At 64.3% G+C, this 52,633-nt stretch carries 64 protein-coding genes, 4 tRNA genes and 1 pseudogene; 35 read left to right on the top strand and 34 right to left on the bottom strand.

Annotated elements, in window-relative coordinates:
* Positions 1 to 86: 86 nt before the first annotated feature.
* Genes LG661_RS13895 through LG661_RS13885 form a run of 3 tightly spaced genes read left to right on the top strand, consistent with a single transcriptional unit; the run spans position 87 to position 1,718 of the window.
* On the top strand, positions 87 to 455 hold the full coding sequence (locus LG661_RS13895; RefSeq protein ID WP_230532494.1) for a hypothetical protein: 369 nt from the start codon (positions 87 to 89) through the stop codon (positions 453 to 455).
* 27 nt (positions 456 to 482) lie between these two features.
* Positions 483 to 1,298: a PAS domain-containing protein gene (locus tag LG661_RS13890; protein WP_230532493.1), complete on the top strand. Its 816-nt coding sequence runs from the start codon at positions 483 to 485 to the stop codon at positions 1,296 to 1,298.
* Positions 1,299 to 1,355: 57 nt separating this feature from the next.
* On the top strand, positions 1,356 to 1,718 hold the full coding sequence (locus tag LG661_RS13885; RefSeq protein ID WP_268995464.1) for a sensor histidine kinase: 363 nt from the start codon (positions 1,356 to 1,358) through the stop codon (positions 1,716 to 1,718).
* A gap of 210 nt (positions 1,719 to 1,928) precedes the next feature.
* Here LG661_RS13885 and LG661_RS13880 read toward each other — a convergent pair whose 3' ends face one another.
* Positions 1,929 to 2,777: a methionyl-tRNA formyltransferase gene (locus LG661_RS13880; protein ID WP_230532491.1), complete on the bottom strand. Its 849-nt coding sequence runs from the start codon at positions 2,775 to 2,777 to the stop codon at positions 1,929 to 1,931.
* 31 nt (positions 2,778 to 2,808) lie between these two features.
* Positions 2,809 to 4,266, bottom strand: coding sequence for a patatin-like phospholipase family protein (locus LG661_RS13875; RefSeq protein WP_230532490.1), 1,458 nt, complete (start codon positions 4,264 to 4,266; stop codon positions 2,809 to 2,811).
* Positions 4,267 to 4,438: 172 nt separating this feature from the next.
* Between LG661_RS13875 and LG661_RS13870 the strand changes: the two genes are divergently transcribed.
* Together LG661_RS13870 and LG661_RS13865 are read left to right on the top strand one after the other, a co-directional pair.
* A complete protein-coding gene (locus tag LG661_RS13870) occupies positions 4,439 to 4,708 on the top strand; it encodes an usg protein (RefSeq protein ID WP_230532489.1) in 270 nt (89 codons plus the stop codon).
* A gap of 87 nt (positions 4,709 to 4,795) precedes the next feature.
* Positions 4,796 to 5,392: an exopolysaccharide biosynthesis protein gene (locus LG661_RS13865; RefSeq protein WP_230532488.1), complete on the top strand. Its 597-nt coding sequence runs from the start codon at positions 4,796 to 4,798 to the stop codon at positions 5,390 to 5,392.
* 29 nt (positions 5,393 to 5,421) lie between these two features.
* Here the strand turns inward: LG661_RS13865 and LG661_RS13860 are convergent, their stop codons facing one another.
* The 3 genes and pseudogenes from LG661_RS13860 to map all read right to left on the bottom strand — a co-directional run bounded on the left by LG661_RS13860 (position 5,422) and on the right by map (position 7,916).
* Positions 5,422 to 5,976, bottom strand: a complete 555-nt coding sequence (locus LG661_RS13860; protein ID WP_230532487.1) for a PRC-barrel domain-containing protein — start codon at positions 5,974 to 5,976, stop codon at positions 5,422 to 5,424.
* 77 nt (positions 5,977 to 6,053) lie between these two features.
* Positions 6,054 to 6,737: pseudogene (gene radC / locus LG661_RS13855) on the bottom strand (RadC family protein).
* Between the two features lie 360 nt (positions 6,738 to 7,097).
* Positions 7,098 to 7,916 carry a type I methionyl aminopeptidase gene (gene map / locus LG661_RS13850; RefSeq protein WP_230532486.1) on the bottom strand — a complete coding sequence of 273 codons (819 nt, stop codon included), beginning with the start codon at positions 7,914 to 7,916 and terminating at the stop codon, positions 7,098 to 7,100.
* A 200-nt stretch (positions 7,917 to 8,116) separates the two neighbouring features.
* On the opposite strand from map, the gene LG661_RS13845 reads away from it, so the two are divergent.
* Positions 8,117 to 8,941, top strand: coding sequence for an FkbM family methyltransferase (locus LG661_RS13845; RefSeq protein WP_230532485.1), 825 nt, complete (start codon positions 8,117 to 8,119; stop codon positions 8,939 to 8,941).
* Between the two features lie 3 nt (positions 8,942 to 8,944).
* Here LG661_RS13845 and sfsA read toward each other — a convergent pair whose 3' ends face one another.
* On the bottom strand, positions 8,945 to 9,664 hold the full coding sequence (gene sfsA / locus LG661_RS13840) for a DNA/RNA nuclease SfsA (RefSeq protein ID WP_230532484.1): 720 nt from the start codon (positions 9,662 to 9,664) through the stop codon (positions 8,945 to 8,947).
* 233 nt (positions 9,665 to 9,897) lie between these two features.
* On the opposite strand from sfsA, the gene LG661_RS13835 reads away from it, so the two are divergent.
* From LG661_RS13835 to LG661_RS13815, 5 genes are all read left to right on the top strand, one after another.
* Positions 9,898 to 10,644 (top strand): competence/damage-inducible protein A, encoded by a 747-nt coding sequence (locus LG661_RS13835; protein WP_230532483.1) that lies wholly within the window; start codon positions 9,898 to 9,900, stop codon positions 10,642 to 10,644.
* Between the two features lie 36 nt (positions 10,645 to 10,680).
* Positions 10,681 to 11,187 (top strand): xanthine phosphoribosyltransferase, encoded by a 507-nt coding sequence (gpt, locus tag LG661_RS13830; RefSeq protein ID WP_230532482.1) that lies wholly within the window; start codon positions 10,681 to 10,683, stop codon positions 11,185 to 11,187.
* A gap of 18 nt (positions 11,188 to 11,205) precedes the next feature.
* Positions 11,206 to 12,762, top strand: coding sequence for an AMP-binding protein (locus LG661_RS13825; RefSeq protein WP_230532481.1), 1,557 nt, complete (start codon positions 11,206 to 11,208; stop codon positions 12,760 to 12,762).
* Between the two features lie 95 nt (positions 12,763 to 12,857).
* Complete coding sequence (locus tag LG661_RS13820) at positions 12,858 to 13,151, top strand: hypothetical protein (RefSeq protein WP_230532480.1); 294 nt, start codon at positions 12,858 to 12,860, stop codon at positions 13,149 to 13,151.
* A 17-nt stretch (positions 13,152 to 13,168) separates the two neighbouring features.
* On the top strand, positions 13,169 to 13,417 hold the full coding sequence (locus LG661_RS13815) for a hypothetical protein (RefSeq protein ID WP_230532479.1): 249 nt from the start codon (positions 13,169 to 13,171) through the stop codon (positions 13,415 to 13,417).
* A 340-nt stretch (positions 13,418 to 13,757) separates the two neighbouring features.
* On the opposite strand, the gene LG661_RS13810 is transcribed toward LG661_RS13815, so the two are convergent.
* A complete protein-coding gene (locus LG661_RS13810; protein WP_230532478.1) occupies positions 13,758 to 13,904 on the bottom strand; it encodes a hypothetical protein in 147 nt (48 codons plus the stop codon).
* A 37-nt stretch (positions 13,905 to 13,941) separates the two neighbouring features.
* Here LG661_RS13810 and LG661_RS13805 point away from each other — a divergent pair, with 37 nt between their 5' ends.
* The 3 genes from LG661_RS13805 to LG661_RS13795 all read left to right on the top strand — a co-directional run bounded on the left by LG661_RS13805 (position 13,942) and on the right by LG661_RS13795 (position 15,484).
* The gene (locus LG661_RS13805) at positions 13,942 to 14,292 is read left to right on the top strand and encodes a hypothetical protein (protein ID WP_230532477.1); all 351 of its coding nucleotides are present in this window, start codon (positions 13,942 to 13,944) and stop codon (positions 14,290 to 14,292) included.
* Positions 14,293 to 14,582: 290 nt separating this feature from the next.
* Complete coding sequence (locus LG661_RS13800) at positions 14,583 to 14,975, top strand: response regulator (RefSeq protein WP_230532476.1); 393 nt, start codon at positions 14,583 to 14,585, stop codon at positions 14,973 to 14,975.
* A gap of 128 nt (positions 14,976 to 15,103) precedes the next feature.
* Positions 15,104 to 15,484: a hypothetical protein gene (locus LG661_RS13795; RefSeq protein ID WP_230532475.1), complete on the top strand. Its 381-nt coding sequence runs from the start codon at positions 15,104 to 15,106 to the stop codon at positions 15,482 to 15,484.
* A 54-nt stretch (positions 15,485 to 15,538) separates the two neighbouring features.
* On the opposite strand, the gene LG661_RS13790 is transcribed toward LG661_RS13795, so the two are convergent.
* Entirely contained in the window at positions 15,539 to 15,784 is a 246-nt protein-coding gene (locus LG661_RS13790; protein WP_230532474.1) for a NepR family anti-sigma factor, read from the bottom strand.
* A gap of 256 nt (positions 15,785 to 16,040) precedes the next feature.
* Between LG661_RS13790 and LG661_RS13785 the strand changes: the two genes are divergently transcribed.
* Positions 16,041 to 16,193 carry a hypothetical protein gene (locus tag LG661_RS13785; protein WP_230532473.1) on the top strand — a complete coding sequence of 51 codons (153 nt, stop codon included), beginning with the start codon at positions 16,041 to 16,043 and terminating at the stop codon, positions 16,191 to 16,193.
* A gap of 41 nt (positions 16,194 to 16,234) precedes the next feature.
* Here LG661_RS13785 and LG661_RS13780 read toward each other — a convergent pair whose 3' ends face one another.
* The 3 genes from LG661_RS13780 to LG661_RS13770 form a co-directional block, all read right to left on the bottom strand.
* A complete protein-coding gene (locus LG661_RS13780) occupies positions 16,235 to 16,927 on the bottom strand; it encodes a phosphatase PAP2 family protein (protein WP_230532472.1) in 693 nt (230 codons plus the stop codon).
* A 283-nt stretch (positions 16,928 to 17,210) separates the two neighbouring features.
* Positions 17,211 to 17,507, bottom strand: a complete 297-nt coding sequence (locus LG661_RS13775; protein ID WP_230532471.1) for a hypothetical protein — start codon at positions 17,505 to 17,507, stop codon at positions 17,211 to 17,213.
* A 382-nt stretch (positions 17,508 to 17,889) separates the two neighbouring features.
* Positions 17,890 to 18,105 (bottom strand): hypothetical protein, encoded by a 216-nt coding sequence (locus tag LG661_RS13770; protein WP_230532470.1) that lies wholly within the window; start codon positions 18,103 to 18,105, stop codon positions 17,890 to 17,892.
* A 220-nt stretch (positions 18,106 to 18,325) separates the two neighbouring features.
* Between LG661_RS13770 and LG661_RS13765 the strand changes: the two genes are divergently transcribed.
* Together LG661_RS13765 and LG661_RS13760 are read left to right on the top strand one after the other, a co-directional pair.
* Complete coding sequence (locus LG661_RS13765) at positions 18,326 to 19,336, top strand: sensor histidine kinase (RefSeq protein WP_230532469.1); 1,011 nt, start codon at positions 18,326 to 18,328, stop codon at positions 19,334 to 19,336.
* Between the two features lie 1,394 nt (positions 19,337 to 20,730).
* Positions 20,731 to 21,084, top strand: a complete 354-nt coding sequence (locus LG661_RS13760; protein ID WP_230532468.1) for a hypothetical protein — start codon at positions 20,731 to 20,733, stop codon at positions 21,082 to 21,084.
* Positions 21,085 to 21,164: 80 nt separating this feature from the next.
* On the opposite strand, the gene LG661_RS13755 is transcribed toward LG661_RS13760, so the two are convergent.
* The 3 genes from LG661_RS13755 to LG661_RS13745 all read right to left on the bottom strand — a co-directional run bounded on the left by LG661_RS13755 (position 21,165) and on the right by LG661_RS13745 (position 22,757).
* Positions 21,165 to 21,250: transfer RNA gene (locus tag LG661_RS13755), tRNA-Leu, on the bottom strand.
* 54 nt (positions 21,251 to 21,304) lie between these two features.
* A complete protein-coding gene (locus tag LG661_RS13750; RefSeq protein WP_230532467.1) occupies positions 21,305 to 22,492 on the bottom strand; it encodes an FAD-dependent oxidoreductase in 1,188 nt (395 codons plus the stop codon).
* A gap of 1 nt (position 22,493) precedes the next feature.
* A complete protein-coding gene (locus LG661_RS13745; protein WP_230532466.1) occupies positions 22,494 to 22,757 on the bottom strand; it encodes a zinc-finger domain-containing protein in 264 nt (87 codons plus the stop codon).
* 148 nt (positions 22,758 to 22,905) lie between these two features.
* Between LG661_RS13745 and LG661_RS13740 the strand changes: the two genes are divergently transcribed.
* On the top strand, positions 22,906 to 23,670 hold the full coding sequence (locus tag LG661_RS13740) for an alpha/beta fold hydrolase (protein WP_230532506.1): 765 nt from the start codon (positions 22,906 to 22,908) through the stop codon (positions 23,668 to 23,670).
* A 54-nt stretch (positions 23,671 to 23,724) separates the two neighbouring features.
* Positions 23,725 to 24,216 carry a class I SAM-dependent methyltransferase gene (locus tag LG661_RS13735; RefSeq protein ID WP_230532465.1) on the top strand — a complete coding sequence of 164 codons (492 nt, stop codon included), beginning with the start codon at positions 23,725 to 23,727 and terminating at the stop codon, positions 24,214 to 24,216.
* 8 nt (positions 24,217 to 24,224) lie between these two features.
* On the opposite strand, the gene LG661_RS13730 is transcribed toward LG661_RS13735, so the two are convergent.
* The gene (locus LG661_RS13730; RefSeq protein WP_230532464.1) at positions 24,225 to 25,025 is read right to left on the bottom strand and encodes an enoyl-CoA hydratase; all 801 of its coding nucleotides are present in this window, start codon (positions 25,023 to 25,025) and stop codon (positions 24,225 to 24,227) included.
* Positions 25,026 to 25,112: 87 nt separating this feature from the next.
* Here LG661_RS13730 and cysE point away from each other — a divergent pair, with 87 nt between their 5' ends.
* The 3 genes from cysE (at position 25,113) to LG661_RS13715 (ending at position 26,844) form a co-directional block, all read left to right on the top strand.
* Positions 25,113 to 25,949: a serine O-acetyltransferase gene (gene cysE, locus LG661_RS13725; RefSeq protein WP_230532463.1), complete on the top strand. Its 837-nt coding sequence runs from the start codon at positions 25,113 to 25,115 to the stop codon at positions 25,947 to 25,949.
* Positions 25,950 to 26,040: 91 nt separating this feature from the next.
* Positions 26,041 to 26,253 carry a DUF3126 family protein gene (locus tag LG661_RS13720; RefSeq protein ID WP_230532505.1) on the top strand — a complete coding sequence of 71 codons (213 nt, stop codon included), beginning with the start codon at positions 26,041 to 26,043 and terminating at the stop codon, positions 26,251 to 26,253.
* A 60-nt stretch (positions 26,254 to 26,313) separates the two neighbouring features.
* Positions 26,314 to 26,844, top strand: coding sequence for a gamma carbonic anhydrase family protein (locus LG661_RS13715; RefSeq protein WP_230532462.1), 531 nt, complete (start codon positions 26,314 to 26,316; stop codon positions 26,842 to 26,844).
* Positions 26,845 to 26,885: 41 nt separating this feature from the next.
* On the opposite strand, the gene LG661_RS13710 is transcribed toward LG661_RS13715, so the two are convergent.
* Positions 26,886 to 27,467 carry a transglutaminase-like cysteine peptidase gene (locus LG661_RS13710; RefSeq protein ID WP_407666712.1) on the bottom strand — a complete coding sequence of 194 codons (582 nt, stop codon included), beginning with the start codon at positions 27,465 to 27,467 and terminating at the stop codon, positions 26,886 to 26,888.
* Between the two features lie 16 nt (positions 27,468 to 27,483).
* Between LG661_RS13710 and LG661_RS13705 the strand changes: the two genes are divergently transcribed.
* The 3 genes from LG661_RS13705 to LG661_RS13695 all read left to right on the top strand — a co-directional run bounded on the left by LG661_RS13705 (position 27,484) and on the right by LG661_RS13695 (position 29,238).
* Positions 27,484 to 27,729, top strand: a complete 246-nt coding sequence (locus LG661_RS13705) for a hypothetical protein (protein ID WP_230532509.1) — start codon at positions 27,484 to 27,486, stop codon at positions 27,727 to 27,729.
* 131 nt (positions 27,730 to 27,860) lie between these two features.
* Positions 27,861 to 28,673, top strand: a complete 813-nt coding sequence (locus LG661_RS13700; RefSeq protein WP_230532460.1) for a rhomboid family intramembrane serine protease — start codon at positions 27,861 to 27,863, stop codon at positions 28,671 to 28,673.
* Between the two features lie 133 nt (positions 28,674 to 28,806).
* Positions 28,807 to 29,238, top strand: a complete 432-nt coding sequence (locus LG661_RS13695; protein ID WP_230532459.1) for a CBS domain-containing protein — start codon at positions 28,807 to 28,809, stop codon at positions 29,236 to 29,238.
* 29 nt (positions 29,239 to 29,267) lie between these two features.
* Here the strand turns inward: LG661_RS13695 and LG661_RS13690 are convergent, their stop codons facing one another.
* The 4 genes from LG661_RS13690 to folE form a co-directional block, all read right to left on the bottom strand.
* Positions 29,268 to 30,278: a patatin-like phospholipase family protein gene (locus LG661_RS13690; protein WP_230532458.1), complete on the bottom strand. Its 1,011-nt coding sequence runs from the start codon at positions 30,276 to 30,278 to the stop codon at positions 29,268 to 29,270.
* Positions 30,279 to 30,374: 96 nt separating this feature from the next.
* The gene (locus LG661_RS13685) at positions 30,375 to 31,520 is read right to left on the bottom strand and encodes an MFS transporter (RefSeq protein WP_230532457.1); all 1,146 of its coding nucleotides are present in this window, start codon (positions 31,518 to 31,520) and stop codon (positions 30,375 to 30,377) included.
* A gap of 99 nt (positions 31,521 to 31,619) precedes the next feature.
* Positions 31,620 to 32,036, bottom strand: coding sequence for a phosphoribosyl-AMP cyclohydrolase (hisI, locus tag LG661_RS13680; protein WP_230532456.1), 417 nt, complete (start codon positions 32,034 to 32,036; stop codon positions 31,620 to 31,622).
* A gap of 33 nt (positions 32,037 to 32,069) precedes the next feature.
* A complete protein-coding gene (folE, locus tag LG661_RS13675) occupies positions 32,070 to 32,705 on the bottom strand; it encodes a GTP cyclohydrolase I FolE (protein WP_230532455.1) in 636 nt (211 codons plus the stop codon).
* A gap of 161 nt (positions 32,706 to 32,866) precedes the next feature.
* On the opposite strand from folE, the gene LG661_RS13670 reads away from it, so the two are divergent.
* The 3 genes from LG661_RS13670 (at position 32,867) to thrS (ending at position 35,741) form a co-directional block, all read left to right on the top strand.
* On the top strand, positions 32,867 to 33,313 hold the full coding sequence (locus LG661_RS13670) for an iron-sulfur cluster assembly scaffold protein (protein ID WP_230532454.1): 447 nt from the start codon (positions 32,867 to 32,869) through the stop codon (positions 33,311 to 33,313).
* The gene (gene yidD, locus LG661_RS13665) at positions 33,313 to 33,654 is read left to right on the top strand and encodes a membrane protein insertion efficiency factor YidD (RefSeq protein ID WP_230532453.1); all 342 of its coding nucleotides are present in this window, start codon (positions 33,313 to 33,315) and stop codon (positions 33,652 to 33,654) included. The genes LG661_RS13670 and yidD overlap by 1 nt, the downstream gene beginning before the upstream one ends.
* A 74-nt stretch (positions 33,655 to 33,728) precedes the next feature.
* Positions 33,729 to 35,741, top strand: coding sequence for a threonine--tRNA ligase (gene thrS, locus LG661_RS13660; protein ID WP_230532452.1), 2,013 nt, complete (start codon positions 33,729 to 33,731; stop codon positions 35,739 to 35,741).
* 104 nt (positions 35,742 to 35,845) lie between these two features.
* Here thrS and LG661_RS13655 read toward each other — a convergent pair whose 3' ends face one another.
* From LG661_RS13655 to LG661_RS13645, 3 genes are all read right to left on the bottom strand, one after another.
* Positions 35,846 to 37,228, bottom strand: coding sequence for a CBS domain-containing protein (locus tag LG661_RS13655; protein ID WP_230532451.1), 1,383 nt, complete (start codon positions 37,226 to 37,228; stop codon positions 35,846 to 35,848).
* A 103-nt stretch (positions 37,229 to 37,331) separates the two neighbouring features.
* Positions 37,332 to 38,213 carry a hypothetical protein gene (locus LG661_RS13650; RefSeq protein WP_230532450.1) on the bottom strand — a complete coding sequence of 294 codons (882 nt, stop codon included), beginning with the start codon at positions 38,211 to 38,213 and terminating at the stop codon, positions 37,332 to 37,334.
* The gene (locus LG661_RS13645) at positions 38,213 to 40,678 is read right to left on the bottom strand and encodes a YfhO family protein (RefSeq protein ID WP_230532449.1); all 2,466 of its coding nucleotides are present in this window, start codon (positions 40,676 to 40,678) and stop codon (positions 38,213 to 38,215) included. The genes LG661_RS13650 and LG661_RS13645 overlap by 1 nt, the downstream gene beginning before the upstream one ends.
* A gap of 272 nt (positions 40,679 to 40,950) precedes the next feature.
* Between LG661_RS13645 and LG661_RS13640 the strand changes: the two genes are divergently transcribed.
* Entirely contained in the window at positions 40,951 to 41,514 is a 564-nt protein-coding gene (locus tag LG661_RS13640; protein WP_230532448.1) for a nitroreductase family protein, read from the top strand.
* 4 nt (positions 41,515 to 41,518) lie between these two features.
* Positions 41,519 to 42,127, top strand: a complete 609-nt coding sequence (locus LG661_RS13635; RefSeq protein ID WP_230532447.1) for a flavin reductase family protein — start codon at positions 41,519 to 41,521, stop codon at positions 42,125 to 42,127.
* A gap of 556 nt (positions 42,128 to 42,683) precedes the next feature.
* Here LG661_RS13635 and LG661_RS13630 read toward each other — a convergent pair.
* The 5 genes from LG661_RS13630 to LG661_RS13610 all read right to left on the bottom strand — a co-directional run bounded on the left by LG661_RS13630 (position 42,684) and on the right by LG661_RS13610 (position 45,534).
* Positions 42,684 to 43,070: a DUF930 domain-containing protein gene (locus tag LG661_RS13630; RefSeq protein WP_230532446.1), complete on the bottom strand. Its 387-nt coding sequence runs from the start codon at positions 43,068 to 43,070 to the stop codon at positions 42,684 to 42,686.
* Between the two features lie 114 nt (positions 43,071 to 43,184).
* Positions 43,185 to 43,337: a hypothetical protein gene (locus LG661_RS13625; RefSeq protein ID WP_230532445.1), complete on the bottom strand. Its 153-nt coding sequence runs from the start codon at positions 43,335 to 43,337 to the stop codon at positions 43,185 to 43,187.
* Positions 43,338 to 43,358: 21 nt separating this feature from the next.
* The gene (locus LG661_RS13620) at positions 43,359 to 44,231 is read right to left on the bottom strand and encodes an HpcH/HpaI aldolase/citrate lyase family protein (protein WP_230532444.1); all 873 of its coding nucleotides are present in this window, start codon (positions 44,229 to 44,231) and stop codon (positions 43,359 to 43,361) included.
* Positions 44,231 to 44,710, bottom strand: coding sequence for a MaoC family dehydratase (locus LG661_RS13615; protein WP_230532443.1), 480 nt, complete (start codon positions 44,708 to 44,710; stop codon positions 44,231 to 44,233). Before LG661_RS13615 ends, LG661_RS13620 begins: the two co-directional genes overlap by 1 nt.
* A gap of 50 nt (positions 44,711 to 44,760) precedes the next feature.
* Positions 44,761 to 45,534 (bottom strand): NAD kinase, encoded by a 774-nt coding sequence (locus LG661_RS13610; RefSeq protein WP_230532442.1) that lies wholly within the window; start codon positions 45,532 to 45,534, stop codon positions 44,761 to 44,763.
* A 50-nt stretch (positions 45,535 to 45,584) separates the two neighbouring features.
* Here LG661_RS13610 and cutA point away from each other — a divergent pair, with 50 nt between their 5' ends.
* A complete protein-coding gene (gene cutA / locus LG661_RS13605) occupies positions 45,585 to 45,908 on the top strand; it encodes a divalent-cation tolerance protein CutA (protein WP_230532441.1) in 324 nt (107 codons plus the stop codon).
* 19 nt (positions 45,909 to 45,927) lie between these two features.
* On the opposite strand, the gene LG661_RS13600 is transcribed toward cutA, so the two are convergent.
* On the bottom strand, positions 45,928 to 46,917 hold the full coding sequence (locus LG661_RS13600; RefSeq protein WP_230532440.1) for an MBL fold metallo-hydrolase: 990 nt from the start codon (positions 46,915 to 46,917) through the stop codon (positions 45,928 to 45,930).
* Positions 46,918 to 47,027: 110 nt separating this feature from the next.
* Positions 47,028 to 47,822: a TrmH family RNA methyltransferase gene (locus LG661_RS13595; protein WP_230532439.1), complete on the bottom strand. Its 795-nt coding sequence runs from the start codon at positions 47,820 to 47,822 to the stop codon at positions 47,028 to 47,030.
* Between the two features lie 152 nt (positions 47,823 to 47,974).
* Between LG661_RS13595 and LG661_RS13590 the strand changes: the two genes are divergently transcribed.
* A complete protein-coding gene (locus tag LG661_RS13590; RefSeq protein WP_230532438.1) occupies positions 47,975 to 48,148 on the top strand; it encodes a hypothetical protein in 174 nt (57 codons plus the stop codon).
* 30 nt (positions 48,149 to 48,178) lie between these two features.
* Here the strand turns inward: LG661_RS13590 and LG661_RS13585 are convergent, their stop codons facing one another.
* Positions 48,179 to 48,373 (bottom strand): hypothetical protein, encoded by a 195-nt coding sequence (locus tag LG661_RS13585; protein ID WP_230532437.1) that lies wholly within the window; start codon positions 48,371 to 48,373, stop codon positions 48,179 to 48,181.
* Between the two features lie 154 nt (positions 48,374 to 48,527).
* Positions 48,528 to 48,602: transfer RNA gene (locus tag LG661_RS13580), tRNA-Thr, on the bottom strand.
* A 140-nt stretch (positions 48,603 to 48,742) separates the two neighbouring features.
* Here LG661_RS13580 and LG661_RS13575 point away from each other — a divergent pair.
* Entirely contained in the window at positions 48,743 to 49,045 is a 303-nt protein-coding gene (locus tag LG661_RS13575) for a hypothetical protein (RefSeq protein WP_230532436.1), read from the top strand.
* A 63-nt stretch (positions 49,046 to 49,108) separates the two neighbouring features.
* Here the strand turns inward: LG661_RS13575 and LG661_RS13570 are convergent, their stop codons facing one another.
* Entirely contained in the window at positions 49,109 to 50,800 is a 1,692-nt protein-coding gene (locus tag LG661_RS13570; RefSeq protein WP_230532435.1) for an MFS transporter, read from the bottom strand.
* 248 nt (positions 50,801 to 51,048) lie between these two features.
* Entirely contained in the window at positions 51,049 to 51,909 is an 861-nt protein-coding gene (locus tag LG661_RS13565; RefSeq protein WP_230532434.1) for a TrmH family RNA methyltransferase, read from the bottom strand.
* Between the two features lie 269 nt (positions 51,910 to 52,178).
* Between LG661_RS13565 and LG661_RS13560 the strand changes: the two genes are divergently transcribed.
* Positions 52,179 to 52,264 (top strand) — tRNA-Tyr (locus LG661_RS13560).
* 17 nt (positions 52,265 to 52,281) lie between these two features.
* Positions 52,282 to 52,355: transfer RNA gene (locus tag LG661_RS13555), tRNA-Gly, on the top strand.
* The last annotated feature ends 278 nt before the right edge of the window (positions 52,356 to 52,633 follow it).

The raw sequence follows: 52,633 nt of genomic DNA, 5'->3' as shown, positions 1-52,633 counted from the left end.
CTTCCTAGCACATGTTGCTCCTCAGCCACCGGATTGGGGAGGTCCGTTCATCGCCATGACGCGGGAGAAGATCCGCTGGCCTCGCGGTGGAGGCGAAATGGGGGAGCGCATCCGCAGTCGCGACTGGGGACAGACGCCGCTCGGTCCCGTCGAGGCTTGGCCACAGAGCCTTCGCACCGCAGTCGATCTCATGCTCAACGCGCGCCAGCCCGCCTCCAATTGCCTGGGGGCCGCAGCTGGCCACGCTCTACAACGACGACTGCATCCCGATCCTCGGCGCAAGGCCCGCGGAAAGCCTGGGCAGGCCCTATGCCGAGCTCTGGTCGGAGGTCTGGGGCCGGTTCCGGGCCGTCGTCGAGGCGGCGCTGGAGGGCGAGGCGCAGCATGTCGCCGATCAACCTCTCATCCCCGCCGGCGATCCCGGTCAGCCGGCCGGCTGGTTCACCCTGTCCTAGATACCGCTGCGCGACGAGGCGGGGGCGGTGGCGGGCTTCTACTTCGCGGCAACCGAGACGGCCGGAAGGATCCTGAACGAGGAGGCGCTGCGCGAGGGCCAGGAAGCGGCGCTGCGCGGGACGGAGGCCCGCTATCGCACGCTTTTTGAGGCCCTCGGCAAGGGCTTCTGCGTGGTGGACATGGTTTTCGACGAGCAGAACCGTCCGGCAGACTACGTCTTCGTCGAGGTCAATTCCGCTTTCGAAGCCCAGGCGGGGCTATGCGACGCTGCAGGACGGAGCATGTGCTCCCTTCGACCCGGATGCGAGGCGCACGGGCTCGAAACGTTCGGCCGGGTGGCTCTCGCCGGGGATCCGGTGCGCTTCGAGCATGAAGCTGCCGACACGGGGCGCTGGTACAATGTCTTCGCCTACCGGGTCGGCGACCCGCAGCAGCGCCGGGTTGCTCTTCTCTTTGACGACATCACCGAGCGCAGGCGGGTCGAGGAGGCATACCGCGAAAGCGAGGACCGCTATCGCTCGCTGATCGCGCACAGCTCCGAAGGAACCTGGCTCCTCGAGCTTACCCCGCCGGTCGGTATATCCCTGCCGGACGACAAGCAGATCGAGCTGGCCTACCGCAATGGGCGCTCCGAGGACCTGATCGGCAAGACCCTCGACTTCCCCCATGCCGGCCGACGATCCGGCGGTGAGGGAATATTTCGGCGCGATCATCCGTTCCGGCTATCGCCTGATCGATATGGAATCGGTGGAGCAGGACACGGACGGGAACCGCAGTACTTCGCCAACAGCATGATCGGGGTCGTCGAGAACGGTTTCGTGAAGCGGATCTGGGGGATCTAGCGCGACATCACCGATCGCAAGCGGGCGGACGAGCAGCGCACGCTTCTCATCAACGAGTTGAATCACCGGGTGAAGAACACCCTGGCCACGGTCCAGTCCATCGCTTCCCAGACCCTGCGCAACGCCAAGGCTCCGGCGGAAATCAGGGAGGCTTTCGAGAGCCGTCTTTTTGCCCTGTCCCGGACCCATGACGTGCTGACGCGGGAGAACTGGGAGGGGGCTGACCTCCGGGACATCGCAGAGCATGCGATGGCGCCCTATGCCGGCCGCGGGGAGAGCCGGGTCCATGTGAGCGGGCCGAGCGTGCGCCTGCCGCCGCGCATGGCGCTGCCGCTGGCCATGGGGCTGCAGGAGTTTGCGACCAATGCGGTGAAATACGGCGCGTTGTCGGACGCCTCGGGCGTGGTCCGGATCGCCTAGCACCTCGAACAGGGCGAGCCCAGCCGCCTGCATCTTTGCTGGGAGGAAAGCGGCGGTCCGCCCGTTCAGACCCCGGCCCGCCGCGGCTTCGGGTCTCGACTGATCGAGCGGAGTCTCACCCATGATCTCAACGAGGCGGCCAAGATCGATTTCCGTCCCACGGGCGTGGTCTGCACCGTGGATGCCCCGCTCGCCTGAACGCCTTCCGCTCTATGCCCGGCGCGTCTTGCCCGGCGCATAGGGACTCCAGCCCGTCAGCTGAACGAAGCCGTCGCCCGCTGCGACGACGAGGTGGTTGCGGTGGCGGTGGACGAGCGCGCCCGGACGGTGGAGGTGCGGCTCCTCCCAGCCGGCCGCATCCCATACATAGAGATAACGGGAATCGACCTGAGCGAAGGCCTCGATGGAGCCGAAGGCGCGGATGGTGCGGAGTGCGTCCCTGACGCTCCGGGTCCAGTCGATGGTGCGCTGCGCCTGCGTGATGCGGGGCCAGTAGGAGCCGGGACCCTGCGGCTGCGCATCAGCCCACAGGCGCGGAAGGTCCTCGGCGATGCGGGCGGCGATGGTCCGGGACGCCATCTGGCACCTGGCGAGAAGGGTATCGTGGGTCTCGTTCTCCGACAGCCGAAAGCGCTGCTGCGCGACGATGGCGCCCGTATCGAAGGCGGGTTCGAGCACATGCGCCGTGACGCCCCATTCCGGGACCGCGCCGAGGATGGCCTGAAAGAGCGGGTAGGGGCCACGCGCCTCCGGAAGCGGCGAGGGATGAAAGTTGACGGCATATCTCAGATGCGCCTCCCAGCTGGTGACCAGCCAGGGGTAGCCCGCCACCACCAGCGCATCGCAGCGCATCGCCTTCAGGCCCGCGAGATCGGAAGGGCGGATCCGCGTGAGCTGGACAGGTAGCCTCAAGGAGCGGGCGCGGGCGATCGTCGCGTCGTTGAAATCGTAGATGCCGTCGCAGGGGCGGCTGAAGAGTTTGATCGGCTCCCAGCCTTTGTCGAGAAGAGTCCCGAAGACGTCACCCAGAAAGTCGATTCCGGCGAAGGCAAAGCGCATTCCCGGTGTTCCCCCTTCGACTGCTCCGTCCTCAGTCCGCCTTCCCGTCCAGGGAAGCGGTGAGGGCCCGCCGAGGCTGCTTGCGGATAAATGAACGAAAAATCGGGTTGTTGCGCAAGGCCGTCTCTCCGGCGCCGACGACCGTGTCGAGGGTCTGCGGGTCGAGTTTGAAGCGGGTCGGCACCTCGTCGAGCCGCCGACGCAGTTCCGGACCCGCATCGGCGAAGGACACACGACCCACCGTGAAGGCCACATCGGCGCAATTCCAGCCCTTCAGGGTTCCGCGCAGCTGCCGCACCTCGGCGGAAGACAGAGAGCAGCGCCAGCGCCGCAGATCGGCCTCCCAATCCTTCATGATGGTAGTGAAGTAATCGTAGCCCTTGTAGACGCCGGAATCGATGGCGACGTCGGTGACGATCCCGGCCAACTCCAACCCGGACGGGGAGGCGAGATTGCGCGGCCAGTCCCCGGCAGGTTCGCGGCCTGCATCCACCACGAGGAAGAGCATCCGCTGCACGCGCACGGCCTGTTCGGCCGTCATCGGCATATAGGGGCGGTCCCGGTTCGTACGCGCCACGGCGAGCGAGTGGATGCCGAAGTTGTCGGTCAGTCCGCCGTCGAGGAGCTTCACATAGCGGAAGCGCTCCGGATCGCTGCGGTAGCGCATGGTGGCGGCGGCGCTGGCGCGCAGGGTCGCGGGCGCGGTCGGATCGGCGACGCCCCGCTGCAGCCATTTCGGAACATGGCCGCCGCAGGAGGAGCCGAAATTCTCGATGTTGATCGGGATGAACAGCCCCGGTACGGCAGCGGAGGCCGCTACCGCCTCGGACAGGCGGACCTTGCTCAGGTCGCTGCACAGGGCGCTGAAGGTAATCGGCTCGAAGACGAAGGGCACGCGGCCGTAGATGTCGGAAGCCGCGATCCAGACGAGCGGACGCTTTCGGGCGAAGAGATCCGCATAGGTCGCGCCGTCGAACAGGTTCTCGTTGAGCCAGGGCGGGAAATTGGAGCGGTCGTTGACGCCGCCATCCTCCACGATCCGCAGCACGTTGGCGAGGGACACGTCCGTGTCGAAGCCCTGTTCCGCGTTGCGCTCCAGGAAGCGGGAGCGGAATTCCGGCAGGCCCTCACGACCCTTCAGGCCGAAATAGGCGGCCGTGACCGAGCCGCCGGAGACGCCGGAGACCAGGTCCACCAGGTCGGTCATGCGGCCCGGGCCGCGCTCGGTCTCGATCTCGTAGCGGTTGAGCTCGTTCAGGACGCCATAGGAGAACGCCGCGGCGCGCATGCCGCCGCCCGAGAAGGCGACGCCCACGACGGTCGTGCCGAACTGGTCGGGTCCGAGCGGCCAACCCTCCTGCTCGGAGACATGGGCGATGGGCTGGTTGATGGGATCGTTGAAGACCTGGCCCGCGCAGGCCGAAAGCGCCAGGGTCAGGCAGCCGGCCGCCAGCCATTTTTTGAGAAAGCTTGGATGTCCCGCCACCATGTCGGCCCGCCCCGTGAACCCTGGCCATACGATGACGATGGGAAACTCTCAATAGGGTGCTGCCCGGGAACCGGGGTACAAGCTCGAGACTTAGCCTTGAGCATAGGGCAGGTCACCGCCTGCGCGTCGAGGGCGGAATCCTGCCGGTGAGCCTCTGTTCGAAGGAGTTCGCATGGTATCGAAGGATTTCATCCGCCAGATGGAAGGTTACGGATTGACCACCGCCAGCATCCTCTACCGGATGCCGGACCACCCTACCTTTCTCCAGACCTACATCTGGCAGGCTTACGATCTCGCCCCCGAGTTTCCCGTCCTTCTCGAGTTCCTGGACTTCTGGCAGCGGGAGCTGGCCGGGCCGCTCTATTCCGTCACGGTCTCCCATGCACAGCTGATACGGCCCGCCGAGTTCATGGCCGTCGAGGGCGAGATCAACATTCATTGAGATACCTTCTTTCTCCGGGAGTCTTGGCCCAGGGGCGCAACTCGGCTAGAGAGGCGCCCTGAGCGTCCTCGAACCTGCCAGGGCTCCTTGTTCCCCAACGCGCGCACTTCCCAAATCCTGCTCGCCCTTGCCTCGCAGCCAGGCGAACGCCTGACCGTGCGCGACATCATGGCCGTGCTTCAGGACAGGGCCTTCGCCCTCCTGATCGTTCTGCTGGGGCTGCCCAACTGCCTTCCCATGCCGCCGCCGATCCCGCTGGTCTGCGGCCTTCTGCTGGCGCTGGTGGCAATCCAGATCCTGTTCGGCCGCGAGGTGCCGTGGCTTCCCGGACAATTGCTGAACCGCTCGCTCGCCCGCACCGATGTGGAGCGGGCGGTGGAGCGGGCCATGCCGACCTTCCGGCGCCTGGAGCGCTTCTCCCGCCCGCGCATGACCTTTCTCGACACGCCCATCGCCATGCGTCTCATGGGCGCGATCATCCTGGTCTTGGCGCTGGGGCTGCTCTTTGCGCCGCCCTTCGTAGGGCAGATTCCGCTCGGGCTCGCCGTCTGCCTCGTGGGCATCGGCCTCGTGGAGCGCGATGGCGTGGTGGTGCTGGGAGGCCTTGTGATCGGCTCTGTCGGACTGATCCTCAGTCTCGGCTTCGTCTATGCCGTACTGACGGGCATCGACACGATCATCTGATCGTGTCGATGCCGTTTCATGCGTAGTCCTTATTCGTCCATGTAAGCCGGCGCGGCACGGAGCTGGCCCGTGGGAATGGTCAGGATGATCCGGTCGGGCACGATGGCGCGGCTAATGCGGTGATCGGATCTCTGCTCGACCCCCGCGGCGGTGCTCGGCGGCAGGCCCTGGCCGGGGAGGGTGCCGGTGGTCGCCGTCATGTCGTAGGGATCCAGGCGGATCGCCTGCGGCGGGACCGCCAGACGGCGCTCGCCGATGCCCAGGAAGCCTCCGACCTCGATGACGAAGGCCGTGACGCGGCCGTTCCGGTCGATGAGCACGTCCGCCACCTCGCCGACATCCTGGTTCTCCGGGCTGTAGACATCCTGGCCGATCACGTCCGTGGCCCGGAGGATGCCCGGGTTGCGCCGGGTGATGAACCCGACCGGGCCGGAGGCGATGTCGGGACCTGCGAATCCGGTGTCGCGCGCGACCGTTGCGGGCGGGCGAAGGTCCACCGTCGGAGGAGGCGCGGCCTGGGCGAGGGCTGCGGGCGCCACCAGGGTGGAGCAAAGCAGGCCGGCGACGGTCAGTGTCATGCGCATCGAGAATCTCCCGGAAATGGCTCTGTTGCTGAGCCAACGCCGCGGGAGTGGCTTGGTTCTCCGCGAAAACGCTGCGCTCAGATCAGGCGCAGCCCTTTCAGGCTCGCATGGCCTTCGCGGCCGACGATGATGTGGTCGTGGATGGTGATCCCCAGGGGCTTGGCGACCTCAATGATCTCGCGGGTCATCTTGATGTCGGCGGCGGAGGGTGTCGGATCGCCCGAAGGGTGATTGTGCACCAGGATCAAGGCCGAGGCCGAGAGTTCGAGCGCCCGCTTCACCACCTCGCGCGGATAGACCAGCGTGTGATCCACCGTGCCCGATTGCTGGACCTCGTCGGCGATGAGGGCATTGCGCTTGTCGAGGAAGAGGAGCCTGAACTGCTCCTTGTCCATGAAGGCCATGGCGGTGCGGCAGTAATCGAGCACCGATGTCCAGGATGACAGGACCGGCCGCTTCGCCACCGCCCCTTGGCGAGCCGTCGGGCGGAGGCCTCCAGGATCTTGAGGTCCGTCACGACGTTCTCGCCGATGCCATCCACCTCCATGAGCCGGGCGGGGGAAGCGGCGAGCACCTCGGAAGGTGCCGAAGCGCTTGAGAAGTTCCTTGGCGATGGGTTTCACGTCCCGGCGGGGAATGGAGCGGAAGAGGACGAGCTCCAGCAGCTCGTAGTCCGGCAGGGCATCGCCGCCCACCTCCACGAAGCGCGCGCGCAAACGGTCCCGGTGCCCGTAGTAATGGGGAGTGTCGTCGCCGCTCATGCCCGTCCGCCATTGAGAGGTGAAACGTTACTCTGTAGGCTTGTGGCGATGAAGGGGCCGGTGTCAAGCCGGCTGGGAAAACCAATGCGGACAGGGTGCTATTTCAAGCTGATGATGATCCTGCCGTTTGCGGGAGTCGGTGGTCTCGTTGGGGGAGTGATAGGTGTAGCGCTTGGCTTCCTAGCACTTCCCATCATTGTAGTCGTAGCTGCCGTCTTTGCTGCATCCTCCGATCCACTCAGAACCGCGTTCGCAGCTATGGAATATGCTGCAGCAGCGGGCATGATATTCGGGGTGTTATTTTCTGTCTGGCTGCTGATCCGGCGTTTTTGACGGATTGCTGCTGCGCCTTGACGCCAATCAAGCTGGGTAAGGCGGCTTGTCCAAGCCCTTGGGCGAGAAGGTGAAGACCTCGGCGCCGGTTTCCGTCACGCCGACCATGTGCTCGAACTGGGCCGAGAGGGAGCGGTCGCGGGTTACGGCGGTCCAGCCGTCGGAGAGCACCTTCACCTGCGGGCGGCCCAGATTGATCATGGGCTCGATCGTGAAGAACATGCCGGCTTTCAGCTCCACGTTATAGGCCGGCTCCACGTAGTGGAGGATGGTGGGCGAGTCGTGGAAGGCCTTGCCGATGCCATGGCCGCAGAAGTCCCGCACCACCGAGCAGCGCTCGGCTTCCGCATAGGACTGGATGGCCGCGCCGATGTCGTTGGTGGTAGCCCCCGGCTTGACTGCGGCAATGCCTCGCAGCAGGCACTCATAGGTGATCTCGCACAGGCGCTGCGCCCGGCGGGGCACCTCGCCGACATAGTACATGCGGCTGGAATCGCCGTGCCACCCGTCGAGAATGACGGTCACGTCGACATTCATGATGTCGCCCTCGCGCAGGGGCTTCTCGTTCGGAATGCCGTGGCAGACCACGTGGTTGATCGAGGTGCAGATCGTCTTGGTGTAGCCGCGGTAGTGCAGGCAGGCCGGATAGGCGCCGTGGTTGCGGATGAAGTCGAAGGCGAGCTTGTCCAGGAATTCCGTCGTAACGCCGGGCTTCACGTGGTCGGTCAGCATGTCGAGGCATTCCGCCACCAGGCGGCCTGCACGCCGCATGCCCTCGAAAGCCTCGGGGCCATGGAGCGGGATTTCGGCAGAGCGCTTGCGCTCGACGACGTCGGTCTCGGTCATTCTCGGTCCTTGAACTGGAAGCCCGAATGTAAGGATCGGGGCGCGGGACGCAAGCTCTGCATGCCCTTCGTCGCCGCCATTTCCAGGCCGGATACCGGCTCCCGGGTTTTCCTTGAAGGGCTCTGTGGCTTGCGGTTGGAGCCCGAGGGTGTCATGAGCAGCGGGAATCGCCGGCAGCGGCATTTAGGTTTTTGATTGGAATGAACGATTCTCGCCCCTTCGGCGCCTATGCGCCTTCAGGCTTCATCCAGTGGGTGATCGAGCGGACGCGCACCCTGTCGGACGGCTGGGCTCCCCGCCGCCTCGCCCTGATGCTGCGCCGGATGGCGATGAAGTCCCTCAGAGGCCAGCCTCTCGACATGGAGACCTACGGGGTCCGCATGCGGCTGCACCCCTACAACAACATCTGCGAGAAGCGCATCCTCTTCACGCCCCAATATTTCGACACCCAGGAGCTGAAGATCCTGGAATCCCGGATTGGGGAGGGGTTCACCTTCGTGGATGTCGGGGCGAATGTCGGCTGGTACGCCCTCTTCGTGGCGGCCCGCGCCGGGGCATCCTCCCGTATCCTGGCCGTCGAGCCGCAGCCCGAGATCTTCGATCGCCTGACCTACAACATCCGCCAGAACCCCTTCGGCACGGTCAAGGCCGTTGCCTGCGCAGTGGCCGACAAGACCGGGGAGCTCACCCTCTTCCTCGATCCCCGCAACCGTGGAGAGTCGAGCGTGAAGATCGTGGGATCGAGCCATGCCGACGCGATCCGCGTCCCCGCCGTGACCCTCCTCGACCTCCTGAACAATGAGGGCTTCGCCCGTCTCGACGCGGCCAAGCTCGACGTGGAAGGGGCGGAAGACCTGATCCTCGATCCGTTCTTCCGGGATGCTCCCCTCTCGCTCTACCCCTCGCTCCTCCTCATCGAGGACGGCCGCGAGCGCTGGCAGATCGACCTGCCGAAGCTCCTGGAGAGCAAGGGATATCGGCTCATCCTCCAGACCAAGATGAACCTCGTCTTCGAGCGGGACTAAGCCCTACCGAGGCGTCACGATCTCCACCGGGCGGTCGATGACGACCTCCTGCGGCGTGATCCGGCAGGCATAGGCATACGACTCGACACCCGCCGCCAGCGCATGGCGAAAGGCCTTGTCATAGGCCGGGTCAATGTCGCGGGCGACGTCGAAGCGCTCCGCATCCATCTGGATCACGTAGACCAGGACCGACCGGGCTCCGGTCGCGACCATGTCCGCAAGTTCGTAGAGGTGCTTGGCGCTGCGGGCGGCGACGCAGTCCGGGAATTCCGCAAAGCCTGATTCCCGCATCATGTGGCAGTTCTTGACCTCGAGGTAGCAGGGGGGCTCCCCGTCCTTTTCGAGCAGGAAGTCGACCCGGCTGTTCCGGCCGTATTTCACCTCAGGCCGCACGCGGTCGTAATGCGCAAAAGGCGCAAGGCGCTTGTCCTTCAGCGCTTCCGCCACCAGGAGGTTCGGGCGCGAGGTGTTGATGCCGATGAGCTGGAGCGGTCCACCGCCAGCCGGGATCTCCACGAATTCCCAATTGTACTTGAGCTTGCGGGCAGGATTCGTGGCCCTGGACAGGAACACCCGGCTTCCCGGCGCCTTCAGGCCCAGCATCGCGCCGGGATTGGCGCAATGGGCCGTCACGACCTCGCCGCTGTCGAGCTCCACATCGGCCAGGAAACGCTTGTAACGCTCGATGAGACGCCCTTCGAGCAGGGGTTCGGAAAATTGCATCGGGTCCATCTGTGGGAGGAAAGACGCTCCGTAGCAGGGGAGGAGCCCCAGCTTCAACTGAACCCTTGCTTGAGAATTGCCGTTTCTGACGCATCGGCATCGGGCCCAAGAATGGAGCCCGCTCTTGGGATCAATCCGATGCCTTGTTCTTTCTTGAGCGTATCGTCTGGGGCGGAAAGTGGGTTCCACTTTTCCGCACGAGGCGCTAAAGGCCCTCAAAAGGATCGTTGCGCATGGCCGTCTCCGTCACAGCCGCCCTTCTCGTCATCGGCGATGAGATCCTCACGGGCCGCACCAAGGACAAGAACATCGGCTACATTGCCGAGTACCTGACCGCCATCGGCATCGACCTGCGCGAGGTCCGTATCGTCCCCGACGTGGAGGACGAGATCGTGGCGGCCGTGAACGCGCTCCGGCAGCGCTACACCTATCTCTTCACCACAGGCGGCATCGGGCCGACCCATGACGACATCACGGCGGATTCCGTCGCCAAGGCCTTCGGCGTCGGGATCGGCCAGGATCCCCGGGCGGTCGCCATGCTGCGGGAGCGCTACCAGCCGCACGAGCTGAACGAGGCGCGGCTGTGCATGGCCCGGATTCCCGAGGGGGCCGACCTGATCGAGAATCCCATCTCCAAGGCCCCGGGCTTCCGGCTCAGCAATGTCTTCGTCATGGCGGGCGTGCCCTCGATCATGCAGGCCATGCTCGAGAATATTGCGCCGACCCTGGAGGTCGGAGCCCGCATGAATTCCGAGGTGGTCGAGGCGGAGGGCATCGCCGAGGGCATCTATGCGGAGGGCCTTGGCCAGATCGCCGCCGCCAACGAGGGCGTGTCCATCGGATCCTATCCGTCCTTCTCGGCCGCCGGCTTCCGGAACCAGATCATCGTGCGTGGCAAGAACCTGGCTGCCGTGGAGAAGGCCGCAGCGGAAGTCCGTGACCTGCTCGGGCGCCTGAAAGGCGACCGCGCGCCCCTTTAGACGCTTTACTCATCAACGAAGACGCGAGACCAACAGATGTCGCCGACCTCCCCCAAAGCCTTCCCCGTCTCCTGGGACCAGTTTCACCGCGATGCCCGAGCGCTCGCCTGGCGTCTGGCCTCCGCCGGTCCCTTCGAGGCCATCGTCTGCATCACCCGCGGCGGCCTCGTGCCCGCAGCCATCGTGGCGCGCGAACTCGATCTCAGGCTCATCGAGAGCGTCTGCATCGCCAGCTATCACGACTACAAGAGCCAGGGCGAACTGCAGGTCCTCAAGGACATCGCGCCCTCGATCAAGGCCATCGGCGACGGCAAGGGCAAAGGCGTCCTCGTGATCGACGATCTGACCGACACGGGCAAGACCGCCAAGATCGTACGCGACATGCTGCCCAACGCGCACTTCGCCGCCGTCTATGCCAAGCCCGCCGGGCGCCCCCTCATCGACACCTTCGTGACGGAAGTCAGCCAAGACACATGGATCTACTTCCCCTGGGATATGGGCCTGTCCTACCAGGCTCCTATCCGCGAAGGCTCTGCCGGCTAAGCAATCCAAGGAGCGCCCGTGGCCGAGTTAGACATCGCGCGGACGCGCAAGAGCCTGTTCACCGCGCTCCTCGATGCGAGGGACCGGTTCGGGCGCAACAAGGTGGCGCTGGAGGATCTCGAGCGCCAGCCGATAACCTTCGGACGCCTCGTGCTGGGTTCGCTGGTGCTCGGCCGCAAGCTCGCGGGAATGACCGCGCCGGACAGACCCATCGCGGTGCTCCTGCCCAATGTCCAGGCCATCGCGGTCACGCTCTTTGGGCTCAATGCCTTCGGCCGCGTCCCGGCCTTTCTCAACTTCACGGCCGGTCTCAAGAACCTGAAGGCCGCCTGTGAGATCGCCCGGGTCGACACCATCGTAACCTCCCGCCGTTTCGTCGAGCAGGGCCAACTCGATGACATCGTGTCGGCCTTAGGCGAAGGACGCCGCATCCTCTGGCTCGAGGATGTGCGCACCACGCTGACCAGCATGGACAAGATCCGGGGCGTCCTCGATTCCTGGATCGCGCGCCGCGTCCATGCAGGGGCGAAGGTGGGACCTGACGATTCGGCAGTCGTGCTTTTCACGTCGGGATCGGAGGGCATACCGAAAGGGGTGGTGCTCTCGAACGCCAATCTCGTGGCCAATGCCTATCAGGTGAAGGCGCTGGCGGGCGACGTCCTCCGGGATGAGGATGTGTTCTTCAATCCGCTACCCATCTTCCATTCCTTCGGTCTGACGGCGGGGCTGCTGACAGCGGTTCTCAACGGCATGAAGTCGGTTCTTTATCCGAGCCCGCTCCATTACCGGCAGATCCCCAAGCTCGTCGCCGGCACCGAGGCCACGGTCATGCTCGCGACCGACACCTTCCTCCAGGGCTACGCCCGGGCGGCCGGCGAGAACGATCTCGCCGGCGTACGCTTCGTCATCGCCGGAGCCGAGAGGGTGAAGGAGGAGACGCGCCGGCTCTGGGACCGGCACAGCACGGTTATTCTCGAAGGATACGGCGCGACGGAGTGCTCGCCGGTGATCGCCGTGAACCTGCCGGAAAGCAACCGGCCGGGATCTGTCGGGCACATCCTGCCCGGCATCGAATGGCGGCTCGAACCGGTGGAAGGCATCGATGAGGGCGGGCGGCTCCACGTGCGCGGCCCGAACGTGATGAAGGGCTATCTCGATCAGGACGCACCGGGACGCATCGTTCCGCCGTCAGGCGGCTGGCACGATACCGGCGACATCGTCACCGTGGAGAATGGGATCGTCACCATCCGCGGACGGGCGAAGCGCTTCGCAAAGATCGGTGGAGAAATGGTGTCGCTCGCCGCCATCGAGGCCATGGTCCAGGGCCTCTGGCCCGACAGCAACCACGTGGTCGTCGCCCTGCCGGATTCCCGGAAAGGCGAGCAGATCGTCCTCATCACCGACAAGCCGGATGCGGATCGGGACGCGTTGCTGGACCATGCCCGTGAGCAGGGTTTCCCCGAACTCTGGGTACCGAGGTCTATCCTTGTCTCGAGCATTCCGGTCCTCGGCTCCGGCAAGACCGACTATGCCGCCGCCGTCGAGATGGCGCATCGCTTGCAGGCGATGCTGTAGCGCGTCAGCTCGACCCTGGCTTCCGTAACAAAGCCGCGCCTGCGGCGTTGTTCTCGCGCTTACCCCTTCACGAAGCGAGTTCACGGATCGGCGACATGAGGAAGTTCGTACTTGCCCTGGCATTCATTTCATCGGCCACCGCCCTGCAGGCCCAGACGCGCCCGTTCACGCCCGCTCTGACCTGCGCTCAGGCTCGCCAGATCGTCTTTGCGAACGGTGCGGTCGTTCTCGGCACGGGCACTTACACCTATGACCGCTACGTGCGCAGCGGCAATTTCTGTCTCGTCGGCGAGTACCCCGAGGCAGCCTGGGTCCCGACCCGGGACACGCCGCAATGCCTCGTCGGCTACCGCTGCGAGACCGACCCTCCGTTCTTCTTCGGCGACTGAGCCAGGGTCATTTCTTGATGAAGGTCAGGAACTGCATCGCCCTCGCCATGCTGGCAGGCAGCCTCGGCGCATGCTCGACGAGCGCCAACGTCTTCTATGGCGAGTTCCGGTCCGGACCCGACTTCGAGACCGGAAGCTTCTACGAGCGGGGAGTCTATGGCGATACTGCACGAGGCATCGGGAGCGAGGCGTGCCGTGTCGAGATCCGGCGCGAGGTGGATGCCTTCGGCAACGTTGCGACCCATGAAGTCACGGCCTGCGATTAGCGGCGCGATGCGATTCTCTGATGAAATGCCGTGCGTCTCTTCAGTCGGTCGCTGCAAATCACATCCCTACGAGCATCGAAGGAACGAACGCTCACCTTGGCCGTTGGCATGGTATTGGTTAGTTAGGAGAACTCGTCATGAACAGTATCATCTGGCTGATTGGGGCCGTGGTTGTCGTCATCGCGATCCTGTCGTTCCTCGGCCTGACCTGAGCGGACGAGCCGAGGCTCCCCGGGTCGGCTTCCAGGAGGAGCGGCCTGTGGCGACCTCGCTTGCAGGAATTGGAGCTTTCAGCATGGGCGGATGTTTTTCATCCGCCCATTGCTTTTCGGGTTGCGTCTTACTGCATCAGGGCCAGGAAGACCGACGTGACGTTTGCGACGGCCAGGGTGCCGATCAGGGCCGGAACCAGCGGCATTCGCTGTCGCGGGGGCGTGTCGTCCTCCGACGGGCCTGTGCCTGAGCCAAGATGAAAGCCATCGGCCATACCCATCTCCTTCAACCTGCTCGGGAAGGGGCTTACCTTGCGCCACAAGAGCCGTTCGGTCCGTGCGTTTTCGCACCCGCAACCAAGCGGAATGGTCCTTGCTTTAATGACGGGTCGCTTTTTTCTGAAGCTGCAGGAGCTGCCCTTCGATGGCCCTCATGCGCGTCATCATGCGATCGAGTTCGGCCAGAAGAAACTTCTCATCCTGCTTCGCCCGCTCGGTGAGATCGGCGCAGGAACTGTGGCGGATCCGGTGGAGTGCGTCGGCCAACTGCCTGTCCAGAAGCCGCATGCGCTGCTCCAGATCGAGAAATTCCTGGTACAGTTGGCTTTCCCTGATCACGTCATGGATCTCGCAGAGGAAAGAGTGATGTGGGCTCCAGACTAAAGGTTTGATGCCGCTTGCTCCAGAGGAGAAAGGAAAAGCATTGAATTTTTATCAGCGGCCAAGCTGAAACAGACACCATCGCACATCGTTCAGTATCAATCGCCTGCAGAATGCGGCTTTCAAATTTCGGTCGAGGGAACTGCCTTGTCGCTCCGGCGCCTAGCCCCCTTTTTGTAAGCGGCACCTCGCAGGATCGAGCAAGGTGCCGGTCTTCTCACGAGCCGTCCTGACAAGCCCGTGCTCCTGCAATGGTTCCGTTGAGCCCTCGACCGCATAGAGGAGATGAATGCATGGGACGGAAGATCGAGCCTTGCCGCACAGCTCTGATCGTCGAGGACGATTTCGAGGTGAGGGGACTTGCAGCAGCCCTTCTGGAGGAGACTGACCTGCAGGTCGTGGAAACCTCCAGCGCCGAAGAGGCTCTCGATTATCTGCGGATCCATGCGGATGAAGTTGCCTTCCTCTTTGCATCGGTCCACCAGCCGCGTCTGATGAACGGTGTGGATCTCGCCCGCACCGTGCGCCTCAAATGGCCCTGGATCAGAACCGTCCTGACCGGCGGCGAGTCCATTGAGGACGAAGCCAGCGGCATCCCCCGCGACGTGCGCTTCATGCCGAAGCCCTGGCCTGCGCTCGAAGTCCTGATGGAGGCGGAGAGAGCCACGCAGGGCCGGCGCCACTGAGGCGCGCGGTTTCCCTTGCCTGAAGCTGGCGCCGACCTCGTTTCTGCCAACCGCTCAGTGACGGCGGGAACCTTGGCGCTCGCCGGGAATTTGCGTCAGCACGTATTCTGACAACGAGGACATTCAGCATGCCAAGCACTACCGTCGCCAGCGGAACCTTTGCTTCCCGCAAAGACGCCAATCGGGCCGTCGAGCGCCTGGTCGCTAACGGCTTTGCCCGCAACAGCATGGAGCTTCACCCGCACGACGACGATGAAGGCTACGATCTCGAGGTTCACACGAGACGGGAAAATCTCAGGAAGGTCGAGCGCCTGATTCACGATTCGGCGCCCCTTTACGTCGCGAGGCACGCTGCGTCGGACGCATACTACTCCGCGAAGTCGCATCCGTACCTTCTGCTTGGAGCAGGACTTCTGGCGGGCGTTGCGCTCTATGCTCTTCTTCCGCGCAGTACGTTCTCTTCAGTAGCATCCCGCCAGCCGCATTCCCGCAGGCAGCACCGCCGCTGAGATGAGACAACCGTCTCCCGGGGAGAGGACCTGCTCGGGAGACGTATCGGACGCTTAGCTTCGGTCCTCCCCATCGGTGCTGGAAGCCCGGCGTTCCTCCAAGCGCTTCACCAACTGCTTGAAGTGGTCCGGCATCGGCTCCTCCACAGTACCCTGGTAGCCTACGCGCAACTGGTGGCCGAGCTGTTTCATCAGTTCGGCTTGCCCTTCCTGCGTCAGGCCATTCGATCCGATGCTCCAGCCTGCATGGCCCCTCGGCGAGCGAGGCGGGCCGTAAGGCTGGTGGGGCCGCTTAGGCATGCCTGCCTCCTGAAAACTTGACTCGGAAGAGAACTCGTCAACCTGGGTTATGTTTCGGCTAAGTTTATGGAATATTGCGGTTTTTCCGGTTAGGAAGAAGTAAACAGAAAGAAGGGTCTCCATTCCTAACACGCGCCGCAGTTCCCGAAGGTTACGGCGACCCCCCGTCGCATTGGTTTCCCGCCGTCCCTGGTCCAAAGCTCGACCATAATCAAGAACGAGCGCTCGGGGGCTGGGGCATATGCGTGAACTGTTGATGATTTATCTATGCGGCGTGATTCTGCTGCTGATGGTATCGACCATGATCGAGAGCGAGGAGGGCATCGGTCTGGATCACATTCTGGTCGCGGCTTTCGGCTGGCCGCTCTTCGCGCCCATGGTGGCGGTCAAAGCCTGGACGGGCCGGTAAGAGGGTATCGTTCGCTGCTCAAGGTTGTGGTGATGTTGCGGTCAGAGCAACTCGGCCAGGCGCGAACCGATCCTGCGGATGTCCTCGAACATGGTCGTGATGTAGAACATCGTTACGAAGCAGACGCTGTAGAACAATCCAGGCGATCGTTGTTCGAGGCTGCCGATGCGGTTCAGGGCGCTCATGGTCGTTGTTAGCTTCGCGCAGACCAGCACTGAGAGGATCCCGATGATGGCGCCTCCCGCGATGTCGCTCGGGTAATGATAACCAGCATAGACGCGCGGCATCGCCACCACGAAAAGCGCCCATGCGAAACAGGCCAGACTGAGCGGGCGAGACACCCGCCAGACTGTCGTGGCGATCGCAAAGGCCAGAGCGGCATTGTCACTGGGAAAGGAGCTCCACTCGTGGAGCTGATCACGCGAGACCCCGCCCGGCATGGCAAGGTTCAATTCCTCGACATGCATCGGTCTTGGTCGGTGCGGAGAAAGGCTCTGGATGGCTCGCGAGGTGAATGGTGCGAGCAGTGTGCCCGGGAGACCCTGAAGGAGGAGGAAGCGCGGCTTCCAATATGTGCCGGCATCGAACCAGAGCCACACGATACAGGTCATGAGCGGCAGGAAGCGGACGGATGGCATCTGGAAGCCGCGGACGATGATCATGTCGAGCGCTGTCGACCTGTTCGCAAAGCCGTTCAGGAAATGCAGGACGCTTTCATCGATGGCCTGAAGCACAGATCTTTCCCTCATCCGCTGGAATCGGAAGCTAAGTCGGCTCTACATGACCCGGCAAGCGCTCCGGCTCGCTGCTAATCCTTAGTTTCCGCTATGCATCTCATTGCGGTTCGCATGCGGGACTTGGCGCAGAGCCGTAGGACGCTTGTCTCTTAATGGATGGAAAGACTTGTTGAATTGACGGTCTTGGAAGGGCGGCGGAGACTGTCGTTGGGCTGATAGCCCTTTCCTCCCTGGCACCTGAGGTTCCCTTCGCGGGAGCCTCTTTTGTTTCGGCGGTTCGCTACAGGGTCCGGGATGCGAGGGACTGTCGTTGCTGGCTCCGCAATTCCTGGAGCAGTCTCTCGTAAGGCCTGCGCTTCTCTCGGTATGCCGAAATCAGCGCCTCCTTCACAGGCTTCTTCAGGTCGCTGTGAACGGAGCTTTTCTCCAGCTTCACGAGCTTCGGCTCGTACTGCAGATCGATGGTGGTGAGCGTACGGGAGACCCAGAGGATTTTCAGATCGATATCGGACAGAATTCCTGCCCCGCAGGCGCTCTTTCGAGCCACGCGGATCGCGCTATCATGATGGCCCCCCATGATCCCTCCGGCTTCTTGGTAATCCCGTTGAGGGAACATAGCCTTACCATTCGTTGACGAGAACAGATCCCGTTCGCCCTTACGGGGTACGGCGACTCGCCCGCGGTGAGTACCTCTGGCGGAGAATTGACGGGGAGCCTTCGGGCCCTATGGACTGGCAGATCTGCGATCCCGTTCCGGTCCGGACCGAGATTGCCCCGTTTATGACACGGTATGGCCAAGGTCGGTCATAGGCTCGGACCTGACGGTCAGGAGCGATTCATGCGTGGTCTCAGCCTTCCGCTTTTTCTGCTTGCAGCAGCCGCGATGGTCTCGCCGCTTCTTGTTCTGATGGCCTTCATGGCGAGCAGGATCGCCGCGACCCTGATCTTTCCTTAAAGGGTTACCGGCCGCGCTTCTTCAGCTTGCCGGCGAGACGTTTGAGGTCTCCGGGCAGGGGTTCCTCGAGCAACTCCTGGTATTCCTTTCTCATCCGGAAGCCGAGCTCCTTCAGGAGGTCCGTGCGCCCCGAGGCCGTCATCCCATTGCTTGCGATGCTCCATGCGCTCTCGCGGGGTGTGGGCGCAGGGTTATTCTTCGGCTGAGACTTTCTGGGCATCTCTGCCTCCTAACGCTTACTCTTACATTCCATAAGGTTGCCGAGAACAGGTTAAGACGGGCTTTCCGTCTGTGGCTCTCCAACAAACATTTAGCCGGCGAGAACAGGTCGGGCGTGCGGCAGGGCACGAAAGGAGCGTTCTGCTGGGTAGGTCCCTCGGTGTACGCAAGGCTCCGGCGCTCTGGACAAAGCCGCGCTTTTCCTCGAAGGATGAACAGCCATGCCGATCTTGCTGCCTCTGGGGAGCGGCGGGGATTCCCGTCCCGTCGATCTCGCGCAACTCATTGTCGAGAATGCCGCCGACTCCATTTTCGTGATGGATACGAGAGGGCGCACGGTCTTTGCCAATCCTGCCGCGGAGCGTACCTTCGGCTGGCCGCGGGAAGAGCTGCTTGGCAAGGTTCTCCACGACATCGTGCATCACCACTATCCTGATGGACGGCCTTTCCCGATGTCGGAATGTCCCCTCGGACAGGTCTTCAAGGCGCGCAAGATCCTGGACAAGCACGAGGACGTGTTCTTCCACCGGGAAGGAACGCCCATTCACGTCGCGTGCTCGAACGCTCCCGTGATGTGGAACGGCGAAATGATCGGCGCAGTGCTGATCGCGGTGGACATCACCGAGCGCAAGCGTGGTGAGGAGCGTCAGCGGTTGCTGACGAACGAGCTGAACCATCGCGTGAAGAACACTCTGACGACCGTGCAGGCTATCGTGTCTCAGACCCTGCGTAGTAAGGCTTCGACCCGGGAGGCCCAGGCTGCCATCGAGCAGCGCCTGAAGGCGCTCGCCCGCGCCCATGATGTTCTCACACGCGAACATTGGGAGGGCGCGAGGCCCCATGACATTGTCGCGCAGGCCATTGAGCCCTTCGCAGGGGGTGACGAGAGCCGGTTTCACTTTTGCGGGCCCGAGGTTCGGCTCTTGCCCGGTACGGCGCTTGCCATCGCGATGGCCCTGCAGGAACTGGCGACCAATGCCGTCAAGTACGGGGCCCTTTCCTGCTCTCATGGCCGAGTTCACCTGACGTGGTCGGTGAGCGGCTCAGCGGGAGAGCGGCGCTTCAACCTGCAATGGGAGGAGAAGGACGGCCCGCCCGTGAAAACGCCCTCCAGCCGCGGCTTCGGAACCCGGCTCATCGAGCGCAGCCTCGCCCAGGATCTCGATGGAAAGGTGAAAGTTGCCTTCGCCGAGACCGGTGTCGTCTGCACGGTCGATGCACCCTTGGGGTAGGAACTCCACGAGGAAAATTGATGCTGATTCCAGGGTTGCGAAGATGCAAGGCACATCGCCTGGAGCACCCTTGATCGACGCAGGCAAGGTGGCCGTGGACGAGGCGGCACGGGAGCGGCCAACCGCATCATCGCGAAGGCCTAGTACGTGTCACGCAGCGATAACCGATCGGGCATTGGGGAGTATCGGCCGTTGGAACCCAGGCCGGTTCTATGGCCTCACCCAAGGAGCACTGCCCTCCTGCCGCGACGTAGCGGTCGTAAGTGGTCGGGCTCGTACTGAGAACAATCGAGCCCTGGGAGCCGACGAGTTCTCTGGCCCCATAACAGGACATCCGGAGAGTGAGAGGGTTGTTCTGGGCCAGTGCCACAGATCCCATGCCGATGAGGGATACGGCAGCGAATGTCAGCCTCATGCATTCCATCGGAGCCTCCCGTCGATCATGTCATCAGCGACAGCACGGTCGCGCAGACATTCATCACCACCACGGTCCCGGCCAGATAGACGGGGACGGGCGGATGACGCCGCTCGAGGTTAGGCCTCTTCCGGCGGGATAAGGCTCGTGAGGCTTTGCTGGTCATTGTCTAACCCCCTCCAAAGCAGGGTTGAGCGATAACGACCTGACGAGAATGGGCCCATTACGTAACGTCGGCGGTGCGTTCCCGCACGGAAGGCGCCTTCCCATCGGCAAGTGGCCTTATGGCCAAGGTTAGCGACTGGTTAACACTCTCGGCCCTAGGCTGTCGGCTCCGAAGCGAAAGGAGACCGACCATGAACAGCTTGAGACACATCCTTGCCCTGCTTCTGTCGGTCATCGTGCTTGGCCCGTTCTTCACGCTGTCGGCTTTTGCAGCGAGCGTGCTGGCATCCGCATTGATGCTCCCGTGAGTTGAGATACGTAGGCCAGGGGAGGGCGGGAGTGGTGCTGTCACTCGCCCCTGCACGTCCGCATCAGGACACTTGCGGGCTCTCAGTTGCGCCTTTGTCGGCACCAAGATCTCCGAAGATCCGGCCAGTCGCGCAGACCGTCTCATGCCAGACTTTCCCATCGGTATTTGGGATCGCGGCCTCGTCTGTCAGTCCGCCCCGCATGTACCGAAGGTCCTGAGAATCGCGGTTCCTCCGAATAGTCCGGGGAATATCGAGCCCCTCTAACGGTGGCTTGAACTCTCGCTCACTTGGGCGTCGCTCCTCGAGGGCATGCCTGCGCTGAGCCGTTTCATAGCGCAATTGCATCGCACGCGATGTTATGGCTAACGATTTATACTGGGTACGACATTATCGCGATATATAAGAAAGATGTTGATTGCGTCACGGCTCAGACCGCCGCCCTCCGAAGTTCCCGCTGACATTGCCCGGGATCCTGAGGCGCATTTCGGATCATGGAGAATACGATGTCTCAGTCCCGTGCGAGGCCCGGCCATGCCGTGTCGCGAACCGTCCTCTGCCGCGACTGGATCGAGGGGCAGATCATCCGAGCCTATGTCCGACTTGTCTTCGCACCGGACCAGGATTGCGGCTCTCGCACCATCACCATCATGCGCAGCGGAAACCTAGAGGTGCGGCTGACCGAGCTTCCCCAGGATTTCGACCTGCCCACTTTTCCACCGTTCTGGGTCGAGATTCACTCCCACGCGACGGGCGAAGTGCTCAACTTCTGCGGCTGCTACGAATTCGACGAAGACGAGCTTGGAGCCGCCGTAGAACTCGTCCTGACGGCGCTCATGCGGCAGCCCCGCCTGCATTGACAGGCCTGCCAGAGGAAATCGGGTCCTGGGGGAGACTAAGAGCCCTGGGGCGTGAACCGCCCTCGGCTGGGTTCCGTCGGTGGTGCGGACGGCGGGGGTCGAACCCGCACGGGCTAGGCCCGAGGGATTTTAAGTCCCTTGCGTCTACCAATTTCGCCACGTCCGCATCGCCATGACGGTTATCGGGCTCAGGTGCCAAGCGCAAGGGGGAGGGGAGCCCTCATTCGGGCGTGCGGAAGCCGTAGAGCCAGTCGTAGCGCTTCGTCATGCCCTCCGGACCCAGATGGCGCATGACCTGATTGCGCCCGAAACCGATGAGGGAACCCGCGTGGTAGATGCGCCCGTTCCGGCGGGCTTCGTTCTGGACACGTTGGGCCCGCGGCAGGCGCTGCTGTTCGTAAGCCCTGAGCGCTTGCGGCACGGCCTGGCTATCCCCGCTTAGGATAGCGCCGAGGGTGGCGGATTCCTCGACGGCCATGGCCGCGCCCTGCGCCAGGAACGGGAGGACCGGATGGGCGGCATCGCCGAGGAGAGCGACCCGGCCCTGAGCGAGGCGCTGGACCGGATGGTTGAAGAGGGACCAGCGCAGCCATTCCTGCGGGGTCGAGAGAAGCGCGCGCAGGGCCGGGGCTGCGGAGCCGTAGCGGGCCAGCAGATCCTCGGTCCGGCCCGGCGCAGCCCATCCCTCCACCGGCTCGGTGCTGGCTTCCATCGCCACCACATTGACCAGCCGGCCTCCCGCGATGGGATAATGCACGACGTGGCCCTGAGGACCGAGCCAGAGGCCGGTTTCGTCGCCGGAGAGCTCGGGCGGTGCTGCGCTGCGCTCAAGGGTCGCGCGCCAGGCGATAGAGCCGCCGAAGGTCAGGGGAGCCGTGTCGCCGAGGGAGCGTCTGACCTTGGACCAGACGCCATCCGCGCCGATAACCGCATCGGCGCTGAAATTTTCGCGCGCGCCGCCGGCCGAGACCCATGCGAGGGCTGCATGGTTCGGCGCGCTGCGAACCTCCTCGACCGTCCGGCCGATCACGAGGCGGATCGAGGCTTCGGAGCGAACGGCGTCGAGAAGGATCGTCTGCAGATCGGCCCTGTGCACGACCCAGTAGGGCGCCCCGAACCGTTCCTGCATGAAGGAGCCGAGCGCAACCTGCCCGATCGCGCGGCCCGATGAGATGCCGCGCACCACGACGCGCTTGGGCTCCGTCACAACCCGGCGCAGGGCTGGTCCGAGACCTAGGCCGATCAGGATTCGACTGGCATTGGGAGAAAGCTGGAGTCCCGCGCCGACTTCGCTGAAGCCGGTCCGCCGTTCGATCAGCGTGACCGCATGGCCCTTGCGGGCGAGGGTCAGGGCCGCCGTCAGACCGGCGATCCCGGCTCCAACGATGGCGATGGAAAGGCTTGGCACCTCAGCGCGAGGCCGGATCGGTCGCGAAGTCGGGTTCCCACACGCATTCCGCCGGGCGGGCCTCGTAGGCCTTCAAAGCTGGGTCGTAACGGAACAGGGTCGAGCAATAAGAGCAGATGGTCTCGTTGTCGTAGCCCATGTCGATGAAGACATGGGGGTGATCGAAGGGCGGGGTCGCCCCGATGCACATGAACTCCTTCGAGCCCACGTGAATGACGGGAACGCCCGGATCGTTGTGGAAGTGGGGAGTGCCTTTGTCAGCCATTGCCGTTGCTCTGAAGCGGTGGAAAATCGCGCGCACCATAATGGCCGAAGGGCCAAGCGCCTAGAGCAAAATTCCGTCGAGATTGCATCCGCGGAAACAGGCGCTTAGGTTGCCGCGACATCCATCCTCGCTTTCCATTCCCGGTCCCATGCGGTTCTTCAATTCCAATGGCGTGAGCATCGCCTATATCGACGTCCCGCCCCACGAGGGGCAGGGCGACCCGATCCTGCTGATCCACGGCTTCGCCTCCAATCACGCGGTCAATTGGGTGAACACCCTCTGGGTGAAGACCCTGACGCGGGCGGGCTATCGGGTGATCGCCCTCGACAATCGCGGGCATGGCGAGAGCGAGAAGCTCTACGAGCCGGAGGCCTACAATTCCTTCACCATGGCCGAGGACGCCCGTCGCCTTCTCGATCATCTCGGCATCGAGCGGGCGGATGTAATGGGCTATTCCATGGGCGCGCGGATTACGGCGCATATGGCGCTGGCCTCGCCCCAGCGGATGCGCTCCGCGATTCTCGGCGGCCTCGGCATCCATCTCGTCGACGGGGTCGGTTTGCCGCTCGGCATCGCCGACGCCATGGAGACGCGCTCCCTCGATGACCTCACAGATCCCATGCAGCGCATGTTCCGCGCCTTCGCCGAGCAGACGGGCAGCGACCTCAAGGCGCTCGCCGCCTGCATTCGCGGAACGCGGCAGGCCCTGACGAGGGAAGAGGTGGCCTCGATCACGCTGCCGACGCTGGTGGCCGTCGGCACCAATGACGATGTCGCCGGATCGGGCCCCGAGCTGGCGAAGCTGTTCCCAAATGTGACGGCGCTCGACATCCCCGGCCGCGACCACAACCTCGCCGTCGGCGACAAGGTCCACAAGCAGGGCGTGCTCGACTTCCTTGCAAGCCGGCCATGAGCTTAGCCGTTGAATTGAAGTTCAAGCTTCCCAGTTTGGCTGGCAGGAGGATGAATGACCCGACTCGACAGCGCTATCCGGCGCCTCACGGCACAGCGTGATCTCCTGAACTGGGCGACCGAGGTGATTGCCCCCACGGGACTCGTGCTGGAACTCGGCCTCGGTAACGGCCGCACCTACGATCACCTGAGGACGCGACTGCCGGGACGGGAGATCTATGCCTTCGAGCGCTCGCCCGCCGCACATCCCGACTGCATCCCGCCGGACGGCTATCTGATCGTCGGCGATATCTTCGACACGCTGCCGAGCTTCATCGCGCGGTTCGGGAAAGGATCGGCCGCCCTTGTCCATACCGATATCGGCACGGGCGACGAGGATGCCAACCGCATCCTGGCCCTGCGCCTCTCGCCCCTGCTTGACAGTCTGCTGCAGCCCGGTGGCCTTCTCCTGGCGGACCGCGCTTTCGAGATGCCCTCCTGCATGAATATCTCATCCAAAACCGGCGTGCCGGAAGGCCGTTATTTCGTCTATCGCCGGGAGACGTAGTGCAGCATTCAGCGGCCGGTGAAGACCGGGCTGCGCTTTTCCAGAAAGGCCCGTCGGCCCTCCACCGCATCGGCGCTGTCGAAGCACAGATCCGCGAGCGCGCCCGGGTCCACCTCCGGCTTGCCGATGCCGGTCGACTCGTCGATAGCGGCTTTCGCAGCCCTGATCGTAAGCGGCGCATTCCCCGCGATGGCCTGGGCCAGCGAGAGGACCGTATCCTCCAGTTCCCCGTCCGACACGACCCGCTGCAGGACGCCGATCTGCTGCGCTTCCTGCGCTCCGATGCGCCGGGCGGTATAGAAGAGGTCCTTGGCCGCCGGGGCGCCGACCGCCGCAGTGACGAGCTTCATTGCGCCGGGGGGGTAGCCGATCCCGAGCCGGGCCGCCGGGATGCCGAAGGTGGCGTTCTCCGAAGCGATCCGCAGGTCGCAGGACAGAGCCAAGCCGAAGCCGCCGCCGAGGCAGAAGCCGCGAATCATGGCAATGACGGGCTTCGAGCAATGGGCGACGGCAAAGAAAGCCGCTTCGTTGGCGGCCTCATAGAGCCGTCCGCCCTCGGCATTCGCCCGCACCGTCTCGAACTCCGCGATATCGGCTCCGGACGCGAAGGATTCCTGGCCCGCTCCGCGCAGGACCACGACATGCACTTCGGTCATCCCATCGAGAGCGGCCATGATCGGGGGCAGCGCCTTCCACATCTCGAGGTCCAGCGCATTGCGCTTGGCGGGGTTGTCGATGGCGACCGTCGCGATCGGGCCGCCGATGGCAACGGAAAGCTTCGAGCTGTGCGGTGAAAATGGGGCTGTCATGAATTTCTAGGACTATGGGAAGGGACGAGGGCTTCTTATCTATCCTAATTCGATGCGCTATGTCCTGAACCGGCAGGAGAGATCAACATGACACAGACACGCCTGAAGCCGGGAATGCCCAGTCCGGTCGCCGGAGTCGTCGATCCCGTCTGGGACCGGCTCCGCTCGGAGGCTGAGACTGCCGTTCAGAGTGAGCCTGCGCTTGCCGGGTTGCTGCTCAGCGCCGTTTCGCACCAGCCGAGCCTCGAGGCAGCGGTGATCCATCGGGTGTCGTCGCGCCTGGGCCATTCCTCCCTGCCGGCGGACATCATCGAGCAGACCTTCCTGGAAGCTGTCGCCAGGGACGCCTCCATCGGCGCAGCCTTCCGCGCCGACATCAATGCCGTTCTCGACCGCGACCCTGCCGTGTCCCGGGCCATCGAGCCGGTGCTCTATTTCAAAGGCTTCCACGCCATCCAGACCCACCGCCTCGCCCACTGGCTGTGGAGCCAGGGCCGGCAGGACTTCGCGCTCTACCTCCAGAGTCGCTCGTCGGAAGTCTTCCAGACGGACATCCATCCCAACGCCCGGATCGGGCGGGGCATCTTCCTCGATCACGCCACCGGACTGGTCGTGGGCGCGACCGCAGTCATCGAGGACAATGTGTCCATGCTCCAGGACGTGACCCTCGGCGGCACCGGTAAGGAGCGGGGCGACCGGCATCCCAAGATCCGCCATGGCGTCCTGATCGGCGCAGGGGCCAAGATCCTCGGGAATATCGAGGTGGGGCACTGCGCCCGAATCGCCGCCGGCTCCGTGGTGCTCAAGCCCGTTCCCCACAATGCGACGGTGGCGGGCGTTCCGGCGAAAGTGGTCGGCAGCGCCGGCTGCCCCGAACCCTATCGCTCCATGGACCATTGCCTGTCCGAGGCGGAGGGGATCTGACGGGGAGGTCACGAGCCGGACCTAACTCCGCTTGCTCGCGTTTGCCGGGCATGGCAAGTGCAGCACCATGACATCGAAGAAAGGACCTGTAGTGGACAAGACCGAGATGGCGAAAGTCGAGCGTTACCTGCGCCAGACCTTTGCGAACCACTCGATTCGTGTAGTCGGCCGCCCGAAAAAGGACGATTCGGCGGAAGTGTATATCGGTGAGGAATTCGTCGGCGTGCTCTTCGTCGACGACGAGGATGGAGACCGCTCCTACAACTTCACCATGGCGATCCTCGACACGGATATCGAGGAATAACCTGTTCTTCCCGCAGCGGAATCCATCGGGAATTCCGCTGCAATTCCTCCCGGAGGCGCGATGCCGATCTACAGCCTCGATGAGATCACCCCGATCCTGCCCGAGCCGGACCGCTTCTGGATCGCGCCCGACGCCCATGTGATCGGGCGGGTGCGGCTGGGGCGCGACGTGGGAATCTGGTTCGGCGCCGTGCTGCGCGGCGACAACGAACTGATCGATATTGGAGAGGCCGCCAATATCCAGGAGGGAGCCCTGCTTCATACGGATCTCGGCGCACCGCTCACCATTGGAGCTGGTTGCACCATCGGCCACAAGGCGATCCTGCACGGCTGCACCATTGGCGAGAATTCCCTGATCGGGATGGGAGCGACCGTGCTCAACCATGCCCGCATCGGCGCGAACTGCTTGGTGGGGGCCAATGCGCTCGTGACCGAAGGCAAGGAATTTCCCGATAATTCCCTTATCGTCGGCGCGCCGGCCAAGGCGATCCGCGTCCTGGACGAGAAAGCCGTCGCGCAGCTTCGCCTATCGTCGCAGCACTATGTCGAGAACTGGAAGCGCTTCGCAAAAGGAATGAGGCGGACCGACTGACCCGCCTCATTCCTTTTGAATTTGATTGTACTGGCTGCGTCTTAGCGATTCGCAGTCGTCGTCGGTGAGGTGGCGCCGCCCAGCGATACCCAGCCGACCGCATATTGGCTCTCGCGCTTGATGTAGACGTAGCCGGTCTGGCTCCAGGGCAGGACCGCGGAGGTCTTGTTGTCGAGCACGTACTCGCCGCGATTCGTGCGGATCACGAGCACCGCGTGGCCCTCGCCGAGTTCGTCGATGACGACGGTCATGCGCATGGCGCGGCGGGGCAGGCCGCTTTCGGCGAGCTTGCGGCGCTTGAGAAGCTGGAAGTCCTCGCAGTCGCCCTTGCCGTCATCGGGGAAACCCCAGATGTCCACGGCACCCCAATGGTCCGCGTCCGTGATGGCCTTGATGCTGGAATTGACCTGCTGGTTGACCGAAACGATGGTCTTCCAGACCTGCGGGGTGAGCTCGATGACGTCCTGTTCGGCCACATTGACGGCGCATTCGGACGGGAAAGTTTCGCAGAACTTGGTCCAGGCCTGGAGCGGGCGGGCCTGTCCTTGGCTTGCGACCGAGGTGGTAGCGACGGGGAGCGCAGCAACGGTCTGGGCCGAAGCGCTCGCACCGGAAAGGATCACCGCAAGGCTGAAAAGAGTGGCTTTGAAAAATGTGCCGGAGAAGCACGGCTTTCCGTTTTGCCCCTTCGGAGTACCGCTTTTGAAAGAATCGTACCGCATGCCCCACCAGTCGGTTAATGTTCTTTTAACCAAACTGACATGGTTACATTTCAGGCTCAAGCGGAAAGTAAAAGGTGAGTTAACGCGTCGCGCTCCAAACGGTTCCCGTATGGTTAACAAAAATTTCGCAGCTGCCGGGGAGAAAAGGAATACCTTCCTTTGAGGTATCCGACGCGGCGCCTAAATCTTTGAATTTCCTCGACTGGACCCGTGGGAGGCGCTACGTCACCGGTACTCCCCCAAGCCGTGGCTGACCGCGCAGGACGTGTGGATAGCCTCTTTGACAAACAGCTCATGTCCCCACACCCGCCCCGCCGCGAACCGATTCTCAACCTGCCGGCCGTCATCAGCCTCAGTCTGGTCGTCCTCGTTGGCATCCATATCGTCCGGATGTTCCTCACCGAGGAAACGGATTTCGACCTAATGCTCGATTGGGCCGTGATCCCGGCGCGCTGGTCCGTGGCCTTCGGTGGGATTCGCCCCGAGGAGGTCGTGAGATCCCTTCAGGAGAGCATGCCGGAGGAGATGCAATCCTCCTTGGCCATGCTGGCCCAGTATATCCTGGGTGAGGGGGAGGGACGTCCCCTTACCGCGCTGAGCTATGCATTTCTCCATGGCTCCTGGGCGCATGTGCTCATCAACTGCGTCTGGCTCGCGGCCTTCGGCACGCCCATCGCCAAGAGATGCGGGGCCGGGCGCTTCCTCGCCCTCTCCGCAGCTGCGGCCGTCGGAGGTGCGGTCCTCTATACCTGGATGAACCCCCTTCAGATCCTGCCGATGGTCGGCGCCTCAGGCGCAGTTTCGGGCCTGATGGCGGCAGCGTCCTGGTTCATGTTCGCCCCCGCGGCCTGGCATCCATCGGGGCGCATCGCCCTTGCCCACGAGAAGCCGCGTGAGACGCTGGTCGATATGGCCCGCAACCGGCAGGTCCTGATTTTCCTCGGCGTGTGGTTCGCCGCCAATTATCTCTTTGCGGTCACGCAGCCTTTCGGGGCCGGCGATGCGATCATCGCCTGGGAGGCGCATGTCGGCGGTTTCCTTGTCGGGCTCGCCATTTTTCCCCTGCTCGATCCGCTGCCTTCAAGGTCCGGACGCATCTCGGCTTGAAACGGCCATGGTTTGGCCGGATCATCCCTGAACTGACGCAGGATCGCGCTCCCGGAAGGTGTGCGAGACCCGCCTTCAGCCTTGCGAATGCGGAGGCTGACGGTCCTTCGCTTTCGCCCAGAGGGAGGAAAGAATGATCGTCGACCGAATCCTTTCGCTCAAAGGCCGCGAGGTCGCCACCATCTCACCGGACCGCTCCTTGAGCGAGGCATCGAGAGTTCTCTCCGAAAAGAGAATCGGCGCGCTCCTGGTCAGCGACGGCAGACGCCCCGTTTCAGGCATCATCTCCGAGCGCGATATCGTGCGCGCCATTTCCGACCACGGGGCTGGAGCTCTCGAGGAGCCCATTGCTTCCTTCATGACGGAGGAGGTGATGACCTGCACGGGCCAGACCTCCATCACCGATGTGATGGAACTGATGACCCAGGGGAAATTCCGCCATGTTCCCGTCGTCGAGAACGGCAGGCTCGCCGGAATCGTCTCCATCGGCGACGTGGTGAAGCTGCGCCTGGAGGAGATCGAGGCCGAAGCCCAGGCGATTCGGGAATACATCGCAACGGCCTGAGAGTATCGCCAGGAGTACCCGCCGATCCCTCAAACGGTCTGCGCCTCCTGGATCATCTCCAGGATGTCGGGCAGGGCGCGTTCCGTGGCCTGCCGGCCGAAACCGATGCATTCCTGCGCCCGGTGGAACTCGAACAGGCCCATCTTGGCGAGCTTCGGCGAGATCATGATGTCCGGCGGGTCGCCCGCGAGACGCGATCGGGAAATGCGGTCCTGCGTGATGTTGAAGGCATCGATCATCACCGTGGCGAGGCCTGGTGCGTTCGGCTTACGCGGCTTGTCGGGACGCGAGCCCGAGAAAAGGCCCCAGCGCCGCGGCGCCGCCTCAATAGCTTCCTCGATCTCCTGCTCGTCGCTCGTCCCGTCGTCGTAGGACTGGATGACCGTTCCACGGACCCGAACCTCGCCGTTGAGATTCACGCAGATGACGATATCGGCTCCCAATGCACGGGCTGCCGTGATCGGGATGGGGTTGACCAGCGCGCCGTCCATGAGCCAGCGACCGCCGACCATGACAGGATCGAAGACCCCCGGCAGCGCATAGGAGGCGCGCATCGCCTGAACGAGGGGGCCGCGGGTCAGCCAGATCTCGTGGCCGCTCACCAACTCCGTGGCGATGGTGCAGAACTTGATCGGCAGGGTCTCGACCTTCCGGTCCATCAGGTCCTGGTCGAGGAGGCGCTGCAGGCGGCCGCCTGCGATGAGGCCGGCGCCGCTGAAATGGAAATCGAGGAGTCCCATTACGCGCCGCTTCGTCAGGGAAAGGGCGAAGGCTTCCAGCTCGTCCAGCTTGCCGGCGGCATAGCAGCCTCCTACGACCGCTCCGATGGAGCAGCCGGCGATGACGTCGGGCACGATACCCGCCTCTTCGAGGACGCGCAGCACGCCGATATGGGACCAGCCCCGCGCTGCGCCGCCGCCGAGCGCAAGCCCGACCTTCACCTTCGTTCTGGGGTCGCGTTCATGAGGCGCCTTGGCTTCGACCAGGCCGCCACCGCCGCCAGACCCGGCACTGCGCCGGGCGATCCCGTCCCACAACATCTTCTGACTCCAAGACCGATCTTTATTGATGTCGTCTTCTGATGAAGATCCCATGAATAACGCTCGAGAAGCTTGTCAGGTCGCCCGTCCCGCAAACTAAACAGGAGGAGCCCGGAGGGCGCGAGTGGAGAGCGCGAGAATCGCCATGGCGCACAGGATGAGCAGGCTCAGGCTGCCCCGCAGCCCGAAGATATCCCCGCCGAAGCCGATCAGGGGCGGGCCCATGAGCAGGCCCGCATAGCCGAGCGTCGCCACCATAGCGACGCCGATGCTGGGGGCGATGCCCTTCGCCTGGGCTGCCGCGCTGAACAGCACAGGCACCGTATTGGCGAGGCCGAGGCCCACGAGGGCAAAGCCCAGGGCGGCGACGAGCGGCTGGGGAACGGCGGCTGCCAGGGCCAGGCCTCCGGCCGCCAGCAATCCGCCGAGCCGGACAGTGCGGATGCGGCCGAGGCGGCGCACGGCGAAATCCCCCATGAACCGGCAGATCGTCATGGTGAGCGAGAAGGCGGCAAAGCCCGCGACCGCGAATTCGAGGCTCGCTCCCGCTTCGCTGCGAAGATAGATCGCGGTCCAATCCACCATTGCCCCCTCCAGCATAAGGCAAAGCAGGGCCAGCACGGCGAGGCCGAACACCGCCCCGCGAGGCCAGGCGAAGCCATGCCCCTCGGAGGAGCGCTCCGCCTCCTCCATGGTTCGGAAGGACGCCGCGAGGAAGAGCAGGCCCATGATGGTGCAGGAGACGATCAGGGTGGGAAGGATGTCGAATCCCGCCGCGATCAGCCCGCCCGCAACGGCGGCTCCCGCAAGGCCGCCGAGGCTGAAGAAGGCATGGAAGGAGGACATGATCGGCGACTGCCAGGCGGTTTCGACCACCGTTGCATTCGTGTTCATGGACACGTCCATCGCTCCGTTGCTGGCTCCGGCCAGCAGGGAAGCCGCGACGAGATAGGGCAGGCTCGGAGCAAGCCCCGGCAGGAGCAGGGTGGCGGTGAAGGCGAAGGCGGCCGTGAGCGTCACGATACGGCTGCCGAACCGGGCCGCCAGCCAGCCGACAAGGGGCATGAGCAGGATCGCGCCGAGCGCAAAGGCGAGAAGCGCAAGGCTGATTTGTCCGTCCGAGAGGCCGAGCGCCGCCTTGAAGCGGGGAAGCTGTGCCGCCCAGGTGCCGATGCCGAAGCCGTTGCCGAAGAAGATGGCGCTCGCGGCCATCCGCGCGGAAAGTATGTCGTGCCGGGTCATCGGACGGTCCTACAGGGAGAGCCCGAGACTTTCACCTGCACAAAAGAGAACGGCACCCCTGCACGCCGGGAGGGGTGCAGGGCCCGAGGGGGCTTTTCTTCAGTAGGAGACCAGCCGGGGCATGCCGTCCGCGTTCTCGACCCTGCGGTAGAAGCAGGAGCGCCGTCCGGTGTGGCAGCAGCCGCCGTCGCCTGCGACATTGACCTTCAGCCAAAGGGCGTCCTGGTCGCAATCGACCCGCATCTCCAGGACCGTCTGGATCTGTCCGCTCGTTTCGCCCTTGTGCCAGAGTTCGCTCCGGGAGCGGGACCAGTACCAGGCCTCGCCCGTCTCGATGGTCTTCGCAAACGCCTCCGCGTTCATGTGCGCGATCATGAGCAGTTCCCCGGTCGCCGCATCCGTCGTGACGCAGGTGATCAGTCCGTCCGCACCGAAGCGGGGCGTGAGAACCGTGCCCTCCTCGAGCTCGGCCTTGGGGCCGGGAGCGGGGAAGGCATGAGAGTGTGACGCGCACATGGAAGGCCCTTGTCGTTCCGGAGTCGATATCGCTCAAGCCTTACCGTGCCGGACCAGGGTTAGGAAGCGCACCTGTTCAGAAGGCTCGTCCTTGAAAAGGCCGGTGAACTGGGTCGTGAGCGTCGTCGCACCGGCCTTCTGCACGCCGCGCATGGACATGCACATGTGCTCCGCCTCAATCATCACCGCGACGCCGCGCGGTTCGAGGGAATCCTCCAGCGCCATGGCGATCTGTGCGGTCATGGTCTCCTGGGTCTGGAGCCGCCGCGCATAGACCTCGACGAGGCGGGCGAGCTTGGAGAGGCCGACCACGCCGCCGTTGGGGTAATAGGCGATGTGGACCATGCCGTAGAACGGCACCATGTGGTGCTCGCAATGGGAATAGAAGGGGATATCCCGCACCAGGACGAGATCGTCGTAGCCTTCGACCTCGCTGAAGATCTTGTCGAGGATCTCGGCAGGATTGTCCTGGTAGCCCGAATAGAACTCACGGAAGGCCTTCACGACCCGCTTGGGCGTGTCCTGCAATCCCTCTCGGGTCGGATCATCGCCCGCCCAGCGGATCAGGGTGCGGACGGCGGCCTCCGCCTCCTCCCGGGTCGGGCGGTCGAATGGCTTGTCGGCGACTGGGGACAGACGCGTGGACAAGGACTTAACCACATCATCCATGTGGAGCCTCTTTCCTGAACACTTGAGAACTGTCAAAGGCCGAACGGCCCCGATGTTCCTGGTTACACGCGACGGCAACGCTTGGATGCAGCCGGTCGCACAAATCGATCGTCATGCTTATATATTTGGGCACGAAACTTCATCCGCTACCCCGAAGGCCGATGCTGAACGACATCTACAACCGCCGAATCCTGGAGCTCGCCGCCGATATCCCCCATCTCGGCCGGCTCGAGAACCCGGATGCCACGGCCAAGGCCCACTCGAAGCTCTGCGGCTCGACCGTGACGGTCGACCTGAAGGCGGAAGGCGGGGTGGTGACGGCTTTCGCCCATGACGTGAAGGCCTGCGCCCTCGGCCAGGCCTCGTCCTCCATCATGGGCCGCCATGTTGTCGGCTCGACGGCGGATGAACTGCGCGAGGTGCGGGAGATCGCTCGCCGAATCCTTAAGGAGGGCGGGCAGGCCCCGGAGGGCAAATGGGCGGACCTGGAGGTCCTGGAGCCTCTGCGGGAGGTCAAGGCCCGGCACCCTTCAATCCTCCTCACCTTCGATGCGGTCGTGGACGCCCTCGGCCAGATCGAGACGCGGCAGGCCGGGGGCGCATCATAATGCCGAGCCCTGTCCAGCGGGTGGCCCATTGGGCGATCCGTGGCTATCAGCTCACCCTGTCGGGCCTCATCGGGCGACAATGCCGCCATCTGCCGTCGTGCTCCGAATACACGGACGAGGCGATCCAGCGCCATGGCTTCTGGGCCGGAGGCTGGATGGGCGCAGCCCGGATCTGCCGCTGCGGGCCTTTCGGAACGGCGGGGCTCGATATCGTTCCTGAAGCGTTGCCCGATGGAGCCGCCTGGTATAAGCCCTGGGCCTATGGTCGCTGGCGGGGCGTGAACGCGCCGGAAACTGCCTCTGCGATCACCTGCGAGTCGGTCGAACCTGACGGCGGCTGATTTCGCCTTCCCAACAAACCGTCGGCCCCCGCTTACCTGCTCCGTTGGCAGGAGTGAGCCAGGAGAAAGCATTAATGATTACCCTGACATTTCCCGATGGCGCCCAGCGCCAGTACGAACCCGGCATTTCCGGCCGCGAGATCGTGGAAGGCATAGCCAAGTCGCTTGCCAAGCGCACGGTCGCCATGGCGCTCGACGGCACGGTCGCCGATCTCGCTGATCCGATCACCAGGGACGCCAAAATCGAATTCCTGAACCGCGAAGACCCGCGCGCGCTGGAGCTGATCCGGCACGACTGCGCGCACGTGCTCGCGGAAGCGGTGCAGGAGCTGTTCCCGGGTACGCAGGTGACCATCGGTCCTGTCATCGAGAACGGGTTCTATTACGACTTCGCCCGCGAGGAGCCTTTTACCCCGGAGGACTTCCCTGCCATCGAGGCGAAGATGAGGGAGATCATCGCGCGCGATAGGCCCTTCACGAAGGAGGTCTGGAGCCGCGACAAGGCCAAGCAGGTCTTCGCCGAGAAGGGCGAGACCTACAAGGTCGAGCTGGTGGACGCGATCCCGGAAGGCCAGGATCTCAAGATCTACTTCCAGGGCCACTGGTTCGATCTCTGCCGCGGTCCGCACATGACCTCCACGGGCAAGATCGGCAACGCCTTCAAGCTCATGAAGGTGGCGGGCGCCTATTGGCGCGGCGACTCGAACAACGCGATGCTCACCCGCATCTACGCGACCGCCTGGGCGTCCCAGGCGGATCTCGATGCGTATATCAAGCAGCTCGAGGAAGCCGAGAAGCGCGACCACCGCCGTTTGGGCCGCGAGATGGACCTGTTCCATTTCCAGGAGGAGGGACCAGGCGTCGTGTTCTGGCACCCGAAGGGCTGGACGGTGTTCCAGGAGCTGATCTCCTACATGCGCCGCCGCCTGAAGGGTACCTACCAGGAGGTCAACGCACCGCAGATCCTCGACAAGGCTCTCTGGGAGACCTCCGGGCACTGGGGCTGGTATCGCGAGAACATGTTTGCGACCCAGACCGAGGACGACCGCGTCTTCGCGATCAAGCCGATGAACTGCCCGGGCCACGTGCAGATCTTCAAACATGGGCTGAAGTCCTACCGCGACCTGCCGCTGCGGCTGGCCGAGTTCGGCAACGTGCACCGCTACGAGCCGTCCGGCGCGCTGCACGGGCTGATGCGCGTGCGCGGTTTCACGCAGGACGATGCGCATATCTTCTGCACGGAAGAGCAGCTCGCCGACGAGTGCCTGAAGATCAACGACCTGATCCTCTCGACATACGCCGACTTCGGCTTCGACGAGATCGTCGTGAAGCTCTCGACACGCCCTGAGAAGCGCGTCGGCACGGACGAGATGTGGGATCATGCGGAAGACGTGATGACCCGCGTTCTCAAGCAGATCGAGGACCAGTCGGGCGGACGCATCAAGACCGCGATCAATCCGGGTGAGGGCGCGTTCTACGGGCCGAAATTCGAGTACGTGCTGCGCGACGCCATCGGCCGCGACTGGCAGTGCGGCACCACGCAGGTGGACTTCAACCTGCCGGAGCGGTTCGGCGCGTTCTACGTCGACCAGGACGGCCAGAAGAAGACGCCCGTCATGGTCCACCGCGCCATCTGCGGCTCCATGGAGCGCTTCACCGGCATCCTGATCGAGCACTTCGCCGGGCACTTCCCGCTCTGGCTCGCGCCCGTGCAGGCGGTGGTCGCCACCATCACCTCCGAGGGCGATGACTACGCCATGGAGGTGGTGAAGACCCTTGAGCGTGCAGGCCTGCGCGTGGAGGCCGACCTGCGCAACGAGAAGATCAACTACAAGGTCCGCGAGCACTCGCTCGTGAAGGTGCCGGTGCTTCTGGTGGTCGGCCGGAAGGAAGCCGCCGAGCGGACGGTCTCAATCCGCCGCCTGGGCAGCCCCGACCAGAAGACCATGACCCTCGACGAGGCAGTGAAGGCGCTGGCCGATGAGGCCGTGACGCCCGATCTCAGGCGCGCTGCGAAAGCCGTATCGGAGCCCGACATACACGCCACTCTCGACGGTCAGCATGTGATCGAACGGACGGTCGCGTAAGATTTGACAGACAGTATGAAGGCGGCGCTTTCCCGGTGAAAGCGCCGCCTTTTCTATTCAGCCGACTTCAATCTGAAGAGCTCAGCGGTCGACGCCGAAAGCACCTAAGTCGCCTGCCGCTGTCGGCCGGTCGTCCGCCCGCCCGCGGGAGAACCCGCCCGGCCGCCGGCTGTGCCGATTCCGGGATTGCCGGTTGCCTCTCCTGAATCGCCGACCTCCATGCCGGTGCGGTGCCCCTCCTGATGCTGGCCGACGCGCAGGTTGTTCTGCACGTGGGTCACCCCGGAGATCGACTCGGCGAGATCCTCGGCCCGGCGCTTCTCGCCCCGGTCGCGGACCGTGCCGGTGAGGGTCACTTCCCGGTTCTCGACCTGGATCTCGATCTCGGAGGCATCGATCATGGCGTCGTCCATGAGACGCTCGTTGATGTCCTCGCGGATCCGCTCGTCCGAGCGCTGGTAGCCCTTCGGACCACGCCCCCGGTGCTCGCCACGGCGGACTTCGCCGTAGCTGCCGGTCGCATCGTTGCTGAAGCGGTTGTTGCCGGGACCCATGCCGTAGTTGCCGCGGTCACGGCGCTCGTTGACGAGGCTCCAGGTGCGCTCGCGATCCTGCATGCGGCGGTCGGCCTCGCTGCTGTCGTCGCCCGGACGGGCGCGCTCGCCGGTGATGGTGGAGGTGCCGTAGCGCCGTGGGAAATAGCCGCCGCCTCCGGGAGCCGCGCTGGTGCGGGAGAACTCGTCGCCGTAGCTCTGGTAGCCCTCGCCGCCGAACCCGCCGCGCATGCGGGCGTTGCGGGCGCCTTCCTCGCCGGGATAGCCGAAGCTGCCGAAGGCTGCGCGCTCATCATCCTCTTTGCGGAAGCGGAATTGTCCGCGTCCGGGGGACGGACCGCCGAAATCGCGCCCGCTCCGTTCGCGATAGTCGTTCGGACCGGGGCCGCGCCACTCCTCATCGGGAACATCCCTCATGCGCCGCTCCAGCTCCCGGCGCTCGTCGCCTGTCAGCCGGGCGCGGCCGCCGCCGCGGGTCTGGTCGGCGCGCGAACTCGTCAGGGTCCCGGAGCGGTCCGGCTCGGATGGGATGGAGATGCGGTGGAGGGCGTGCGTGGCCTCGTCCTCGATATCGGTCGCAAGGTCGCCGAGCGCCACGATGCCCACGAGGTGCTTGTCACGGTCGACCACGGGGATGCGGCGGATCTGGTGATCGCTCATGAGCTGGACGATGTGGTCCACGTCGTCGTCGTCGAAGCACCACCAGACATTGTCGCTCATCACGTCGCGCACGCGGGTGGTATCGGGCGGCAGACCGGCAGCAGTAGCGCGCACGGTGATGTCCCGGTCCGTGATCATGCCCCGCAGCCGGCGGCCGTCGCAGACGGGCAGCACGCCGACATTCATCTCGTCCATGAGCCGCGCCGCCTCCTGGACGGTGCGGTCCGGGCTGACGACGCGGACGTTGCGGGTCATGATCTCTGAAATCTTCATGAGCTTCCTCCCTCTCAAGGCCGCGCCTCGACGGTGAGCTCATGCCCGGCGCGGCCGATCTCCAGCGATCGGTCAATGCCGCCGGGGCGGAAAGGTTCAGGAATCAGGGCTGTGTGATGATCTCGATGTCGCGGTCGAGCCCGCTCTCGATCCGGAACTCGCGGGTGTAGACCTTGCCCTCGTGGCGGGCGATCAGGACATATTCGCCCTCCGCCAGGGTGACGGAGGGAAAGGCGCCGATGGCTTCGCGGATCACGTCGCCGCCAGGGGTCAGGACGCTGAAGGCGGTGCCTGCAAAAGCCTCGCCGCCTTCGCTCGCCACGAGCTTCAGGGTCGCGGTGGCGGCGCGGTGATTAAGGGTTGCTTCCGTCACCCGTCCTGATTCCACCTTGAGGTCGGTGCGCATGATCGCGTTGGCGTCGCCGAAGGTGGAGACCACGTGATAGGTCCCCTCCGGAAGCCGGACGATGTCGTTCGCCTTGGCGTTGGCGATGACGAGGCGGCCTTCGGAGTTCTGAGCCTCGGGGACATAGATGGCGAACGAGATTTGGCTGGGCGGAATGGGGCTGTCGCCGACCGCGCCCTTGAGCCGGAGGGCGCCCGCGCTGATGACCAGCCGCTCGTTCAGGCTGCCGCGCTGCACGGTGATGCGCTTGGAGGTGCTGGCAAAACCATAGGCTACGTGCACGATGTAGTTGCCGGGCACGAGCGTGAAGACCGGGGTGGGGCTGCTCGAGCGGCCGACGATGGTCGGCTGGGACGTATCGCCCTTGTCCTCATAGACGCGCCAGACCAGGCCGGAGCGGATCGGCTGGTTGTTCTCGGCGAAGACCGCGCTCGCGTTCAGGACCACCTGTCCCACCGAAATCGGGGGAGGGCTCTGCGAGAGGGATGGCACGGCCGGCGTCTGCGCGGATGCGGCAGGGGCTGCGAGCAGGGCCGCGATGACGGTGGCGGGAAGAGCGCGTTTCACGGGGCTGGTCATCAGTCGAGCAGAATATCGCTTGTACGGACCGGCCGGACGATGGCCGTCTGGACGGGTTGTTCCTCCGTGTCCACGAGATCGGAGGCGGCCGCAACCAGATTCTCGAGCGAGAGAGGACGGAACTGAAACTCCACCCGGTGGCGTCCGGCAGGAACCTCGACGCCCCGGAACAGGAGATTGGCGCGAAGGACCGGGCGTCGCTCCCCGTTCACCGTCGCCTCCCAGCCCGGATAATAGATGTCGTGCAGCACCAGTACGCCCCCTGCCTCGCTCTCCACGTCGATGACCACCGAATTGCGCCGGTAGCTGACGATCTTCGCCGTGCTCTTGGCCGGCACCGAGGCGGCCCGGTCCGGAGCATAGTGGGCCTTGAGGAGGGGCATGCTGTCCCGGTCGAGCAGCGCTGACCGTTCGCGGTTGAATTCGGGCAATTCCTCCTGGTCGAGAACGGCCTCTGAATCGACCGGCGTGACCTGCTGCGCGACATAGACACGGGGGGCCGAGAGATCGAGACGGTAGATCCACATCCGGCCGGTGCCGTAGACGACTTCGGCATCCATCAGGCGCGGGAAGTGGCGGGGGAGCTTTTCCGCGGGGCGATCGAGCACGAGGTATTCGAGGCCCAGAAGGCCGGCGAGCTCGCACTCGTAGCCCCGGAAGGTCGCCGGGAACTGGCGCAGGTTCGGATCCTCCGCGTTCTCGCCGGGGCCGACCGCGCGCTCGTAATCGGCGAGACGCAGGGGGTTGTAGCCGATGATGTCCTCGATTCCGAGCACCATGGACGCGTTCTGCCAGGGACCACCCAGGCCGAGAATCTCGACGCGCGGGTGCTCGCCCTTCGCATGCCGCTGGGCCAGTTCCCGCTTCAGGATCTGCAGGCCCTGAAGCTGCTCCGGAGGCAGCTGCGTGAACACGGCGTACCGCTCGGCAGGCTCCGCATTGAGGGCAGACGCCGCATGGCGCGCGATCAGCTCTCCGCCGGTCACGGTGACGAGGACGAGCGCGGCGGCTTCCCGCCAGCGCGCCACCTCGCCTGCGCGCATCAGCAGAGCCATGGCCACGGCTGCGGCCAGGAGGCCGAGGCCGATCTCCGCCATGGCCGGCTCGACATGGCCGCTGCGCACCGCAAAGCCGAGCGCGCCCACCATGGCCGCCAGCACCAGCCCGATGGCGATCATAGGCAGGGCGAGGCGGAACCGGCCGAGGGCGGCCTCGCTGATCCGGGGCAGCCCGTCGGTGACATAGCGGTGGACCAGATAACCGACGGAAAAGGCCAGGGCGATGTTGAGGAGGAAGGTCGCATCGGCCGGGCGGCGGTAGAGGTTCACGCCGGGCAGGTGATCGAAGATCACCTCGAAGCCGGGGGTGTAGCGCCCGAGGGCATAGAGCAGGGAGAGAACGCCGAAGGCGAGGAAGAACCGGAACTCGCGGGCGAACAGGCGGCCGCCAGCGATGCCGTGCCAGACGAGGAGGAGGGCGGGAAGCGTCCCGATGAAGAGATAATTCGTGGCCCGGTCGGTCCATGTGCCCTCGGCGATGCTGTGCCAGTCGGGACCCCAGTAATCGTAGGTCCAGCGCAGCGAGCCGAAGATGTTGCCGAACAGGATCGTCGCCAGGCTTTCGGGCGGCAGCGACCCCATGGCGGCGACGCCGAAGCCGAAGCCAGGCCGCGTGGAGGTGGCAAGAAACTGCATGGTCAGGATGACCGGCACCGCCAGCAGGGCGCCGCCCACGATCCCCATGACGGCCAGGATGCCGAAGCGGGACCGGAGATAGGCCAGGGATTTCGGCGCGGTCCCTATCCGATGGAGCGCGACCGCAATGAGGGTCAGGGCACAGAGAAAAGCCACCTGATCCCGCCCGACGGTCAGGAAGGCGACGGTGACGGCGAACAGGATGCCAAAGGCATAGGAGCGGCGGTCCAGCGCCTCCTCGAGCAGCCAGAGGGCGAGAGGGAAAAAGCCGTAGCTGAGGATGATGCCCGTGTGCTGGAGGCGGGCCGTGGCGGAGCCGCCCAGCATGAAGATGATCGCAGAGACGACCGCACCCGCCGGATGCCATCCCCGCCGCCGGAAGAGGGGGATGAAGGCGAGGGCTCCGGGAAGGAAATGGGCGAAGACGACCCCGTCGAAGAGCTGCATGGAGGGCTCTGGCACCAGCCAGCCGAAGAGCAGCATGGTGGGGGTGAAGAGCAGGGATTGCGGGTCGGCCGCGGAAGGGTGGCCGCCGAAATGGTAGGGGTTCCAGAGGGGCAGCTCGCCATGGGCCAGGGCTGCGCCGAGATAGCGCAGGGTCGGATAGAACTGGTTCTTGGAATCCCAAGGGACGACGGAGCCGGTCAGGGGCCAGACGGCCGCAGCCACCGCCCAGGCCGCAAGGATCAGGCCAATGGCGAGGAGAGTCCGCTGCCGCGACCAGGCAGCTGTCGGAATGGGCCCGTCGGGCTGGAGAAAGGATGCCTGCATCGACAAAAAACGGTGCTTCGCCAGATCGTCCGGCTGCGAAGGACGGCCATCGGCTCATCCGTCCGCGCCGCAGACGTGAAACGTGCTTGGCGTGTGACCGCGCTCCCCCTATAAATCCGCCGCTGGTCTTCGTGCGGCGGCCTTGTTCTTGGATGCCTGCGCGCTTCCAAACGCATCAAGACGGCGAGACGAAGGCAGGACAGCGCCTTTCCTGGCCCGCACCTTTCGGCACCACCGACTATTCCATATTACCGAAGCCGGATGAAGATCCCATGAATGAAAGCCTTTCCCGTCTTCTGAGCCGCCGCTCCGTTCCGCCCCGCTGGCTGGGCGAGCCGGGGCCCAGCGCAGAGGAGGTCGAGACCCTGCTGACCATTGCGTCCCGGGTGCCCGACCACGGCAAGCTCGTCCCCTGGCGCTTCATCCTGATCGAGGGCGAGGGACGCAATAGGCTGGGCGAGGTGCTAGCCTCGGCCTACCGGGCCGACAACCCTCAGGCTGGGGAGGAGGCTCTCGCCACGGAGCGCGAACGCTTCGCCAAGGCGCCGCTGGTGGTGGCGGTGGTCTCGTGGGTCGCGCCCCATGCGAAGATCCCGGACTGGGAGCAGGAGCTTTCGGCGGGCGCCGTCTGCATGAACCTGCTCAGTGCCGCCACCGCCCTCGGCTATGGCGCCTCGTGGCTCACCGGGTGGGCGGCCTTCGACCGGCGGGTGCTCGATGCGCTCGGGCTTAAGACCGGCGAGCGGATCGCCGGCTACATCCATATCGGCACGGCGAAGGAGATACCGTCCGACCGGGAACGGCCCAGCCTCTCCGATATCGTGACGCGGTTCTAAGCCCATGTTCTACGAAACCTCGATCAACGATCACGGCCTGCCGCACGATCCCTTCAAGGCTCTCGTCACGCCGCGGCCCATCGGCTGGATCACGTCCATGAGCGCCAAGGGCGAGGTGAACCTCTCGCCCTATTCCTTCTTCAATGCGGTCTCGGACCATCCCCACATGGTGGCCTTCTCCTCCGCCGGGCGGAAGGACGCGCTCACCTTCGTGGAGCAGACGAAGGAATTCGTCTGCAATCTTGCGACCTATGATCTGCGCGAGCAGATGAACCTCACCTCCGCCGTGCTGCCGCGGGGCGAGAACGAGATGGTCCACGCGGGCCTCAAGGCCGCGCCCTCGCGCCTTGTGAAGCCGCCCCGCGTCGCGGATGCGCCCGCAGCTCTCGAATGCAAATGGCTTCAGACCGTTCCCCTCGTTCCGCTCGAGGGCGGAGAGCCGTCCTACTATCTCGTGATCGGACAGGTCGTCGGCATCCACATCGACGACCGCTTCATCGTGAACGGACTCGTCGACACCGCCGCCATGCGCCCCATCGCCCGCTCGGGCTACCGGGATTATTTCGTCGCGACGCCGGAAACGAAATTCTCTATCCAAAGGCCTGGGAGCTGAGCCGGATCCAGAAGGAGCATGTTTCTAAGAGAAAGGGCCTGCGATGTCTTCCATCGCAGGCCCTTTCAGTTCTCAAGTTCAGCGTCTGAGGAGACTTAGATGACGAAGAAGTCCTTGTAGGTCATCTTGAGGTTCCTGGAGAGGCTGGCGATCTCGACCGCCTTCTTCGAGCCCGATCCGTCGGTGTCGTAGTAGAGCACGCCCTTCTTGTCATTGTAGACCAGGTAATCATCCTTCTCCTTGGCCTTGGTGCCGACGGTGAAGAAGTCCTTGTCGAGCTTGGCCGGCTTCTTCTCAGAANCGTAGTAGAGCACGCCCTTCTTGTCATTGTAGACCAGGTAATCATCCTTCTCCTTGGCCTTGGTGCCGACGGTGAAGAAGTCCTTGTCGAGCTTGGCCGGCTTCTTCTCAGAACCCTTCTTGCCCAGCTTCTTGAAGTATTTGTTGTCGAGCCAGATCGTATCGTCCTTCGTCTTGAAGTCCGTGATCTTGTCCAGGTTCTTGCTCTTGCTCGGCTTGGTGTCGAACACGAATGTGTCCTTGCCCTTGCCGCCGGTCATTCCGGGATCGCTGCGCCCACTGAGAACGCGAAGCCCCGGACTGTGGTGCGGTCGGGGGTGAGCTGGCATTCGTAAGCCAGGTTGAGCCATTCGCGGCCGCTTCTGAAAGCGGCGCCCCTGGCCGTGATGGCGGTGCGCGTCACCCTGGTGTCCGCCATGGCGTAGGCGACGACCTGTTCGGGCCTGAAGTGTCCGAGCGCGGCTGCGATCTGGGCCATGGCCTCGATGTTGCACAGCTGCTCCAGGCGAGTGCCTTCCTCCATCTGCGACAGGGCCTCCCGCATCTTCCGGCTTCCCGGATGAGCCAGCACATCGCCGGACAGAATCCTCGTCGCGCGGATGACGCGCGGGGCCGTATCGGCGGGCAATGGGTCTGGAAACACCGGCTCGGCAGGCTCCGGGACGGGCGGAAGTTCCGCCTGAGGGAGAGGCGCGCTCTCCGAAGGCTGCAGGGCAGCAGGCCTCTGCGGCGCGCCTCCTCGGGCAAGGTCTTGGACTTACTCCTCGGTCCAGACCTCGACCGGAACGCTCTCAGGCAGGGGAGGGAACGGCTTTGGTCTGAGCGAGGCGAGGAAGGCCAGCATAAGCAGCGCATGCAGAACGAGCGAGGCCGGAAGGCCGGCCCTGCGCCTGTCGAGAGCGTCCTGCAAGGCTCGGGGCTCCCTGCGCCCTTAGAGCGCGCCCGCCCGCTTCAGGAGGCGTTCGGCCCGGAGCAGGTGGGGGCGGTCGAGCATCTCGCCCTCGACGCCGACCACGCCGGCTCCCGGCCGGGCCTTGAAGGCTTCAATCACGGTCCTGGCCCGCTGGATCGCTTCGGGCGAGGGGTTGAAAGCCTCGTTGATCACCGGCACCTGGGCCGGGTGGATCGCCATCTTGGCCACGAAGCCGTCGCGCCGGGCCGCGCGGCACTCCGCCTCTAGCCCCGCCATGTCGCGGAAATTGGTATAGACGGAATCCACCGCGTCGACGCCAGCCGCTGCAGCGCCGAAGAGGGTCAGCGAGCGGGCGAGGCGGTAGGGCTCCGTATAGGCCCCGTCCTCGTCCCGGTTGACCTCGGCTCCGAGATCGGCGGAGAGATCCTCGCCACCCCAGGTGAGGCCCATCAGCCGGTGACTCGCTCCCGCGAAGGTGCCGAGCGCGAAGACGCCGGCGGCGTTCTCGGTGGCGATGGCAAGGATGCGGGTCGCGCCGTCCTCCAGGCCGAACTCGGCCTCGCGCACCGCGAGCTTGGCTCCGAGATGCGCCACATCCGTGCCGCCCACCGTCTTAGGCAGGACGATCCCATCGGGCGATGCCTGCATGACACCGTCGAGATCCGCATCCGTCATGCCGGTGGTGAGCCCGTTGACCCGTACGAACAGGCGCGGCCGGCCGGTCGTGTGCCGGTGTTCCTGGATGAAGGCCGAGGCGGTTGCCCGCGCCGTCTCCTTGGCGTCGAGAGCGACCGAATCCTCCAGGTCGATGAGCAGCACGTCGGTGCCGGAATCCAGCGCCTTGTCGAGCTTCTTGCGGCTGTCGCCCGGCACGAAAAGGAGAGAGCGCATCAGGCGCTCCTCTTGCGCATGAAGGCCTGGCGGCGGCACTCGGCGACGAGGGTCCCGTCCTGCTTGTAGGCGCGGTGGATGAAATCAACGATGCCGGCGTCGGGCCGAGACTTCGACTCCCGCTTGCCTGCGACTTCCGTGGTGACGTTGACCGTGTCGCCTTCGAAGAGAGGTGCGGGGAACTTTACATCGGTCATGCCGAGATTCGCGATGGTCGTGCCGACCGTGGTGTCGTTGACCGAGATGCCGATCATCAGACCCAGCGTGAACAGGGAGTTCATGAGCGGTTTGCCCCACTCGGTTTCGGTGGCGCAGAAATGCGCATCGATATGGAGCGGCTGCGGGTTCAGCGTCATGTTGGAGAACAGCATGTTGTCCATCTGCGTGACCGTCCGGGTCAGGCGGTGTCTGACCACGTCGCCGATGGTAAAGTCCTCGAAATAGAGGCCGCCTCGCGGGTGTCTGCTCTCATCCTTCATGACGTCGTCCCCAACTGAATGGGCATGTGCCGTCCCATGCCTCTTGGATTTCAATAGCCGAACTGTTCCCGCAGGATGCGCTCGTCCAGGCTGTGCCCGGGATCGTGCAGCATCACGAGGTCCACGCTCCTGTCCCTGGAGACATGGACGCGGGAGATATGCCGGAATTCGGTGTGGTCCGCCACTGCGCTCACCGGCCGGTTCTCGGCCTCCAGCACCTCGATCTCGATCTTGGCGTAGTCGGGCAGCAGCGCCCCGCGCCAGCGGCGTGGGCGGAAGGCGGAAATCGGGGTGAGGGCCAGGAGCGGCGCGTTCAGCGGCAGGATCGGCCCGCCGACGGAGAGATTGTAGGCGGTCGACCCGGCGGGCGTCGCCACCAGGATTCCGTCGGCGATGAGCTCGGGGATGCGCACGCGGGAATCCACGCTCACCCGCAGCTTGGCCGCCTGATAGGTTTGGCGCAGCATGGAAACTTCGTTGATGGCGCGGGCCGTATGGGCCACGCCCCTCACGTCCCAGGCGACCATGAGCAGCGGATGCATGACGCTGCGTTCCGCATTCTCGAGGCGCTCGAAAAGGTCTTCCTCCAGGAAATCGTTCATCAGGAAGCCGACCGTGCCCTTGTTCATGCCGTAGATGGGCTTGGCCGCTCCCATGTGTCTGTGAAGCGTCTGCAGCATCAGCCCGTCGCCGCCCAGCGCCACGATCACATCGGCGCTCTCGGGGGCCACATTGGGATAGCGCTGCTCCAGGGCCTGAAGGGCTGCCTGGGCGTCAGGCGTGGGACTGGCGACGAATGCGATATTGTTGAAACGGCGGGCCATGCCCAATTACCCTCGTTGCGTCCTCAAGGCTCGCGAACCAAAGGCATAGCATGGACAGCCCGCTTCTCGTCTATACAACCTTTCCCGATGTGGATACCGCCCTGTCCATCGGGGAGGATCTCGTCCGCGACAGGCTGATCGCCTGCATCAACGTGCTGCCGGGCATGCAGTCGGTCTATGCCTGGAAGGGCGAAGTCGAGCGGGGGCAGGAGGTCGTCGGGATCCTGAAAACCCGCAAGAGCCTTCAGGAGCAGGTGCATCGAGGCCTGAAGGAGCGGCACCCCTACGAGACGCCTACGATCTATTTCATTGAGCCGGCGAGTGCCGATCCTGCGACCCTGGACTGGCTCGTGACGGAGACGGCGGGCGGCTGAACCGCCCGCCTTTGAAGCCTTACCCGATAGTCCACTGCACCGGCACGAAACGGTACCCGTCGCCTTCCTTGGCGATGTGCCCCGTGGACGGGAACGGGGCGTGATAGAACGCAACCTGGGCCCGCTCGGAGGCCGCCATGTCGAGCATGCGGCGGCGGGTCTGACGGGCCTGGTCCGCATCCATGTCGAACACCGCCGCCCAGTCGGGATTGCGCACGAAGAGGGCCGGATGGTTCGTAGTGTCCGACATGATCATCAGCCGGTCATTGCCCGACGACAGCATGTAGGCGGTGTGGCCCGGCGTATGGCCGTACGCCGCAACGCTCGTCAGGCCCGATACGACCTCCTTGTCGGCCTCGTAGCGCTTCACGTCGTTGGCGACAGGGCCGAAGACGCGGCGCACGTTCTGGAAGGCGCCTTTCATACCGTCCGGCGCCTGGTTCATGCGGGCATCATCCATCCAGAAGGCCCATTCCGCGGACGGAACCATGATTTCCGCATTCGGGAACACCGCCGTGCCGTCCTTCAGGCGCAAGCCGTTGATGTGGTCGCCGTGGAAATGGCTGATCACCACGCTGTTCACCTGGGAGGGATCGAAGCCGGCGGCGCGGAAGTTCGACATCCACTGGCCGGTGGTGGGCGCGCCCATATTGCCGTTGCCGGTATCGATCAGGGTGATCCGGCCGCCCTGGTTCAGGACTAGCGTGTTGAAGGTGATCGGCAGGGCATCGGTCGGGAGGAAGGCTTCCTCCATGGCCTCCTGGACCTGCGGCAGCTCCGCGTTACGGACGAAGCCCTCAAGCGGCCGGCGCGCGAAACCGTCGTTGATCGCTGTCACTTCGATATCGCCGATCATGTAGCGGTAGAAGCCCGGGGCCTGCTGCGGCTGGGCGTTCTGCGCAGCATTCGCGCCGGATGCGGGCGTGCTCGTTTGAGCCAAGGCTGAACCTCCGATGGGAGAAGCGGCCAGTGCAGTGCTGGCGAGAATGGTACGGCGTGTCAAATTCATGAAGCGTCTCCTGTTAGAGATGGCAGGAGGCTAGAATGGCCAAGCTTTAAAGCAAGGGATCGGCCTTTCACGAGTCGGAGAGCATGCGAAAATGCAAGGTCTGCTTCCGGTCAGGCAAGAGCCAGATGATGCAGGGCTATGCCGCTCGTGGTCGCAACATTGAGGGAATCGAAGCCGCCGCTCATGGGGATGGAGACCGTCCGCGTGCGCGCCAGGAGTTCAGCAGGCAGGCCGGGTCCTTCGGCTCCGAGGAGCAGCGCCGTCCGGGGGGAGGGACGAATCGTCGAGAGGACCTCCCGACCCGAAGGGGAGAGGGAGATCGCCTCGAAACCGGCGGACTCGAGCGCCGTCACCATCGCATTCCCCGAGGGGACGCGGGTAAAGGGAACGACCAGCGCTCCGCCGACCGAAACGCGGATCGCCTTGCGATAAAGCGGGTCGCAGGTTTCCGGGTCGAGCAGGACGCCGTGGGCCCCGAAAGCCGCCGCATTGCGGAAAATGCCGCCGACATTGTCGTGATTGGCGAGGCCGACCAGTCCGACAACGAGCGCCCGGTCCGGCAGCCCGGACAGGAGATCCCCCACGGAGGGCAGGGGAGCGCGTCTCGCGACGGCGAGAATGCCCCTGTGGATCGGAAAACCGACGATGGAATCCATGACCTGGCGGTTCGCCGTATAGACGGGAACCTCGGGAGGCAGCGTCTCCAGCAGGTCCCTCAGGCTCTCCAGGCGGTTCTCGGCCAGAAGCAGGGATTCGATGGCGAACCGAGATTGTTTCGCGAGCACCCGCAGAACCACCTCGCCCTCGGCCACGAAGCGGTGCTGGCGGCCTATGAGGTCGCGCTCCCGCACGGCGCGATAGGCCTCGATCCGGGGATCGTCGGGATCCGAAATGGGAAGCGGCATGGGCTCGTTCATGGGCTTGTCGAGCCTTCTCTCTAATGCGGGAGAGCGGCCTTGCCTATGCCGTTCCTTCGGCGGAACAAGGACTTCCTGTTCCGGTTAGCCCCAAAGCACGGTCAGGGCCCGATCGGAGGCCCACCTCGAGGAGAGCAGTCATGGAATGGGATATTGCGGATGGTTGGGTCTGGGCTCTGGTCGTTATCGGTGGGCCCCTGCTGATCGGGATTTTCATGTTCGTCTACGGGCGGCGCCGCCGGCTGAACCGCGTGGAGCGGGAAGCAGCCCGAGAAGGCACCCGTGAGAACTGGGGCAAGGAGCGAATCCACTAGAGGCCTTGCCCGAGCCACGACCAAAGATCGTCAGAAGCTGCCTCTATAGGCCCACATCCTTCCGGGCTTGCGCGTGATCTCCGGCGCCCTGTCCCAGATGCCGGGGAAGGGGAGCAGCGGATCGTCCTCGGCGTCGCGAGCAGGCTCGCGGCCTTTGAGGACGGCAGCCGGAAACAGGAGCGCCAGCGACATTTTTGCGGCGGAAGCGATCAGAAGCATCTTCACAGCTCATCTCCTTCGATCAGGACAGCTGCACGATACGGCCGGTGCAGGCCGATGGATGTGCAGGCCCGCACATCGTCGCGCAGCCCCAAGGAAGGGTTCGCCCGCGAGCGGGCTTCTGTCGAGCGGGGAGAGGAAAAGGCCCCAGAAGGGAGGATGGTGCCGGCGGAGGGGATCGAACCCCCGACCTTCGGTTTACAAAACCGCTGCACTACCGCTGTGCTACACCGGCTCCTGTCAATGTGCTGAGGTAACAGCACCCGGTACGGGACGCAAGTTCCCTTGCAATGCAAAAATATAGTGCTCCGGCGCACCGAAACCATCCCGGACGTCTGGGATTATTGAGAAAAGATTGCTTTCGGAGACGGAGAAATGATCGTCCTAAATTATTCCAGGGAAAAGGAGATTTCGTCTCCTGGGGGGCGCTTGAAGCGCCTGGCCCTATTCTCTCTCATCGCCGGCTTCGGGCTGGCCGCGCTCCCGGTCGAGGCGCATCCCGGGCGCAGCAAGGAGAAGCCCACAAAGGAGAAGGTAGTGGCCGTTGCGGTCAAGGATCCGGAGACCACCGGGTCGCTCCAGGCCGACGAGGAGGGGCCGTACTGCAACCAGTCCCGCAAGCGCCTCTTCGTCGAAGGCGAAGGCTGGATCGTTCGCCGGGTGACGACCTGCTACTGAGCGTCGAGTCGCACATGAAAAAAGCCCCGCCAGTGGCGGGGCTTTCTCGTTGGTTGGTGCCTCTTACTTGCTGCCGTCGTAGGTGACGATGTCGCGGTCCTTTGTCTCGGGCACGAACAGGAGGCCGATGACGAAGGTGCCGAGGGCGATCACGATCGGGTACCAGAGACCGTAGTAGATGTCGCCGGTCGCGGCCACCATCGCGAAGGCGGTCGGGGGCAGGAAGCCGCCGAACCAGCCGTTACCGATGTGGTAGGGCAGGGACATCGCGGTGTAGCGGATGCGGGTCGGGAAGAACTCGACCAGAGCCGCCGCGATCGGGCCGTACACCGCCGTCACGAAGAGGACGAGCACAGTCAGGATCGCGATCACCTTCAGGGCCGCGGCGTTGCCGAGAGCCGAGAAGAAGCCGGTCACCTTCACGATGTTCGGATCGCCAGCCGTCGGGTAGCCGGCCTGCTGAGCCGCCGCCGTGAAGGACGCCATGCTCTTCGCGACCGTCGGATCCATAGCGGCTTCCTGGTCGTTAAAGAGCACCCTCACAGGGGAGCCGGCCGGAGCGGCAACCTGCTGATAGGTGATGGCCGAGCGAGCGAGAGCCACGCGGGCGACGTCGCAGGGAGCGGTGAAGTCGCGGATGCCGACCGGGTCGAACACCGAGCCGCAGACGGCGGGATCGGCGACAACCTGAACCCTGACGTTCTCGATGGCGGAGGCGAGCTGCGGGTTGGCCGTGCTGGTCAGGGCCTGAAAGAGCGGGAAATAGCTCAGGGCCGCGATCAGGCAGCCGCCCAGGATGATCGGCTTACGGCCGATCCTATCCGACAGCGAACCGAACAGGACGAAGCCGCCGGTGCCAAGGATGAGCGCCCAGGCGATGAGCACGTTCGAGGTGAAGAGATCAACCTTCAGGATGCTCTGCAGGAAGAACAGGGCGTAGAACTGGCCCGTGTACCAGACGACCGCCTGACCGGCCACGAGGCCGAGGAGGGCGATGACGACCATCTTGGCGTTCTTCCACTGGCCGAAAGCCTCCGACAGCGGCGCCTTGGACTGGGTTCCTTCGTCCTTCATCTTCTTGAAGGCAGGCGATTCCTGCATCTGGAGACGAATCCAGACGGAGATCGCGAGCAGGAAGACGGAGAGCAGGAACGGAATGCGCCAGCCATAGGCCGCGAAATCCGCCTCGCCGAGCCAGGTGCGCAGCGTCAGGATGACCATGAGCGAGAGCAGCAGACCGAGAGTCGCTGTCGTCTGAATCCAGCTTGTGTAGAAGCCGCGCCGACCGACCGGAGCATGCTCGGCCACATAGACCGCAGCGCCGCCGTACTCGCCGCCGAGCGCCAGGCCCTGGAGCATGCGCAGAACGATGAGGATCACCGGAGCCGCCCAGCCGATGGAGGCGTAGCTGGGCAGGAGGCCGACCAGGAAGGTCGAGATGCCCATGATGAGGATGGTGACGAGGAAGGTGTATTTGCGGCCCACGAGATCGCCGAGGCGACCGAATACCAGGGCGCCGAACGGACGCACCAGGAAGCCCGCCGCGAACGCCAGGAGCGCGAAGACGTTACGGGTTGTCACGTCGAAGGCGGAGAAGAACTGCGCGCCGATCATCGTGGCGAGCGAGCCGTAGAGATAGAAATCGTACCATTCGAAGACCGTGCCGAGGGAGGAGGCCAGAATGACCTTCTTCTCCTCACGGGTCATGGGGCGAGGCGCTGCCCTCGTCCCCTGCGTCGTTGCTGCAGTCGCCATAGCGTTCCCTTCCATTTGCTAATGCGCCCGGTAAGCGATCCGGGTTCTTGGCTGCAGGCTCTGATTTGTCAGTCCTGGAGCCGGGGCATCGTGGCCGAGTTCAAGCTGCGGCCAGAATCCTTGGACGGGAAAGCTACCTCAGGTGGAGAGCTGCACAATTCACCATTCGTATTTTCGACTTCTGTCTAAGATGCAGTGCAGCAAGCGGAAAGGTTCTGTTCCTTCAGCATCTTAGCTGCATCGTGCGCCTACTGCTCGGCGCTTCCGGAGACGGCCTTCGTCACCGCGTAAAGGGAAATCGCGGCCGCGTTGGAGACATTGAGGCTCTTGATGGCGCCGGGCATGTCGAGACGGCCGATCACATCACAGCATTCCCGCGTCCGCTGACGCAGGCCCTTGCCTTCCGAGCCGAGGACGAGAATGACGGGATTGCGGAGCTTCAGCTCGCCGAGACTGGCTTCGCCCGACGAATCGAGGCCGATTCGCTGGAATCCGCGCTCGCCGAGGGCGATGAGCGAATCCGCCAGGTTGCGCACGATCATGAAGGGCACGTGCTCGAGGCCGCCGGAAGCGGACTTGGCCAGCACGCCCGTCGCCGCCGGACTGTGGCGCGCCGTTGTGATGATCGCCTCGACCCCGAAGGCGGCGGCGGTGCGGACAATGGCTCCCACGTTGTGGGGATCGGTGATCTGGTCGAGGGCGAGGACGACGCGCTTGCCGCTCAGGGTGTCGAGGGTCGGGGAGGGCAGGGGATCCGCTTCGAGGTAGAGGCCCTGGTGCACGGCGTCGGGCTCCACGAGCCGGTTGATCTCGTCGGGGCGCACGATTTCCGGCTCGATCGGGAGGGGCTGCTCAAGCTCCTCGCTCAGGCGCCGTGCCGAGTTCTCCGTTGCCAGGAGGCGGCGAATCTCCCGGTTCCCGTTGCGCAGCGCCTCCACGACGGGGTGCCAGCCATAGAGAATTGTCGTGTCGATATCGGACGGACGCTGCCGGGAATGGTTGTCGCGGCGGCCCGGCCTCCCGTAAGGACGCTGGAATTTCGGTTTGCGGGGACGGAAGGGGCGCTCGCTCATGGTGCTCAGGTCTCGGCTGATGAAGGATCGGGCCATAGAGCATCGTGCGGAAAAGTGGGCCCGGTTTTCCGCACGAACGATGCTCTCATCCAAGGAAAAGGCATCGGATGGGACCTGCAATGTGCAAATCCACTTTGGGGTCCGATGCTTTAGCACAGGGCGCGGCACATCACGACCCACCGGATATTCATTGCGCTTTGCAGTTGACACCGGCCATGCGGGTCACCATAAGAACGCCACGAAGCGCTTGGCCCCCCGGCAGGGCGTTTCGGCTGATCTCGGGCCATGCGCCTGGGTGGATACAAGGGGGAATGTCCCGAGCGGCAAAGGGGGCGGACTGTAAATCCGCTGGCTTACGCCTTCGTAGGTTCGAGTCCTACTTCCCCCACCATCCAATCAGCAAGGTGCGCGGGTGTAGCTCAATGGTAGAGCAGCAGCCTTCCAAGCTGAATACGGGGGTTCGATTCCCCTCACCCGCTCCATTTTTCCCGTGCCGGCCTTCTTCCGAAGCTTGAATATCCGGGACCCGACGACTTTATACGAAGCGGCGGTGAATGCTTCGGCATGGCGTCGGCAGGTCAGGTCCGGTCTGGTCCGTGGAGCACTTTCTCGGCCATAAGGTTCTGCAATATCGAAATTGGCTCTTGCGCATTGAGCGCAACCGCAATATCGGACGCCCCAGGTTTTTTGTTCCTGGCCTATGTAAGGTAGAGATCGATGGCGAAGGAAAAGTTTGAGCGCACGAAGCCGCACTGCAACA

The organism is Microvirga roseola (genome assembly GCF_020866965.1).
In the GTDB taxonomy this organism is placed as follows: domain Bacteria; phylum Pseudomonadota; class Alphaproteobacteria; order Rhizobiales; family Beijerinckiaceae; genus Microvirga; species Microvirga roseola.
The sequence above is the reverse complement of the archived record's forward strand: the minus strand, read 5'-3'. Positions and strand labels throughout refer to the sequence as shown.

Coding starts and splice junctions, on each gene's coding strand:
- LG661_RS13880 (WP_230532491.1), bottom strand. CDS start 2,777: ATGCGCTTTGCCTTCGCCGGAATCGACTTTCTGGGTGACGTCTTCGGG.
- LG661_RS13875 (WP_230532490.1), bottom strand. CDS start 4,266: ATGGTGGCGGGACATCCAAGCTTTCTCAAAAAATGGCTGGCGGCCGGC.
- LG661_RS13870 (WP_230532489.1), top strand. CDS start 4,439: ATGGTATCGAAGGATTTCATCCGCCAGATGGAAGGTTACGGATTGACC.
- LG661_RS13860 (WP_230532487.1), bottom strand. CDS start 5,976: ATGCGCATGACACTGACCGTCGCCGGCCTGCTTTGCTCCACCCTGGTG.
- map (WP_230532486.1), bottom strand. CDS start 7,916: ATGACCGAGACCGACGTCGTCGAGCGCAAGCGCTCTGCCGAAATCCCG.
- LG661_RS13845 (WP_230532485.1), top strand. CDS start 8,117: ATGAACGATTCTCGCCCCTTCGGCGCCTATGCGCCTTCAGGCTTCATC.
- sfsA (WP_230532484.1), bottom strand. CDS start 9,664: ATGCAATTTTCCGAACCCCTGCTCGAAGGGCGTCTCATCGAGCGTTAC.
- LG661_RS13835 (WP_230532483.1), top strand. CDS start 9,898: ATGGCCGTCTCCGTCACAGCCGCCCTTCTCGTCATCGGCGATGAGATC.
- gpt (WP_230532482.1), top strand. CDS start 10,681: ATGTCGCCGACCTCCCCCAAAGCCTTCCCCGTCTCCTGGGACCAGTTT.
- LG661_RS13820 (WP_230532480.1), top strand. CDS start 12,858: ATGAGGAAGTTCGTACTTGCCCTGGCATTCATTTCATCGGCCACCGCC.
- LG661_RS13815 (WP_230532479.1), top strand. CDS start 13,169: ATGAAGGTCAGGAACTGCATCGCCCTCGCCATGCTGGCAGGCAGCCTC.
- LG661_RS13810 (WP_230532478.1), bottom strand. CDS start 13,904: ATGGCCGATGGCTTTCATCTTGGCTCAGGCACAGGCCCGTCGGAGGAC.
- LG661_RS13800 (WP_230532476.1), top strand. CDS start 14,583: ATGGGACGGAAGATCGAGCCTTGCCGCACAGCTCTGATCGTCGAGGAC.
- LG661_RS13795 (WP_230532475.1), top strand. CDS start 15,104: ATGCCAAGCACTACCGTCGCCAGCGGAACCTTTGCTTCCCGCAAAGAC.
- LG661_RS13790 (WP_230532474.1), bottom strand. CDS start 15,784: ATGCCTAAGCGGCCCCACCAGCCTTACGGCCCGCCTCGCTCGCCGAGG.
- LG661_RS13785 (WP_230532473.1), top strand. CDS start 16,041: ATGATTTATCTATGCGGCGTGATTCTGCTGCTGATGGTATCGACCATG.
- LG661_RS13775 (WP_230532471.1), bottom strand. CDS start 17,507: ATGGGGGGCCATCATGATAGCGCGATCCGCGTGGCTCGAAAGAGCGCC.
- LG661_RS13770 (WP_230532470.1), bottom strand. CDS start 18,105: ATGCCCAGAAAGTCTCAGCCGAAGAATAACCCTGCGCCCACACCCCGC.
- LG661_RS13765 (WP_230532469.1), top strand. CDS start 18,326: ATGCCGATCTTGCTGCCTCTGGGGAGCGGCGGGGATTCCCGTCCCGTC.
- LG661_RS13760 (WP_230532468.1), top strand. CDS start 20,731: ATGTCTCAGTCCCGTGCGAGGCCCGGCCATGCCGTGTCGCGAACCGTC.
- LG661_RS13745 (WP_230532466.1), bottom strand. CDS start 22,757: ATGGCTGACAAAGGCACTCCCCACTTCCACAACGATCCGGGCGTTCCC.
- LG661_RS13740 (WP_230532506.1), top strand. CDS start 22,906: ATGCGGTTCTTCAATTCCAATGGCGTGAGCATCGCCTATATCGACGTC.
- LG661_RS13735 (WP_230532465.1), top strand. CDS start 23,725: ATGACCCGACTCGACAGCGCTATCCGGCGCCTCACGGCACAGCGTGAT.
- LG661_RS13730 (WP_230532464.1), bottom strand. CDS start 25,025: ATGACAGCCCCATTTTCACCGCACAGCTCGAAGCTTTCCGTTGCCATC.
- cysE (WP_230532463.1), top strand. CDS start 25,113: ATGACACAGACACGCCTGAAGCCGGGAATGCCCAGTCCGGTCGCCGGA.
- LG661_RS13715 (WP_230532462.1), top strand. CDS start 26,314: ATGCCGATCTACAGCCTCGATGAGATCACCCCGATCCTGCCCGAGCCG.
- LG661_RS13700 (WP_230532460.1), top strand. CDS start 27,861: ATGTCCCCACACCCGCCCCGCCGCGAACCGATTCTCAACCTGCCGGCC.
- LG661_RS13695 (WP_230532459.1), top strand. CDS start 28,807: ATGATCGTCGACCGAATCCTTTCGCTCAAAGGCCGCGAGGTCGCCACC.
- LG661_RS13690 (WP_230532458.1), bottom strand. CDS start 30,278: ATGTTGTGGGACGGGATCGCCCGGCGCAGTGCCGGGTCTGGCGGCGGT.
- LG661_RS13685 (WP_230532457.1), bottom strand. CDS start 31,520: ATGACCCGGCACGACATACTTTCCGCGCGGATGGCCGCGAGCGCCATC.
- hisI (WP_230532456.1), bottom strand. CDS start 32,036: ATGTGCGCGTCACACTCTCATGCCTTCCCCGCTCCCGGCCCCAAGGCC.
- folE (WP_230532455.1), bottom strand. CDS start 32,705: ATGGATGATGTGGTTAAGTCCTTGTCCACGCGTCTGTCCCCAGTCGCC.
- LG661_RS13670 (WP_230532454.1), top strand. CDS start 32,867: ATGCTGAACGACATCTACAACCGCCGAATCCTGGAGCTCGCCGCCGAT.
- yidD (WP_230532453.1), top strand. CDS start 33,313: ATGCCGAGCCCTGTCCAGCGGGTGGCCCATTGGGCGATCCGTGGCTAT.
- thrS (WP_230532452.1), top strand. CDS start 33,729: ATGATTACCCTGACATTTCCCGATGGCGCCCAGCGCCAGTACGAACCC.
- LG661_RS13655 (WP_230532451.1), bottom strand. CDS start 37,228: ATGAAGATTTCAGAGATCATGACCCGCAACGTCCGCGTCGTCAGCCCG.
- LG661_RS13650 (WP_230532450.1), bottom strand. CDS start 38,213: ATGACCAGCCCCGTGAAACGCGCTCTTCCCGCCACCGTCATCGCGGCC.
- LG661_RS13645 (WP_230532449.1), bottom strand. CDS start 40,678: ATGCAGGCATCCTTTCTCCAGCCCGACGGGCCCATTCCGACAGCTGCC.
- LG661_RS13640 (WP_230532448.1), top strand. CDS start 40,951: ATGAATGAAAGCCTTTCCCGTCTTCTGAGCCGCCGCTCCGTTCCGCCC.
- LG661_RS13635 (WP_230532447.1), top strand. CDS start 41,519: ATGTTCTACGAAACCTCGATCAACGATCACGGCCTGCCGCACGATCCC.
- LG661_RS13620 (WP_230532444.1), bottom strand. CDS start 44,231: ATGCGCTCTCTCCTTTTCGTGCCGGGCGACAGCCGCAAGAAGCTCGAC.
- LG661_RS13615 (WP_230532443.1), bottom strand. CDS start 44,710: ATGAAGGATGAGAGCAGACACCCGCGAGGCGGCCTCTATTTCGAGGAC.
- LG661_RS13610 (WP_230532442.1), bottom strand. CDS start 45,534: ATGGCCCGCCGTTTCAACAATATCGCATTCGTCGCCAGTCCCACGCCT.
- cutA (WP_230532441.1), top strand. CDS start 45,585: ATGGACAGCCCGCTTCTCGTCTATACAACCTTTCCCGATGTGGATACC.
- LG661_RS13600 (WP_230532440.1), bottom strand. CDS start 46,917: ATGAATTTGACACGCCGTACCATTCTCGCCAGCACTGCACTGGCCGCT.
- LG661_RS13595 (WP_230532439.1), bottom strand. CDS start 47,822: ATGCCGCTTCCCATTTCGGATCCCGACGATCCCCGGATCGAGGCCTAT.
- LG661_RS13590 (WP_230532438.1), top strand. CDS start 47,975: ATGGAATGGGATATTGCGGATGGTTGGGTCTGGGCTCTGGTCGTTATC.
- LG661_RS13575 (WP_230532436.1), top strand. CDS start 48,743: ATGATCGTCCTAAATTATTCCAGGGAAAAGGAGATTTCGTCTCCTGGG.
- LG661_RS13570 (WP_230532435.1), bottom strand. CDS start 50,800: ATGGCGACTGCAGCAACGACGCAGGGGACGAGGGCAGCGCCTCGCCCC.
- LG661_RS13565 (WP_230532434.1), bottom strand. CDS start 51,909: ATGGCCCGATCCTTCATCAGCCGAGACCTGAGCACCATGAGCGAGCGC.